Annotated in this window: 45 protein-coding genes, 1 pseudogene and 1 riboswitch; of the genes and pseudogenes, 5 read left to right on the top strand and 41 right to left on the bottom strand. The window is 42.8% G+C overall.

Annotated features, from left to right (window positions below):
• Positions 1-37 precede the first annotated feature (37 nt).
• The 8 genes from OCV43_RS12135 to OCV43_RS12100 form a co-directional block, all read right to left on the bottom strand.
• The gene (locus OCV43_RS12135; protein ID WP_227710897.1) at positions 38-925 is read right to left on the bottom strand and encodes an IS3 family transposase; all 888 of its coding nucleotides are present in this window, start codon (positions 923-925) and stop codon (positions 38-40) included.
• Positions 856-1419, bottom strand: a complete 564-nt coding sequence (locus tag OCV43_RS12130) for a transposase (protein WP_262624211.1) — start codon at positions 1417-1419, stop codon at positions 856-858. The genes OCV43_RS12135 and OCV43_RS12130 overlap by 70 nt, the downstream gene beginning before the upstream one ends.
• A gap of 80 nt (positions 1420-1499) precedes the next feature.
• Positions 1500-2564 (bottom strand): polysaccharide pyruvyl transferase family protein, encoded by a 1065-nt coding sequence (locus OCV43_RS12125; protein WP_262624210.1) that lies wholly within the window; start codon positions 2562-2564, stop codon positions 1500-1502.
• A gap of 36 nt (positions 2565-2600) precedes the next feature.
• Positions 2601-3320, bottom strand: a complete 720-nt coding sequence (locus tag OCV43_RS12120) for a DUF4190 domain-containing protein (protein ID WP_262624209.1) — start codon at positions 3318-3320, stop codon at positions 2601-2603.
• Between the two features lie 33 nt (positions 3321-3353).
• Entirely contained in the window at positions 3354-3584 is a 231-nt protein-coding gene (locus OCV43_RS12115; protein ID WP_022244117.1) for a hypothetical protein, read from the bottom strand.
• 24 nt (positions 3585-3608) lie between these two features.
• Positions 3609-5096, bottom strand: a complete 1488-nt coding sequence (locus OCV43_RS12110; protein WP_262624208.1) for an AAA family ATPase — start codon at positions 5094-5096, stop codon at positions 3609-3611.
• A gap of 203 nt (positions 5097-5299) precedes the next feature.
• On the bottom strand, positions 5300-6019 hold the full coding sequence (locus OCV43_RS12105; RefSeq protein ID WP_317246667.1) for a BUD32 family EKC/KEOPS complex subunit: 720 nt from the start codon (positions 6017-6019) through the stop codon (positions 5300-5302).
• A gap of 45 nt (positions 6020-6064) precedes the next feature.
• Positions 6065-6874: an MBL fold metallo-hydrolase gene (locus OCV43_RS12100; protein ID WP_022244123.1), complete on the bottom strand. Its 810-nt coding sequence runs from the start codon at positions 6872-6874 to the stop codon at positions 6065-6067.
• Between the two features lie 233 nt (positions 6875-7107).
• Between OCV43_RS12100 and bioB the strand changes: the two genes are divergently transcribed.
• Positions 7108-8091, top strand: coding sequence for a biotin synthase BioB (gene bioB, locus OCV43_RS12095; protein WP_262624207.1), 984 nt, complete (start codon positions 7108-7110; stop codon positions 8089-8091).
• Positions 8092-8200: 109 nt separating this feature from the next.
• On the opposite strand, the gene OCV43_RS12090 is transcribed toward bioB, so the two are convergent.
• The 8 genes from OCV43_RS12090 to OCV43_RS12055 all read right to left on the bottom strand — a co-directional run bounded on the left by OCV43_RS12090 (position 8201) and on the right by OCV43_RS12055 (position 16461).
• A complete protein-coding gene (locus OCV43_RS12090) occupies positions 8201-8413 on the bottom strand; it encodes a FeoA family protein (RefSeq protein WP_022244126.1) in 213 nt (70 codons plus the stop codon).
• 123 nt (positions 8414-8536) lie between these two features.
• On the bottom strand, positions 8537-10132 hold the full coding sequence (locus OCV43_RS12085; protein ID WP_262624206.1) for a MutS-related protein: 1596 nt from the start codon (positions 10130-10132) through the stop codon (positions 8537-8539).
• A gap of 38 nt (positions 10133-10170) precedes the next feature.
• Positions 10171-11667, bottom strand: a complete 1497-nt coding sequence (locus tag OCV43_RS12080; RefSeq protein ID WP_262624205.1) for a C69 family dipeptidase — start codon at positions 11665-11667, stop codon at positions 10171-10173.
• 40 nt (positions 11668-11707) lie between these two features.
• Positions 11708-12508 carry a YARHG domain-containing protein gene (locus OCV43_RS12075; RefSeq protein WP_262624204.1) on the bottom strand — a complete coding sequence of 267 codons (801 nt, stop codon included), beginning with the start codon at positions 12506-12508 and terminating at the stop codon, positions 11708-11710.
• A gap of 127 nt (positions 12509-12635) precedes the next feature.
• Positions 12636-14285, bottom strand: coding sequence for a Na+/H+ antiporter NhaC family protein (locus OCV43_RS12070; RefSeq protein ID WP_118173645.1), 1650 nt, complete (start codon positions 14283-14285; stop codon positions 12636-12638).
• 43 nt (positions 14286-14328) lie between these two features.
• On the bottom strand, positions 14329-15384 hold the full coding sequence (gene rsmH, locus OCV43_RS12065) for a 16S rRNA (cytosine(1402)-N(4))-methyltransferase RsmH (protein ID WP_117697361.1): 1056 nt from the start codon (positions 15382-15384) through the stop codon (positions 14329-14331).
• 2 nt (positions 15385-15386) lie between these two features.
• Positions 15387-15986 (bottom strand): bifunctional phosphoserine phosphatase/homoserine phosphotransferase ThrH, encoded by a 600-nt coding sequence (gene thrH / locus OCV43_RS12060; RefSeq protein ID WP_262624213.1) that lies wholly within the window; start codon positions 15984-15986, stop codon positions 15387-15389.
• 100 nt (positions 15987-16086) lie between these two features.
• Positions 16087-16461: an aminotransferase class I/II-fold pyridoxal phosphate-dependent enzyme gene (locus OCV43_RS12055; RefSeq protein WP_262624212.1), complete on the bottom strand. Its 375-nt coding sequence runs from the start codon at positions 16459-16461 to the stop codon at positions 16087-16089.
• Between OCV43_RS12055 and OCV43_RS14145 the strand changes: the two genes are divergently transcribed.
• On the top strand, positions 16460-16810 hold the full coding sequence (locus tag OCV43_RS14145; protein WP_416906630.1) for an AEC family transporter: 351 nt from the start codon (positions 16460-16462) through the stop codon (positions 16808-16810). The genes OCV43_RS12055 and OCV43_RS14145 overlap by 2 nt on opposite strands.
• Here the strand turns inward: OCV43_RS14145 and OCV43_RS12045 are convergent.
• Both OCV43_RS12045 and OCV43_RS12040 read right to left on the bottom strand, forming a co-directional pair.
• Entirely contained in the window at positions 16781-17068 is a 288-nt protein-coding gene (locus OCV43_RS12045; RefSeq protein WP_022244134.1) for a hypothetical protein, read from the bottom strand. The genes OCV43_RS14145 and OCV43_RS12045 overlap by 30 nt on opposite strands.
• Before the next feature lie 23 nt (positions 17069-17091).
• Entirely contained in the window at positions 17092-17625 is a 534-nt protein-coding gene (locus OCV43_RS12040; protein WP_262624203.1) for a histidine phosphatase family protein, read from the bottom strand.
• A gap of 256 nt (positions 17626-17881) precedes the next feature.
• Between OCV43_RS12040 and OCV43_RS12035 the strand changes: the two genes are divergently transcribed.
• On the top strand, positions 17882-19591 hold the full coding sequence (locus OCV43_RS12035; RefSeq protein WP_227700613.1) for a methyl-accepting chemotaxis protein: 1710 nt from the start codon (positions 17882-17884) through the stop codon (positions 19589-19591).
• 69 nt (positions 19592-19660) lie between these two features.
• Here OCV43_RS12035 and OCV43_RS12030 read toward each other — a convergent pair whose 3' ends face one another.
• The 22 genes and pseudogenes from OCV43_RS12030 to OCV43_RS11925 all read right to left on the bottom strand — a co-directional run bounded on the left by OCV43_RS12030 (position 19661) and on the right by OCV43_RS11925 (position 41816).
• The gene (locus OCV43_RS12030; RefSeq protein WP_227700688.1) at positions 19661-20767 is read right to left on the bottom strand and encodes an ABC transporter ATP-binding protein; all 1107 of its coding nucleotides are present in this window, start codon (positions 20765-20767) and stop codon (positions 19661-19663) included.
• 56 nt (positions 20768-20823) lie between these two features.
• Entirely contained in the window at positions 20824-21828 is a 1005-nt protein-coding gene (locus tag OCV43_RS12025) for a FecCD family ABC transporter permease (protein WP_022244138.1), read from the bottom strand.
• Between the two features lie 6 nt (positions 21829-21834).
• Complete coding sequence (locus tag OCV43_RS12020) at positions 21835-22980, bottom strand: ABC transporter substrate-binding protein (protein ID WP_262624202.1); 1146 nt, start codon at positions 22978-22980, stop codon at positions 21835-21837.
• A gap of 1 nt (position 22981) precedes the next feature.
• Positions 22982-23230: a hypothetical protein gene (locus OCV43_RS12015; protein WP_022244140.1), complete on the bottom strand. Its 249-nt coding sequence runs from the start codon at positions 23228-23230 to the stop codon at positions 22982-22984.
• A 464-nt stretch (positions 23231-23694) separates the two neighbouring features.
• Positions 23695-24897, bottom strand: a pseudogene (locus OCV43_RS12010) (sirohydrochlorin cobaltochelatase); the annotation flags it as partial.
• A gap of 163 nt (positions 24898-25060) precedes the next feature.
• Positions 25061-25271, bottom strand: a riboswitch (cobalamin riboswitch).
• 83 nt (positions 25272-25354) lie between these two features.
• Positions 25355-26323, bottom strand: coding sequence for a precorrin-2 C(20)-methyltransferase (gene cobI / locus OCV43_RS12005; RefSeq protein WP_262624201.1), 969 nt, complete (start codon positions 26321-26323; stop codon positions 25355-25357).
• A 45-nt stretch (positions 26324-26368) separates the two neighbouring features.
• Positions 26369-27805, bottom strand: coding sequence for a cobyrinate a,c-diamide synthase (locus tag OCV43_RS12000; protein ID WP_262624200.1), 1437 nt, complete (start codon positions 27803-27805; stop codon positions 26369-26371).
• A complete protein-coding gene (gene cobK / locus OCV43_RS11995; RefSeq protein WP_262624199.1) occupies positions 27792-29924 on the bottom strand; it encodes a precorrin-6A reductase in 2133 nt (710 codons plus the stop codon). Before cobK ends, OCV43_RS12000 begins: the two co-directional genes overlap by 14 nt.
• On the bottom strand, positions 29921-30658 hold the full coding sequence (cobJ, locus tag OCV43_RS11990; RefSeq protein ID WP_262624198.1) for a precorrin-3B C(17)-methyltransferase: 738 nt from the start codon (positions 30656-30658) through the stop codon (positions 29921-29923). Before cobJ ends, cobK begins: the two co-directional genes overlap by 4 nt.
• Positions 30648-31649 carry a cobalt-precorrin 5A hydrolase gene (locus OCV43_RS11985; protein ID WP_262624197.1) on the bottom strand — a complete coding sequence of 334 codons (1002 nt, stop codon included), beginning with the start codon at positions 31647-31649 and terminating at the stop codon, positions 30648-30650. The genes cobJ and OCV43_RS11985 overlap by 11 nt, the downstream gene beginning before the upstream one ends.
• A gap of 15 nt (positions 31650-31664) precedes the next feature.
• Positions 31665-32426, bottom strand: coding sequence for a precorrin-4 C(11)-methyltransferase (gene cobM / locus OCV43_RS11980; protein WP_262624196.1), 762 nt, complete (start codon positions 32424-32426; stop codon positions 31665-31667).
• Complete coding sequence (gene cbiD / locus OCV43_RS11975) at positions 32423-33532, bottom strand: cobalt-precorrin-5B (C(1))-methyltransferase CbiD (RefSeq protein WP_262624195.1); 1110 nt, start codon at positions 33530-33532, stop codon at positions 32423-32425. Before cbiD ends, cobM begins: the two co-directional genes overlap by 4 nt.
• Before the next feature lie 20 nt (positions 33533-33552).
• A complete protein-coding gene (locus OCV43_RS11970; protein WP_262624194.1) occupies positions 33553-34188 on the bottom strand; it encodes a precorrin-8X methylmutase in 636 nt (211 codons plus the stop codon).
• Complete coding sequence (locus OCV43_RS11965) at positions 34185-35219, bottom strand: pyridoxal phosphate-dependent aminotransferase (RefSeq protein WP_262624193.1); 1035 nt, start codon at positions 35217-35219, stop codon at positions 34185-34187. Before OCV43_RS11965 ends, OCV43_RS11970 begins: the two co-directional genes overlap by 4 nt.
• Before the next feature lie 35 nt (positions 35220-35254).
• Positions 35255-36223 carry an adenosylcobinamide-phosphate synthase CbiB gene (cbiB, locus tag OCV43_RS11960; RefSeq protein ID WP_262624192.1) on the bottom strand — a complete coding sequence of 323 codons (969 nt, stop codon included), beginning with the start codon at positions 36221-36223 and terminating at the stop codon, positions 35255-35257.
• On the bottom strand, positions 36220-36969 hold the full coding sequence (locus OCV43_RS11955; protein ID WP_262624191.1) for a histidine phosphatase family protein: 750 nt from the start codon (positions 36967-36969) through the stop codon (positions 36220-36222). Before OCV43_RS11955 ends, cbiB begins: the two co-directional genes overlap by 4 nt.
• Positions 36942-37346, bottom strand: coding sequence for a bifunctional adenosylcobinamide kinase/adenosylcobinamide-phosphate guanylyltransferase (locus OCV43_RS11950; RefSeq protein ID WP_022244153.1), 405 nt, complete (start codon positions 37344-37346; stop codon positions 36942-36944). The genes OCV43_RS11955 and OCV43_RS11950 overlap by 28 nt, the downstream gene beginning before the upstream one ends.
• Positions 37347-37467: 121 nt before the next feature.
• Positions 37468-38253: an adenosylcobinamide-GDP ribazoletransferase gene (locus tag OCV43_RS11945; protein ID WP_262624190.1), complete on the bottom strand. Its 786-nt coding sequence runs from the start codon at positions 38251-38253 to the stop codon at positions 37468-37470.
• Between the two features lie 16 nt (positions 38254-38269).
• Entirely contained in the window at positions 38270-38872 is a 603-nt protein-coding gene (locus OCV43_RS11940) for a bifunctional adenosylcobinamide kinase/adenosylcobinamide-phosphate guanylyltransferase (protein ID WP_262624189.1), read from the bottom strand.
• Entirely contained in the window at positions 38869-39933 is a 1065-nt protein-coding gene (gene cobT / locus OCV43_RS11935) for a nicotinate-nucleotide--dimethylbenzimidazole phosphoribosyltransferase (protein ID WP_262624188.1), read from the bottom strand. Before cobT ends, OCV43_RS11940 begins: the two co-directional genes overlap by 4 nt.
• Positions 39911-41398, bottom strand: a complete 1488-nt coding sequence (locus tag OCV43_RS11930) for a cobyric acid synthase (RefSeq protein WP_262624187.1) — start codon at positions 41396-41398, stop codon at positions 39911-39913. Before OCV43_RS11930 ends, cobT begins: the two co-directional genes overlap by 23 nt.
• Positions 41399-41432: 34 nt before the next feature.
• Positions 41433-41816: a hypothetical protein gene (locus OCV43_RS11925; protein WP_227700596.1), complete on the bottom strand. Its 384-nt coding sequence runs from the start codon at positions 41814-41816 to the stop codon at positions 41433-41435.
• A 276-nt stretch (positions 41817-42092) separates the two neighbouring features.
• On the opposite strand from OCV43_RS11925, the gene OCV43_RS11920 reads away from it, so the two are divergent.
• Together OCV43_RS11920 and OCV43_RS11915 are read left to right on the top strand one after the other, a co-directional pair.
• The gene (locus OCV43_RS11920; protein WP_262624186.1) at positions 42093-42356 is read left to right on the top strand and encodes a type II toxin-antitoxin system Phd/YefM family antitoxin; all 264 of its coding nucleotides are present in this window, start codon (positions 42093-42095) and stop codon (positions 42354-42356) included.
• Complete coding sequence (locus OCV43_RS11915; RefSeq protein WP_262624185.1) at positions 42353-42685, top strand: type II toxin-antitoxin system RelE/ParE family toxin; 333 nt, start codon at positions 42353-42355, stop codon at positions 42683-42685. Before OCV43_RS11920 ends, OCV43_RS11915 begins: the two co-directional genes overlap by 4 nt.
• Positions 42686-42769: 84 nt before the next feature.
• Here OCV43_RS11915 and OCV43_RS11910 read toward each other — a convergent pair whose 3' ends face one another.
• Entirely contained in the window at positions 42770-43078 is a 309-nt protein-coding gene (locus tag OCV43_RS11910) for a peptide deformylase (protein ID WP_262624184.1), read from the bottom strand.
• Between the last annotated feature and the right edge of the window lie 47 nt (positions 43079-43125).

Raw genomic sequence — 43125 nt, 5'->3', positions numbered from 1 at the left:
TGATATGTACCCAGAATCCTGGACACATATTTATGAACTAGGCTGAACACATGGATGCTATCCTGTATTGTACAGGCGGCATCCATTTTGTTTTTGCCTGAATTCTTTTGTTATTATAATAATCTATATATTCTTCAACCGCTTGTGAAAATTCTTCGAAAGAAGAATAGTTTTTTTCATAGCCATAATACATTTCATTTTTTAATCGTCCAAAGAATGTCTCCATAATACAATTATCATAACAATTACCTTTTCGTGACATGGATTGTATAATGCCATGTTCCTGTAAAGTATTTCTAAAATAAGCATGTTGATACTGCCAGCCTTGATCTGAATGAAATATCAATCCTTCAACTGAAGGAAATTTTTCAAATGCTTTATTCAGCATTCTTTTTATCTGTTCAAGATTAGGACTCATGGATAAATCATATGAGATGATTTCATTTGTATTCATATCTAGCACTGGAGAAATATAACACTTTCCCCATGAAAAATTGAACTGTGATACATCTGTGGTCCATTTTTGTAAAGGCAAAGTTGTACTGAAATCCCTGTCTATTATGTTGTCAGCAATCTTACCAACTTCACCCTTATAAGAATGATATTTCTCCTTTGGTCTTTTTCCGGCTAGACCTGCTTCATGCATAAGACGCTGAACTCTTTTATGGTTCACCTGATACCCGCGATTAATAAGTTCCTGGTGAACCCGTCTTACACCATACCTGCGCTTGTTCTCAACAAAAACACTTTTTATTTCTTCTAGTATTTCTTGATTGCGTTCGGCAATAACATCGTTTCTGCTAATCTCAAAATAGTAAGTAGATCTAGCCATGTGCATTGCTTTAAGGAGATATTTTAATTGGTATCCGTTTTCTCTGAGTTTTTTGATGATTGCTGCTTTTTCGCCTTGAGTTGTGCAGCCCATTTTTCTTGCCTCAAGGCGATCCGTTTTTTTATTACTTCATTCTCGGCTTTGATATATTCGTTTTCAGCTCTCAAGCGTATCAGTTCTTCTCGTTCTGATTCTGTTAAAGGTAATGGATTTGTTGACTTCTTCATTCTTGATTCCTTTGTTGGACGTCCTTTTTTACTTTCTACTAATCCATTATATCCTTGTGATTTATATTTGTATACCCATTGATAAAGCATTCCTGAGTTAATACCTGCTTCTGTGGCAACTTTCCTCTTTGGTATGCCTGCAATAACTTTTAAAACCAGTTCAAGTTTTTCTTCCGGTGTCCACACTTTATTGAACACCTTATGTTTTAAAACTTCTGGACCATGTAAATCAACCAATCCAGACCATTCTCGTATATGTCTTTTGAGAGTATCTGGATTCGCACCCTCTGGGATATCTGGATACGAACCTGAATGATACAATTCAACACACATCAGTTTAAACTCATAACTATAACGCATAAAAACACCCTCCTTACTGGTTGTCCAGTAAAGAGGGTACATATCATCTGACACCGGGGTTATTTCTTTTATTTTCATTCTTATATAATATCCTTAATGGATAAAATGTGACGTTTCATATTTTCAAAATACTGATTCATCATGCGATATGCATTTTCCATGCTGCAATAATGATTCTCTGCAAGATTAAGAAGTGCATCCTCCACTTGGTAAATTATCTTATCATTGATATGGTACTGTAATGCTCCTTTTTCTACCTGAAGATACTTTGTCTTAATCTCAGGCAGTCCCAATGTTTCATTGAGGCTGCTTCCTCTTGCATCTTCTTCCAGTAATATGGAGAGGTTTCTTCTGGAAAGGTTATAGATATGAGCATGTACCCGAAATCCGATATGCAAATCGCAGTCATCATATACTTTAAATCCTTCATCACTGCCTGATATATCCATAAAATGCACATTCAGTTCCTTCATAATTGGTTCTATTCCAAGCCTTGCATCCGGGAAGCCTCTATGGCAGACAAAGTATATTTCACAGTTTCCAAAGAATCTTCTTACAAACTGGGTCAATTCTACTGCCAGACCCCAATTCGCCATGTTTCCGCAATCCGAAATACAGATTTTTCTACAGGATGTCAGCCCTTTTCCGGTATATCTTGTAATTCCAATATGTTCCAAATCATACCATGCCGGACAACCTGTCATCGCTATATTATCGTAACCATTGTTGCGCAATACATTCACGGTTGCAATATCCCTGCATCCCATCTTCAGACCTTTTTCCGTTGCTTTCTGAAACAGTGCCCTCATAGGTTCTTCAAATTGATAACTATACTGGCTGACCACATCTGAATTGTGTTCCCACCATCCCATGCCAAGGAGCATAACTGGGATTTTAATTTTATTTAAATCATCTGTAACTGGTGCCATCCTTGGATAAAATCCATTACAATATCCAGGTCCACCGGCAAACACTAAAATATCGCAGGCATTTATTTCTGGAAGTTTTTCTTCCAGACTCTGATTTCGATAATATTCCACGATTTCACTGTCTGGATAAAAATATTTCAGTAATGAAATTGCCCGGCTCTTTATCAAAAAATCGCCGGCATTAATAATTGCTCCGTGTAATACAGCTATTTTCATCTCCGTCACCTCTCTTCTTTTATTTTACGTTTCCTTTTAATAGTATCTGTAACTTCTCACCGGATGGCTTGCGGTATACACGATTGACAGGATCAAAAGCAGTACACTGATTCCCGCCAGCACAATGGTTGCAATTGCAAGTCCTTTTTTCTTCGTCTGTAAGCCCTGGAATCCACACCAGAATTCCAGCACAATTATAATTGCTCCGTATGTAATACCAAAGAAGGATAACAGCAGTCCCACCAAGCTGATTACAAAACCTGCAATCGTCCAGTTCTCCCTTGTCTTTCTGGATTTCTCCACAAACTGATTGGCACTGTTCTGTGGCGGGATATACCCCTGCTGTGGTGGCATGCCCTGCTGCATCGGTGCTCCCTGCTGCATTGGCATTCCCTGCTGCATTGGCATTCCCTGCTGTGGTGCCAGACCCATCATATCAATGCGATGCAGTTCTACAAACAGCGGTTCTAAATCATCCCGGAAAGATTTCTTTGGAACGGCACCTACAAAACCTTCCAGCCCTCTTGGTTTCTCAAAAGTTCCCATATATGCCAGCACTATCACTTCTGTTCCATGAATGTAATATTCTATAGAACGTTTTCCCTTCATCCACGGGTCATTGAAGAAATAGTAATTAGCATTTGGCTTTGGTATCTGTACATACTGGTTGGCTGCCAGATAATTCTGAATCACCTGGTTAATCACTGCCGGTGCCGCATGCACGCTAAATCTGTATTCTGTTTTTTCTTTGCTCATTTTTCCTTCTCCTTTATATTATGTAAACCACTTTTATTCCATCGGGCATCCCCGGCGTTCCGGTCCTTCCATGCCGCTTACATACCGGGCATTGAATTCCATATTAATCTCCCGGAGTTCCTTCTCTCCATCAATGTACGCCTGATACATTTCCACGATTCCGGCACTGCATCCATCGCAGGTTGCAGAAATATTTCCCAAGGATTCTGCAACAATTGCCTCACGTTCTTCTTTTGTTGTATCTTTGATTAAATATCCGCTCATCCTTATTCTCCTTACCAATCACTTTTACGCAAACAGCTTCTTCACATTTTCAGCATCAAAGGTTACGGATGGCACATGGTCTACTTCGATCTGATAAAGGGCATTGGCTGCCAAATGTTCTGCTGCCTGCTCTAAATCACGGATACCGGAAGTATGCTTAAACTGCTCTACAATTGCATCCAGTCCATCCTCTGTTACAACACATTCACCCTGATGCAGGCCAATTCGTTTTAATACCTTCGGCAGTGCAAACCGGGAGAAGATAATCTTCTTTTCTTCTGATGTATAATCCGGGATATCAATTACTGCAAAACGGGATAAAATCGGTGCACTGATATCGGCTTTATTGTTAGCAGTAGCAATCGGATAAACTCCCACGGTCGGAACCATACATTCCATATAGTTGTCGGTAAATCCAAGGTTATCTAACAAGGTTAACAACACATCTGCCGGGTTTCCATTTCCCTTGCCGGATGCTGCTTTATCCAACTCATTGATAATAAATACCAGATTGGATTCTCCTGCCATAGAAAATGCTTCCATGATAATTCCAGGCTTTGCATTGGCATAGATACGGGAGCTTCCGGTCAGCTGCTCCGGGTCATTGATGGAACTCATATCCAGTGTTGTCCAAGGCAGCTTTAAGATTCTTGCTACCGCATAGGCTATCTGGGATTTTCCGGTTCCTGCCGGTCCCACCAGAAGCAGTCCATATGCCGGCAGGGTATGGGTTCTGTTAATCTGAATGATGGTTTCCATGATACGCTGTTTTACTTTCTCCATGCCATATAACTCTTCATCGAGAATCTTTCTTGCTTCTACCGGATCAATTGCCTCAAAATAATTGCTCTTCCACTGGATATTCATCATAATGGACAATGCTCTCTGGGCATGACGGCGTTCCTCCGGTGATACCTCATGGGAGCGTGCTACTGCAAGGTTTCTTCTCGCCCAGAGGCGGATATTATCCGGCATGGTTCTGCCGGCGCAGGTCATAAAATCGGAAATGCTCTGTAAGCTGGTCAGCTTCATATCATCTCCATTTTCATCCTCTTCTTCCTCGTCCATTTCCTCTGCCGGTGCACTGCTGGCAAGAAGTCTCTCTATCATAAACTGTAAAAATCCATCCTCTGCCGACAATTTGGTTCCTGCACCAAAGGTTGTCTCCCGAATCTTGTATACAGCATACCCTTCTTCCCGGTTTTCTCCGGAAAGGCGCACACTGATATGATTTTCTCCCAGCCATTTAATCAGGCTGACGAAACGTGCATCTACTTTTAAAATATCTGCGCTGTAAGTCTCGCTTTCTTCCTTAAATTCAAAAGCAGTCTGCTGGCTCTGGTTTGCAAACACACCACCGGAATGATGTTTCCACTGACGGCTCTGATTGTCAAGAACAAGTATCGGCTCATCCGCTGTCTTCTCTTTCTCATTGGACTGAAAAGTTGTATAAGTGCATACGGACTCTGTTTTCTTCCCGCCCGGTGCATTACTAAAGTCAAAAACTGGCATTTTTCTCTCTCCTGTATTTTTCATTTGTCCTCTTAAACTGATAAAAAGACCTTTTCTCTCAGAATACCACAAGGGTTCTGAAAAGAAAAGGTCTTGCTGTTTTGTTTTATTATCTGCTTTTCTTCTTCCACTTTATCATATTCGAAAATACTCATCGCAACTACCTTCGCACGATTCTTTTTCAGGAAATCTCTTAAGTCCTATTAATGGGTCCGTTCATATTCTAAGAATTCTTTTGTCTTAGACCAGTACTTGATTCCCCAGTTTTCAAAATTCCATTCTTCCATATAGGCATTGCACTCATAATCCACATAATAGAGGACATTTTGCCACAGGATAAAATTTGTAGGGAAATAATCAATATTTGTATGTGCAGCATATAACTTTGTGCACATTTCTTTTACCTGTTGCAGGCAGATTTCCGGCAGTGCGTCCTTTTCCACCTGCTGATAGACAGTGTCTCCCGGAATGTATTCCTTTAAAATGCGTTCCTGTGTTTCATCGATATCAAGCAGCTTTGGCATGGTAATTCCAATTTCCATAAGCCGTTTATAATCCCTTTTTTCAGCCTCTAACTTATTATCAAACTGATAATAACTGCATGGTTCATGGTGAATCTGTTTCAGGACATATTCCTTCTCCCCATCTGTCACAAGATAGGAATAGCCGCCTTTCCCCTTTCCAAGCAGTTTTTTCACTTTATATTCTTTTCCGTTTAATGTCATTATCTCTTCTTCCGGCAGCTCCATTTCCGCTCCGATATCCAGTTTCTTTTCATAAGCCAGCTTATCCGCCATGCGGATGCTGCGCTGTTTTCCGGTATCATCCACCAGAAGAATCGTAACCATCGGTTCTTCCCCTTCCGGCCGTCCTTCACAGCCGAATTCATCCTCAATAATATCTGTGATTTTGTATTTTTTCATCTGTTGATTCCTTTCCTGTTACTTCCTTTATTTCTTTTGAAATATCTATGCTTCTATTACGAGACCAACTTTTAACTGCTCCACCATATCGCCTAACTCCTGCTGTAGAATCCGAAAAGCTCTTCCTCCCGTACAGTGACCGGTATAAATCTTTTTTACACCGGTTGCCTTTATTTTTTCTGCCAACTGCCGAATTTCAGTTTCCCCCTTTTGAAAAATGTGGAAGCCACCAATCATCATTTTTGCCGGCTTTTCAAACAGTTTGCTGACCTCATTTATAATATTGTCTGCGCCACCATGCGAACAGCTGTTAAAAATAATAAGACCATCCTCTTCCTCTATTACAAGACTTTGTTCATGGGCGAAATCGTCCGGTCGCCAACGTCTGCCGTCTCTGATATACATTTTATTGGCGGCTCCGATTGTCTCAAGACCTTTTGTCGTATGGGGAATCAGATATACATTTTCATAAAGTTTGTACTTTCCGGTCACATATTCAATTCTATCCTTCTGTCTGGTTAAGATATGTTTTGGAATTCCAATATATTTATGAATAAACCACTTCTTAAAATAACAGTTTTCACCGGTTCCCTTTTGAAGATAAAATTTCGCATTCTCATTTTCTTCAAAAAATGCCTGCATCCCATTTGCATGGTCATAATGGGCATGGGACAATACCCCATAATCCACTGCCCCGATATCCTTTTCCAATGCTTTTGCATTTACCAGAAAACGGTTTGATGCACCCGTATCAAGCAGTATATTTTTTCCTGCCTGTTCGATATAAATGCTCAACCCCCATTCTCCAGTTGCAATTTCCGTTCCTATATTATCTACTAATACAGTTGCTTTCAAATTGAATCCCCCTTTTCTTATCTCATTACTTTTCATTATACCAATTTCCACTATTTCTACAATCATATCCTGGCAGCTTTCTTCCTGCAATTTTCTTCATGCATCTATCATCCATTGTAGTTTCTCCTGTTTCTCGTATTGTTAACTCATATCTTATTTCAGGTTGACATTCAGTTAATTTTTGTTTATCATAAAGAACTGTAAAATTCACACAGATACAAAGGAGACAAACCATGGATGCACTGACACTGGCACAGGAAATTATTGACGGACGACGCATTACGCGAGAGGATGATTTATCCTTTTTTCTTACCTGCAATTTAAAGGAATTATGCGAAGGAGCCGACAAAATCCGTGCTGCAAGAATTGGAGATAAAGTAGATTTATGTTCTATCATAAACGGACGAAGCGGACGCTGTCCGGAAGACTGTAAATATTGTGCCCAGTCTGCACATAACCATACCAACTGTGAAGTATATGACTTCCTGCCAGAAGAAGATATTATCAAAGCCTGCAAAATGAACGAAAGCGAAGGAGTTGACCGATTTTCTATCGTAACTGCGGGAAAAGCACTGACCGGTCCGGAGTTTGAAAAAGCCATTCACGCCTTTGAATCCATGCATCGGGAATGCAAAATCGATTTATGTGCTTCCATGGGATTTTTAGACGAAGAACAACTGCACCGCCTTCATGAGGCAGGCGTTACCAGCTATCATCATAATATAGAAACATCACGCCGGAATTTTCCAAATATCTGCACCACCCATACCTACGATATGAAAATTGAAACTTTAAAGAAAGTAAAAGCGGAAGGCATGTGCGCCTGCTCCGGTGGTATTATCGGAATGGGCGAAACCTGGGAAGACCGTCTGGATATGGCAGTAAGTTTAGCTGAACTGGGAATTGATTCTATTCCAATCAATGCTTTAATGCCAATCCCGGGAACTCCATTAGAAAATCTGCCGCAGTTAAGTGAAGATGATATTCTGCGTACCATCGCATTCTTCCGTTATATCAATCCGGATGCAAATATCCGTCTGGCTGCCGGCCGTGCACTGCTTACCAACGATGGTGAAACTGCTTTTCAGGCTGGTGCATCTGCAACCATTACCGGAAATATGCTGACTACCGTTGCCTGCGCTACCATAAGAAGTGACCGGAAATTGTTAGAAGATTTAGGCAGGGATGTAACTCCGGATTACTGGAAAGAAGCATAATAGATTCTTATGGACCTTTGATAGAAAAAAGGAAGCCGTTCCATCGGAACTGCTTCCCTTTTTTATGCGGATAACCCACAAAATATTTTCCCGCGTTTATACGATTTTCCTACACCTGTATTCGGTCTGCAATTTCATTTCCCATTGCAAATCTGCTGTCTTTTGCCCCAATAATTACACAGTCACGCATTTTCTGGATGAGCTGTATGCGTTCCCCCTCATCTACAGAGTGGCTATGCAAGAAATCAAGCACTTCCGGCTGACCAAACATCCACTGAATGGTATAGGTTTCACCTGGTGTTGCTTTTGACAATGCCTGCATAGAAATTCCTCCTTTTCTCCTATTGTAGTTTTCACCTGCCCTGTTAGTCAATTGCTATCTTAGTTGCAATCTTCCAACAAATAGTATACGTATATAACAGGAGTAAGATACGGATTTTCTCTTTTATCTTTTTAAAATATCTTCCAAATCCAGACCATAACGTTTGGCAATATCTCTTGCATAACTTAAGCCATCCGGTGTCGTCCGGATGACCCGGTAACTCCGGGTACCCTCTTCTTTACTTTCCATCATTGCCACCAGATTATCGATTTTGCCTTTATTCTCCGGATGCTCATTATAGGTATCCAGCTGTTGTGTCAAATCATGAATATGGGTCACATAAAGGCCACAGCAGCCGATAATTCCGATTCCGGTCAGCACCTCTGATGCTATGTAGCCTGCCTCAAGTCCACTGGTACTGGAAAAAGATTCATCCATCAACAGCATATCCGTATCTGACAGTTGTTTCATGATTTCACTCAGTCTTACACACTCACTTTCCAGTCTGCCCATTCCATAATTATTCTCATCAGAGGATGGAAAATGTGTAAATATTCCAGACACCGGACTCATTACCGCCTCTTCTGCCGGAACAAACAGCCCCAGTTGGAATAACGCCTGCGCCATTCCGATGGAATAGGCAAAAATAGATTTCCCTCCGTGATTTGGGCCGGTTATCAGATAGAATCTTCCTTTTTCATCCAGCTCAAAGGAATTAGACACAATTGTTTCCTCTACGGAATTCACTGCCAGCATGGGATTGTATACATGCTTTAACCCACAGCGTTTCTCCTGCATGGATGCAATCTTCGGTCTGCACATGGCAAATCCCTTTTCTTTCATGGAACGGATAAATTTTACTCCGGCAGTCAGAAAACGGATATCATCCAATAAAGCAATAAACATATTTGTATTAATGTGATAATAATTCTGCACCAGCGGTTCAAACTCCCTCAGCGGCTTTGCAAAAATAGTCTGCAAAGCTGCATTCATGGAATAGTCTATAGCATCCTGTTCATCATTGTGCAGCACCCGGCTCAGTGGATAGAGTGCCGACATCAGATGCCATTTATCTTTTTTCCCTTTTTTCAAAAGCCGGTCCATGATAGTTCCTGGATGGAACTGCTCCTCATTGACAGAAATCAGTCCGGCTTCTTTCGGTCTTAAATTGCCATCAAGATTAATACCTACGGTTACGCTTTTGATATGCCCGAAGTTCAGTTCCATTTTCGGAAGTTCCTCATTCAGGCTCTGGTACTCGCTGCTTGCTACGATTGAGTGAATTTCTTTTTTGAAATTCTGCATACCTTCCGAATGAATCTCTGCTTTTTCCAATGCATCCGCAAACAGATTTACAATTTCCTGATACATTTCAAGATATCGCACCGAACGCAGGGCTGAATCCGTCGTAAAATCACTGTTTAATACTCTTCGCATATCATTGATATTATAAATAATGGATACCGCCTTGCAAAATACCTCATAAAGTGATGGATTTTCCACCAGATCTTCTACTACGCCCAGACGATACTCTAATACTCGCTCATCTGTAGAGAAGAAATTTTCCAGTGAAAGGTCTGCCACTCCCCGGTAACTTTCCTTAATCAGTATTACCATAGCATCAATTTTTAATGCGTGGATAAATTTATAATCCTTCATGGGAACGGCTTTGTTCCGGTCATAATCCGGTGGATATAATAAATGAAAATCTGTCTGCATTCCACTTACGCTCCTTTTCTCTATTGTGCCCTTCTCTGTCATGCATCCGAACGTGAATATGCATTTTTCATCTGGCTGCTTAATTCAAACAGCACTTTATCCAAAGTATCCTGTGTCTCTTTCTTAAGCATTTCTGCTATCGCATTATTTGCCTGCTGCATCAGTTTCTGTCTGTTTGCTGCGTCCTTTTCTTCTGCCAGAAGTGCATCATAGGTATGCAGCAGTTCCCGCCCTTTTGCCATCACATGCATCTGGTAGCGTTCGATGTGAAAAAGGGATCTGTGATAAGAGGCATCTGCCATAGCTGCAATCATACGGCTTGCCCAGTAGAAATTATCTGTAGAAACTTCTCCGGTGGTATTGGATACATATTCCGGCGTTATCTCCACTTCACCGTAAAACGGAACCAGCACATTAAATACATTTGATGCAAATGCTACCCACTGTATGATGTTTCCTGTATTTTCGGTAATGTCCGCCTGCTCCGGCCGCATTTCAATCACAGAAAGAAAATCATTCCGGTTAACTCCAATGGAACGGAATGCGCCTTTCATGGATTTTTCCCCATAAGAACCATACGGGTCATACGGTGTTCCCTGAAAATGTGCGGATAATACATATTTTACATCTTCGATTGTTACCTTTTTCTCCGGTTTTAAGCACCATGGAATATCATCGGATGCCGGCGTATAATCAGCCTGCTCCCCATCCCATTTATAGGTATGTGGGTTGAGATAACGCTCCATAAACCAGGCTCTTGGTGTATTGTATACATGATCGGAATCATCATGGGAACCAAATGCATCTCTTGGATTTAAGCTGCCATCCAAAGAAAGATTCAGATGATTTTCTTCAATAAATTCCCGCAAATCCTTTGAGCACATATAGTCCTTCTGTGTAGTAAGGGCATCCTCTAAATCAAAGGTGTCAAGTCCCAGCTGGTTTGGCATTACCACATAGACATCATCCGGCACTCTTCCTGCCATCCAGTGATGTCCGCCAATGGTCTCAAGCCACCAGATTTCATCCTTATCCTGAAATGCAATTCCATTCATCTCATAGGTTCCATACTGCTCCAACAAACTGCCCAGGCGAATGACACCCTCTCTTGCACTGTGAATGTACGGAAGCACAATGTATACAATATCCTCTTCTCCAATGCCGCCGATAATCTCTTCCCTGCCATTTTCTGCCGGATGGTAGGTCACCAGAGGATCTGCTCCTAAGACGCGGGGATTGGAAGTTATGGTCTCTGTTGCAGTCATGGCAACCTTTGCCTCATTGACTCCACAGGCAGCCCAGATTCCCTCTCCATCTACTGCATTCGGCATTGCCGTGTAACGCATCGGATGCTCCGGCAATTCTATTTTCACATGAGATAATACCGACTGATAGATTGTCGGCTGTTCTTCCGGATGAATTACCACATATTTCTTAGGTGTAAAATGTCCGGCACCGGAATCATCATTTCGTGCAATTATGGTTGCTCCATTATAAGAAGCTTTTTTCCCTACTAAAATGGTTGTACATGGCATATCTGTTCTACCCCTTTTCCTGTTTCATTGAATGTTATTTCTAACGATAGCCCATCTTCGTCTCATAATTTACGATGGTATCCTCATTGGTTCTCTCTATTTCCGATAACATATCTTCTTTGAAATCGTCCGGTTCAATGGTTCCGTTGTACCAGGATTTTCCATTGAAATATTCCTGCAGTCCTTCATCTAAGAATTTTCTTCCATGTCTTGCATAGATTTCATTTCTGGCAATCCGAAGGTCCTCCTGGGTCAGATTCTCCAAATCAGCTTCCGTTAATAATCGGCTGGCACTCTCCGGAAGAATATATTCTGCTTCCTCTTCTCCAACTGCTCCGTCTGTTCCCATGTCCTCATTTCCGGTTGTATCTTCTTTATTTATTACTTCGGAAGTTTTCTCAGATGCTTCCTGCTGTCCGCTTACATCTTTCCTATCTGTCTGCTCTGTAGACATTTCCGTCTCTGTGGTCTGCTCCGTTGTAACCACCGGCTTATCGGTAATATCATCCTGCTTTGCCGGCTGATTGCCCTTGATAAATAACAATACAATAATTGCAATCAGAATAATAATAAGGACTGCTGCACCGATTAATAAATATACCATGGCACCGGAGCCGGATTTCTTCTCAGTTTCATTCTTATTTTTATTTGATATTTTTTCACTGTTCTTTGTTTTTGTTACTTTCTCATTCTTTTTTTGTTGTGGCTGTGGCACTGAAGCTTTCTGCGGTGCCGGATTTGGCTGGATTGCTCCCGGCTGAAAAGCTTCTACTTTCGTTCCGCATTTGGTACAGAATTTTGCATTTACCGGTAATGCATTTCCACATTTTGTACAAAACATTTTCTTTCCTCTTTTTTGTTATTTTATGTTTCTTTTGTTTCAAATTTTCAAATTATTTTTATTATTGATTCTATTGTACAAAAATGCGGGACACCAATTCCGTATCCCGCATTTTCTTTTTTATCTTTTAAATTTCTTCCCGTCCTGTTCTGGAACGAATTACGAATAATACGCCAATTAATACCACGATACAAACCGGAAGTGCCAGCCATGAAATTCCTGCCAGTCCTGCTGCCTGCAGGATACCAATCAGGAAATAGCCCAGTAAGCAGACTGCTGCAACTGTCAATGCATACGGAAGCTGGGTTGCTACATGGTTAACATGCTCACAGTGGCCACCGGCAGATGCCATAATTGTGGTATCTGAAATCGGTGAGCAATGGTCTCCACAAACTGCTCCTGCCAGACAGGACGCAATGGAGATTACCATCATCTGTCCGCTTGGGAATACACCAAGGACAATCGGAATCAGAATACTGAAGGTTCCCCAGGAGGTTCCGGTTGCAAATGCTAAGAACGCTGCTACCAGGAAGATAATCATTGGCAGGAAGCCCTGCATTGCATTTGCTGAATTTGCTACCAGATCAGCCACGAATACTTTTGCTCCTAAGAGATTGGTCATTCCGGATAAGGTCCATGCCATAGTCAGAATCAGAATCGGAGCAATCATCGCCTTAAATCCTTCCGGAATACATTCGGTAAATTCCTTAAAGGATAAAACATCACGCAACATGTAATAGATAAAAGTAAATACAAGTGTTACTGCGCCGCCAAGAACCAGTCCGACGGAAGCATCACAGCCAGAGAATGCCTCTACAAAGGAAGTTCCGCTGAAGAAGCCACCGGTATAAATCATGGCTACGATACAGCTTACAATCAACACAGCTACCGGAAGAATCAAATCCAGTACGTGAGAGTTTTCTTTTACAACTTCCTCTTCATTATCTTCATACGGTCTTCCCGGTGTGGTAAACAAATCACCTTTGATTGCATTCATTTCATGGGTTTTCATCGGTCCGAAATCCACGCGCAAAAGAGTAATTCCAATTAACATTACCAATGTCAGCAATGCATATAAGTTATATGGAATTGTCTGGATAAATACCGCAAATCCATTGATTCCGGAATCTGCCGGAACAGAAGAAGTAACTGCTGCTGCCCAGGAACTGATTGGTGCGATGATACATACCGGTGCTGCCGTTGCATCAATAATATAAGATAATTTTGCACGGGACACCTTGTGCCGGTCTGTAACCGGACGCATTACACTTCCTACGGTCAGACAGTTAAAATAATCATCCACGAAAATCAATACACCAAGAATCATAACGGAAATCTGCGCTCCGATTCTGGTTTTAATATGCCGGGATGCCCACTTTCCAAATGCGGCAGAACCACCTGCACGGTTAAGAAGGGATACCAAAATGCCAAGCATGACAAGGAATACTAAAATTCCCACATTTCCTGCATCTGACAGTTTGTATATCATACCACCTTCTTCCTGGAATAAAATGGTATTTAACATTAATTCAAGGTTAAAATTGGAATACAGTAAACCACCTACAATAATTCCTGCCAGAAGTGAGGTATAAACCTCTTTGGTAATCAATGCCAGTCCGATTGCAATAACCGGCGGAAGCAAAGATAAAATCGTTGCATAGACTTTACACTGATAGCTGTCAGCATCAGCAATTGTTCCTGGTGTCTGGCTTGTTACGACCATAAGTATCACAATAATCGCAATAAATACCAGCATACCAATCTGTTTTCTTTTCATTTTCACTGTTTTCGTCTCCATCTCATTGTATTTTCAAAATAACCTACTCTGCCTTAATTGCCCAGCGCATCTTAGTAGAACGTGCCCGTCCGTTCTGCGCACACTCCTGTGCAGATGGGCGGATTACATCTTTGGCATAATCGGCATAAATGCCTGCCCGATAGCCTTCTTTTAATGCTTTCTTTACTAACTTGTCTTCGCCGGAATGGAAAGTTAAAATTGCGGCTCTTCCGCCCGGTTTCAATGCATCCGGCAGTTTCTCCATGAATTCATACAGCACTTCAAATTCACGGTTCACATCAATACGAAGTGCCTGGAAGGTTCGTTGGCAGGTCTTTTTTATCGTATCCTTTTTCTCTTTTTCCGGTAGAAAATCAAGCGTCTTTTCAATGATATTCCTTAACTTTGTGGTGGTATCAATCCGGTTGCCTTTTCGAATCTCATCGGTAATCGCTTTTGCCAGTTCTTCACAGTATGGCTCATCCGAATTTTCATAAAGCATTCCCGCCAGTTCATCCTTTGTAATGGCAGCCAGGCGTTCTGCTGCACTGATTCCGGCTTCCTGGTTCAGCCGTAAATCCAGTGGGCCATCCACTTTAAAAGAAAATCCACGCTTCGGATTATCAATCTGCATGGAAGATACACCCAGGTCCGCAAGAATAAAATCAAATCCACCGGCTTCTTTTGCAATTTCATCTATCGTACAGAAATTCTGTAATCGTATTGTCAGAATATCTTCTCCAAAACCGGCCTCTTCTAACCGCTTTCTTGTCCTGGCTGATTCCTCCGGGTCTACATCCGTTGCATAGATGTGTCCCTGCCCGTTTAAGCACTGCAGCATGGCTTTCGTATGACCGCCATATCCCAAGGTCGCATCAAAGCCTGTTTCTCCCGGTTGGATTTTTAAGAAATCCAGAATTTCATTTACCATTATGGAAATATGCATTCCGGCAGGTGTGTTTCCTTTTTTTATTACATGCTCAATCGTATCTTTATATTTTTCCGGCTGAAGTTCTTTATATTTTTCTTCAAATTTCTTCGGATATTTTCCACTGTAACGCACCCTGCGTTTGTGGGTTGTCTGGTTTTCCTCTGCCATAATTAAAAAGCCTTCTTGATTGCTTCCATTAACTCATCATAAGTCTCAAATGCAGGCAGTTCCGGATGGTCTTTCTTAATCTGCTCGGTGCTGCGGAATAAGAATCCTGCTTTACTTGCCTCAATCATTCCAAGGTCATTGTGGCTGTCTCCGCTGGCAATCGTCTCATAACCAATGGACTGTAATGCTTTTACTGTAGTCAGCTTGGAATTTTCAATTCTCATCTTAAATCCGGTAATCTCACCGTCCTCTGCCACCTCCAGAGAATTACAGAAAATGGTAGGCCAGCCTAATTTCTTCATCAGAGGTCCTGCAAACTGGGTAAAGGTATCACTGATGATGATAACCTGTGTCATGGAACGAAGTTCATCTAAGAACTCTTTTGCTCCCGGCATCGGGTCAATTTTTGCGATGGTTTCCTGAATTTCTTTTAATCCAAGTCCATGTTCTTTTAAGATGCCAAGTCTCCATTTCATCAATTTATTGTAATCCGGTTCGTCTCTTGTAGTTCTCTTTAATTCAGGGATTCCGCTTGTTTCTGCAAATGCAATCCAGATCTCCGGTACCAATACTCCTTCCAGATCAAGGCATACAATGTTCATGTCCATAATTAATCCTCCATACAAACATATTTAATTCAACAAATTACTTCCCTAAAGTATACCTTATTATGAATAAAAGTACAAGAAAGAACCTCATTTTTCAGAAAGCCAAAGCTTTTCTCATAACCAATATGTGACAAGCTATGTTAATCTTACCAGAGGTATCGGTATACCATACAAACATTCCGCCATCCGGCTCAATACACTTTATCTCCTTTGGAAGCTTTTCCCTGATTAATTTGCACATATATTCGCTCTTTTTCGCATAGAAAGCGGATACCTCTGCAATATGTTTCTTAATATCATAATTCTTATAATACTCATAAACAATCATCTGTGCAAGAATATTTGTATGTACATCGGTAAACTGTTTTAACAGTGTTCCACGTTCTATAATCTTCTTGTTGGCAATCATAAATCCCACACGAAGCCCCGGTGCCACAACCTTGGAAAAGCTGCCGGAATAACATACAATTACCTCTGTTGGAAATGTAAGCTTCAGTCTTGCGCTGATTTTCCTGGGTGCAACTCTTTCTTATATTTCCTTAAAGAATCCCGACTTTATTTATGATTATTTCTTTCTGGTAATTGTCAAAATAATTCTGATTCCGGTTGGTATTGCAGCCGTGGTATCACATTTCCTTACTCCGACCGAAACAACCATTCTTACCCTGATGGCATGTATGCCAGCCATGTCCGCCATTCCGATGATGGCAGAAAACTACCATTCCGATGCGGAATTTGCTTCTAAGACCTGCTTTGTCATGACACTTTGCTCCGTCTTTACGATTCCGCTAGTCTTCTTCCTCAAAACCATGCTGTAGGAATTCATTCCATGCAGCATTGGTTTTTTCTAATTCTTTTTTCTGCATAATCGCATTCCGGTCACTTAAAATGGCAAGCATCTCATCTACGATTTCACCCTCCGGCAGATATTCATAGTGTGATAAATACCACAGCATCCTCTGTGCCGTAAAATCCGTATTCAGATTCCGGGTAATGACATCACAGAATTCTTCCGGATACCCCCGCTCTGTCATGATATGATAAAGCTCTATACTCTTTTCCGACTTCGGTTTCATTTTCCATTCCTGCCCTTCGTCTCTTAGAATTCATATTTTAATATGGCACAGTTCTTCACGCCAAATGCAGCATATTCTTCATTGGTCATTTCATAAAAATAGGACTGCACAACTCTTGATATGCCATTGTGTGCCACCAGAATATAAGTCTTATCGGAAGCAGTTACTTCATCCAGAAGATTGTAAATTCTCTGTGCCAGATGCAGCATAGATTCTCCGCCGTCATAGCGGGTGATAAACTGTCCCTTTGCAATCTTAAATTCTGCTCCATCCCGCGGTGTGGATTCAAATCTGCCAAAGTTCTGCTCCTTTAAACGAAGCTCTTCCCTTGCCGGAATTCCGGTAATTTCTGAAATATGCAATGCAGTATCTTTTGCCCGGATTAATGGGGAATATAATATTTCATCCGCCTTTATGCCTTCTTCTAATATTTTCTTTCCGGTCTCAATTGCCTGCTTATGTCCAAGCTCAGTCAGTGCAATATCTGTTGCACCACATATCCTATTTTCTACATTCCATATGGTCTGTCCGTGCCGGACAAAATATACGCATCCCATACTGTTTTCTCCCTTAATGCCTTATTTATATTCTTCGTCATTTTAGCGGTTCACCGGAAAAATGTCAATTTTCATATGTTTAAACAAATTTGAGGAATAATCAGTTTCCAAGTCACTTATTATCTGAATATTTTTTGACATATTTCCCATAAAGTAGTAAAATTATGATAAATATTTAGATTTTCGCTTTTACTTTTACTGTTGCATAACGCAATTGGTGCCATAGTGCCATTGTATATAACGAAGGAGGAACGTTATGTTTGAGAATCTTAAAATTAGAAACCGTCTGGGGAAGGCATTCCGTATTATCGTGACAACCTGCTCCATCGCAGCCGTCCTTGGTGTGGTTATGCTGATTGTAACCATGACTCTGTATAAGAATGCCCTGAACAATTATGGTTTTTCACAGGGTGACATCGGCAAAGCATTGGTTGCCTTTACCGATACCAGATCTGCCACCCGTGCTATTGTCGGATATGATGATGACAGTCTGATTAGTCAGATGTCCGATACCCATGACGAAAGAAAGGCCACTTTTGAACAGTATTGGGAAATTGTAGATGAAGTTACTACCACCAGCAAAGAGCAGGAAATCTATGATTCCATTGATGCCAAGCTGGAAGATTACTGGACTACTGAGCAGAAAGCAATTGATACCGGCAAAACAACCGACCCGGGTCAGAGTGCAAAAGCCCAGAATATAATGATTGATGAAGTAGCCCCATTATATGACGAAATCTATTCCGGAATGAGGGACTTGATGAATACCAAAGTAACAGAAGGAGATCATTTAGCAGATACACTTTCTGTTGTTACCCTTATTTTTATCATTATCATTGCTGTAATTATTATTGTATCCATCCTTGTTTCTTCCAAGATGGGAGTTTCCATTGCAAAGGGAATTTCAAAACCTTTAGTCGCACTGGAGAATCGTCTTAGCACTTTTGCACAGGGTAATTTACATGACCCTTTCCCGGAGGTGAAATCCAACGATGAAGTTGCAAGTATTGCAGCCACTTCTACTGAAATGGCTGAAACACTGAACGCAGTCATCACTGATGTAGGTGTTCTGATGGAGGGCATGGCAAATGGTGATTACACCATTCAGTCCGAGCATTCCGACAAATATGTCGGTGACTTCGAACAGTTACTGACCGCAATGCGTGGCATGCGTGATGCAATGGTACATACTATCCAGATGATTGGAGAAGCTTCTTCCCAGGTTTCTGCCGGTTCCATGAACCTTGCAGAATCTTCCCAGAGTATGGCAGAAGGTGCTACTGAGCAGGCCGGTGCCGTACAACAGCTTCAGGCAACAATCACTGATATTACAAGTAATATTGAACAGTCCGCTGATCAGGCTCAGATTGCTTATGATCAGGCAAAGCAGTATGCTGCTGAAGCAGAAGACAGCAGTGCTGAAATGAAAGCCATGGTTGATGCTATGGCACGTATTGATGAAACTTCTAAGAAGATTGGAAATATTATTTCTGAAATCGAAGATATTGCTTCCCAGACCAACTTACTTTCTCTGAATGCTTCTATCGAGGCTGCAAGAGCCGGCGAAGCAGGACGTGGATTCGCCGTTGTTGCTGACCAGATTCGTCAGCTTGCAGAGCAGACAACCAAATCTGCTGTAGATACCAGAGACTTAATCGAAGGTGCCCTTCAGGAGATTGCTGAAGGTAATGCTGCTGCAGACCATGCTGCTGAATCTATCGGAAACGTTGTAAATGGTATCCAGCAGATTGCAGAATCTTCCAAGCACATCAGTGATGTTGCTAAGACTCAGGCAAATGCCATGGATCAGGCAGAACAGGGTGTAAACCAGATTTCTGAGGTAGTTCAGTCCAACTCCGCATCCGCAGAAGAGACCTCTGCTACCAGCCAGGAGTTATCTGCACAGGCAACTTCCTTAGATGAACTTGTTGGAAAATTCATCTTACCAGAAGACACTGAACAGTAAAATATACCAAAGCCCGTGAAATCATAAAACAACTTTGATTCCACGGGCTTTTCTTTTATTCCAATTTCTTTATTTCAATTTTCCCTGTTCTTCTGCCAGGCTTCGCAGTTCTTTATTTAACATATTATAAGGTCCGAAATTCTCGCAGGTGCAAATACAGGTTTCACAGCCTGCAAGTATTTTCTTTGCTTCTTCCAGCTGTGCTTCTTCCATCGGATAAAATGCTTTTGCAGTAATGACTTTTGATGCCAGTGCCGTTGCAACAGGATATTCTACGTCATTTTCAAATAAGATTCCTGCTGCAAATGGAATATGTTCTCTCTGCAATCTGTAATAAGTTGGTATTGCAGCACCACCGCCTCCGATTACGAATACGTTCGGGGCAGCTTTATTTCCCGGCATCTGCATGATTCCAAGCATGGAATCAAAGTTCTTTTCCTCAATTCCATAAAGCTTCTGTACCAGCGAACCCTGAAAGATTTCCTCCGGTGGTCCAATATGGCTGACGGTGGTCCCATCTACACAGGCTACCGTATCCGATACTTTCTGTACCAGGTCAAGTTCATGCAGTGACATAATTACTGCTATATTCCGTTCCCTTGCCAGTTTCCGGATGCTGTTTAAAATATCAAGCTTATAGCGGATATCCAGATAAGAGGTAGGTTCATCTAATACCAGGATTGCTGTATCCTGACAGATGGCTCTCGCCAACATAACACGCTGTCTTTGTCCGTCACTGATTCTTGTAAATGACTGCTCTGCCACCTCCTCCGCATGAACCATGGTAATTGCCTCATCCACCAGTTTCCAGTCCTGCTTATCTAAAATTCCAAGTCTTCCGGTATAGGGATATCGTCCGGTTGCAACCACATCCCGGCAGGACATCAGTTCCGGATGAATATGCTCTGTCATTACCATGGAAAGGCTCTTTGCGATTTCTGCCTCTTTCATTTCCGAGGTTGCTTTCCCGTTCAGGTATACTACACCACCAAGGGATTTCAACTGCTTTACAATACTCTTTAGAATCGTAGATTTACCGGAACCATTTGGGCCAATCAACGTCAATACCCTTCCCGGTTCTGCCATCAGATTAACATTCGAAAGAATGACCTTTTTTCCATATCCAACTTTGAATTTGTCTGTTACAAGCCCCTGTTTTCTTTCAGAAAATTTCATTTTTCCTGCCATGCGTTCTTTCTCTGTGTACTCTGCTTTTCCTGCCATCTGTTTTGTCATCCCCGCTCCTCCTGTCTGCGCAGCATCATTACAATTACCACCGGAACTAAAAAGACCGCTGTAACGGTACTGATACTTACTTCTGTCGGTGCAAAGAGTGTTCTTGCGATTCCATCACAAAACAGTGTCACTACCGCTCCCCCCAGAAAGCAGCCCGGTATCAGCACCAGTGGTTTTGCTGTTCCTGTGGCAGATTTTATCAGATGTGGCACCGCAATTCCTACAAAGGAAATCGGTCCTGCAAAAGCTGTTACACAAGCCGACAATAAGCTGGATAACAGAATCAGGCTTACCCGGAGCACAGTTATATTAACACCCATATTTCTGGCATAAGTCTCTCCCATCTGATACGCACCAATCGGCTTTGCAAGAAACATTGCCGCAAGAAAGGACAGCAAGGTCAGGATAAATATCATCAGAATATTCGACCAGTTCATTCCGGAGAAGCTGCCCTGGGACCAGTTGTGCAAATTTACGATATTCGAATCATCTGCAAAAGTAACACAGATGTCTGTAATTGCCGAGCAGATATATCCGATTAGAATTCCGCATACAATCAGAAGAGACATTCTATGTACCTTCATGGAAATTAAAAGTACAAATCCCATTGCCAGAAGTGAGCCGGCAAAGGCTGCTGCTACCATTCCAAAAGAACTGATTGTAATTCCCCTTCCCAGAAGATAAATCATTGCCAGTGCTACCATAAGTTTGGCACCGGAAGAAATTCCCAGCACATACGGACCTGCAATTGGATTTCCAAAAAAGGTCTGCAGTAAAAATCCGGAAATGGACAATGCTCCCCCCAGCATGACAGCAGCCAGAATCCGTGGCAGTCTGATATCCCAGATAATATGATAAGCAGTACCTTCTTCTGTCTGTTTCAGTAAAATATTCCAAAGTTCATCCCAGGAAATCGAAATACTTCCAGAACCAATATTCCAGAAAATTAATCCCACCAGCAATATAATAATTGTTATAAAAGAGACTGCATACCGCTTCATTTTCTTTTACCTCAGCTTCTTTAAATATCCTGCTTCTTCTGTATCTGTATTCCGAATTATTTTATTCAGATCTTCCATAAAATCTCCGATTGCCGTGGATTTCTGGAAGAAATTATTTGTGGTACAATAGACATTTCCATCCTGTACTGCCTGAAAATCTGCAAACAGTGCATTCTTCTGCTTCAATTCCTCCAGCGTACTGATTTCGCCTTCAATTGTACTGTTATATATTAAGATATCGGCATTCTTTGCATCTGCATAGAAATCCTCCATCTGTATGTTCATTGTGGAAAGTGCATTTTCTTCTTCGCCCGCCAGTTGTTCCGGCACATAGGTTCCACCGGAAAGAGCAATCATCTGCGCTACATAATCATTTGATTTCCGCACACTGATTGTTCCGTTTGCTGTCACACTGAAAAATGCTACTGTTACATTGCAGCTTTCTTTCTTCATAATCGGCTCTAATTTTTCTAATTCTGCTTCATAGAAAGAATCTGCTTCTTCCTCTTTATCAAATAATACTCCATATAAACGGATCCATTCCAGTCTGCCCAATGGGTGTGATTCATAGCTGGAACGCTCCACAAGTACAGGGATTCCAAGTTCTTCCAACTTTTCTTTTACTTCCGGGTTATGATAAATCATTGTATTTTCAATTGCCAGATTACAGCCTTCATCCAGAATCAGTTCATAGTCCGGAGCACTGTATTTTCCTGCATATAAAATGTCTCCTTCCTCCATGGCTTCCCTGGCTTCTTCTACATACCAGCCATCTTCCTTCGTTCCGGAGAGCCGGATATCTGACATGGCATCAATCTGTCTTACCAAATCCATGACAGAAGTGGATACCAGATATGTTTTATCCAGCGGCTGCTGTAAAACCGTAACATCCTCCGGGATATTCTGCGGCACCACCATGCCCTCCGGAATAAGCAAAAAACGACCGTCATCCACGATCGTAATCATTTTGTACCCGCCATATTCATCGACACTATACTGTGTTGCATAATTTAATTCCATACTCCCAGTCTTGCTGAGAGAACTAAAATCTACGGTATCTGCTTTTTTCTCCTGCTTCTTTGTACCACAGGCACAAAGAGTCAGAAGAAGTATACAGATAACGCTCACTATCATAATTCGTTTTTTCTGCATTTTATTTTACCAGTTTAAAATTCAATGTATATTCAATTTCATGAGGTGTGCTCATTGCAACAGTATCACCCACTACTGCAATGTCACAGTCAAAGCCGGATACCGGAATCGTAAAGGTGGAATTTCCGCCCTTGTTCTCATTAAGATACTTCGTTCCATCTACTAACATGTAATCATAGTTTGGACTGCTCCACACAACGGTTGCAGTAATTTTTCCATCTTTTATCACAACCTTCGCCGGTGAATCCACCGTTGCTCTTCCGGTTCCGCCCCCTAAAGTTACTTCTGCCTCATAAGAGCCATCAGCTAATTTTTTTTTTCAGGATTAGAAACAGATACTTTGTGGTCGTACCATTTTCCCTTTGTTCCAATTAATGCAAGGTCAAAGTCTTCATCCACTGCAGGAACCGGAACATCAAAGCCGTATACTTCTTCGCTGGTTCCATCACTGTATTCTACCGTATCTGTAGTAGGATCAAGAAGCTTCGCACCATCTTTCTGTGCATCTGCTGCTGTTCCAACAAATAAATTTACAATGTTCTTAGATGGAAGTGTGATATGTGCTGTCATTTTTCCATCCTTTACCGTAAGTTCTGCCTTGCCTTCTTTTGCTTCATTTACGTGAAACATTGTGCTGTCTGTGTTGAAGTCTACGGTATAAGTTCCATCCTCTAAGGCTGCAGAGAAATTGGAACCACCTGCTGTTGCAAGTGGTTCTGCCTCTAAAGCAGCCTTTGTATGTGCTACATAAATATCCTGGACTGCTTTGATTCTTCCAAGACCTTCAATCTGTGTATCTACACTGTCAAATGCTTTGGATGCTTCAAACTGGCTCTTCCAGGAATCTTCATCATCTCCAGCCATATCGTTGTTTGCATGGTCTCCGGCAACAACCATTAACGGACGAAGAATTACTTTTTTGTATCCTGCTTCTTTTACCTTTTCAATAACAGCTTCACATGCGGTATCTTCCGGTTCACCTTCTACGGTTCCAACGAATGCATTCTTGTAATTCAGTTTTTCTAACTGGGTCTGCATCTGGTCATAAGTTACATTTGCTGTATGGGAAGTGCCATGTCCCATAAATACAAATGCTGTTCCGTCTTCTGCTGCAGCATCCATGCTGTCATATCCAGCAAGTTTAACTGCTTCTGCTGTAATTGCTTCTGCAACGGCAGCCTTGTCTTCGTTGATTACAGTTGCATCACTTCCAACTTCACCTAACAGAGGTTCTGCGATACGGACTGTTTCAAATTTATCCTGATACTTCTCAATTGCTTCTACCAGTTCATCATATTCTGCACCATGCATTAAGTGGGTCGGCTGTACCACAAGATTCTTAACGCCATTGTCTACCGCACGCTCTAATGCCTGATCCATGTTATCGATTTTTTCATCATCACGGGCCTGTATATGGTTAATAATAATCTGTGCTGTAAATGCTCTTCTTACAGACCAGTCAGGATTTGCTTCCTGTAATGCTTTTTCAATGCCGCCGATATCTGTTGCGCGGCTGTCATTAAAGGATGTACCAAAGCTTACTACCAAAAGCTCATTCTCTCCAATATCATCCTGATTTAAAGGATCATCCTTTGATGCATCTCCGGTATCTCTTCCAAAGTAATCCGGGTCTGCATTTTCTCCGGATACCAGTTCCTTCTGAGCATCTGTCAGTGCATCCCATGCTTCTTTTGCTGCCTTACACTGTGCATCTGTCTCATCAGTTCTTTCCTGCACATAAATTGCATCAATCAATGCTGCTACCTCATCTGCTTTTGCCTGATCATCCTTTTCATCTTCTGTCGAAACAGCTTCTGTTGTTTCAGTTGTCCCTGTTGTTTTCTTATCACCACATCCCGCAAACATGGTTGCTGCCATAGTAAGTGTAAGAACTACAGTCAATGCTTTCTTTTTCATTTTTTTCTCCTTTTCTCATGTTCTGGTTTCATTTACACATGAAAAAACTCCGTTCCATATTGCTATGAACGAAGTAAATGACATACTAACTACAGGAAATACGCTTTACGGATTTCCCTTGTTATCAAACAGTACAGCCAATTACTCGTGACCCGGAATCTCTTCCCGTACCAGATAAACGGCAGGTTTCCTGACTCAAAGATTAACGCTCCGTAATCACCTTCCCAATGTCTGTGCATCAGTGGCGCTTTTAAAAGCCTGACTACGTTACTCCCTTCTTACAGTGACGAGTTCGTACAGGATTTACACCTGTTTCCCTTTTACCCTGCATATGAATGAATTTCATTGCAGGCACCGATTATCTTTCTATGAAATCGCTACTATACTAACACACTTTTTATTTTTTCACAAGCCATAGTTCACCCTGCCTCAACAAACTTCACCCTTAAAAAGTTCTCTAGCCTTTCAGCCGGTGGGTCAGTACTTTCATAATGGCATCATAATGTTCTGCCTGATGGGGATACGTGCAGTTGGTACAAATCTTAAGTTTTCTGCCATTTGTCTCTTTGTACTCCGGTGTTCCCGGACAATGTTCCATTTCATACATCGGGCAGTAGCAGAACATACAGTTAATCTGCTCAATGTCCCTATGGCAGGGATAATAAGCGCATGCACGATTCTCAAAAAAGCGGCTGCTGTTATGCACCGGCTCATCCTTGGTCTTTACAATCACGATGGTAAAATATCCGCTGTTTTCCGGTATGTTATCCACACCGGAAAAGACTTTTTCTTCCTCTTTTCCACAATTGGAAACACTATACACTTCTAACGGACGGATAGTGCTTTCCTTTTGCAGCATTTCTTTTAACTGCTTCAGCTTCCTTCCGGACTTCATATAGATTCTGGTGCCGGAAAATTGTCTCGATTCTTCTATCTCATAGGAACCGGGAATAATATGAATCTGCTCTTCCTTTTCTCCCAGCGAAATGCCAAGCCTTGCTGCCACTGCACAAAAAGACGGTACCCCGCTGACCATTTCCGTATAGCCACCATGCTCTTCGATTTTCTGTGAAAGATAAGTATAGGTAGAATAAATTGCCGGATCCCCCAGCGTTAAAAAGGCAACCTTTTCTCCCTTTGCAAGATATGCTTCTATATTTTCGCATATCTTATCATGGGCTTCTTCTAACTTTTTCTCATCTCTGGTCATGGGAAAATTCCATGCCACAAGCTGATGCTTCCGTATGTCCGGCACCAGTTTTTCTACAATCTGAAAAGCATTACACTCTTCTATCGATTCGGACGGCACTACTATGGTATCGCAGCATTCTATCACCTGAACCGCTTTATGGGTCAAAAGCTCCGGCTCCCCTGGTCCTACTCCAATTCCATATAAAATTCCACTCTGTGCTTTTTCTTTCTGCATCTGTCTTCCTCTTATTTTAAATGATCTTTTACTTCTATTTATCATTTACTTCGTTTTATCTTTTTGCTTCAATTTCGATTGTTGATACAATCCTGCCTGCTGATAGAAATGCTCTACAAAAGAAGGGTTGGACGGATAATAAAGATGAGGAAATCCCCACCAGTGGTTTTCTCCTTCCCAGACACATTCCCACCTTCTGCTTCCGATCGGTTTTTTTGCCACGCAGTCCGTTCCATTTTCCGTACTGTCAAAATAATGGAATTCGTGTCCCCGGATTTCTTCTTTTTCCGGCAGGAAACATCTTTCTTTCTCGGTAAGCTCCACATAGCCAAAACGCACCAGCTTTCCCCGGTAATCTGCATCTGCATCAATTACGCCCGCCATGGAATATTGTCTGCCTTCCATATCCTTCAGTGATTTATGAAGATAAAGAAAGCCCCCACATTCTGCCAGTGACGGAAGTCCGCCCCGGATGGCTTCCCGGATGGCTGTCTTCATGCTGTCATTTTCGGATAATTCCTTTGCAAAAAGTTCCGGATATCCCCCGCCTAACAGTAATCCGCTGATATGCTCCGGTAATTTCTTATCATGCAGGGGAGAAAACGGCACCAGCTCAAAGCCCCTTTTTGAAAGCAGTTTCAGGTTCTCCTGATAATAAAAACAAAATGCCTCATCTCTTGCGATGGCAAGGCGAAGTTTACTTTCATGGGTATCATTTTCTTTGATATCTGCTCTCTGATATGTCACTTTGTTTTCGTGACTATCAACTTTTGGGGATGCCGCATCCTTTTCTCCGGCTCCCCCAATTGCTAAAATCCGCTCTATCGATACCGTTTCTTTTAAGCTGTCTGCCCCGCGGCATACCTGTTCTTTTAAATCACGCTTTTCTTCCGGAAGTTTTAAGCCTAAGTGGCGGCTCTCCAGATGAAGCTCCTTCTGTTCGGTAAAACAGCCCAGCACTTCTATGGATAATTCGGTTTCGATTAACTCTTTTAATGACGCATAGAACATTTTGCTGACCCGGTTTAGTATCACGCCCTTTATGATTCCGGCTTTGTCATAGGATAAAAGTCCCTGTATCAGCGGAAGTATCGTTCTTCCCATGCCATGTGCATCAATTACCAGAATCACCGGCAGAGAAATTGCTTTTGCCAGGTGATAGGTGGAACCTTCTTCTAAAATTCCGCCAAGTCCGTCATAAAGTCCCATGACACCCTCTACCACTGCAAATGCATCTTCCGGTGTCTCTTCCATAAATATCTCTTTTGTCTTTGCTTCGCCGGTAAAATATGTATCCAAATTCCCGCCCGGTACGCCTAAAATCGTACGGTGAAACATCGGGTCTATATAATCCGGTCCACACTTAAATGCACAGACATCGACTCCTGCTTCTTTCAAGGCTTCGATTAACGCACAGGCAATCAATGTCTTTCCACTGCCGCTTTTGGGTGCTGCAAGAACTACTCCTTTACGCTTCTGCATCCGCTTCTCCTCCCTGCAAATCAAAGGAACATATCATAACCGGATTTTCTGCCTTTGGCATATAATAAGAACCAAGCTCATGATAACGGCTGACCTGCATCTGAATCATTTCAAAATTGCATACCGAAAACCGTTCTTTTACCTGTTTGAATTCTGCCACCGTCTCAAGACTTATAGCATTCATTACAACTCTTATTCTTCTCTTTTTTGCTGCCAGTACTTCTAAAATTTCCATCAGATGTCCACCGCTTCCCCCGATGAAAACATGGGTTGGCTCCTCTAATCCATTGCATGCCTCCGGTGCCGTTCCCCGGATAATCTCCATATTTGCTACCTGAAACTTCTCTTTATTCTGTGCCAGAAGTGCTACCGCCTCTTCTTTCTTTTCAATGGCATAGACTTTGATTCCTTTGGATAAATGGGCTGCTTCCACAGCAATCGACCCCGTTCCGCTTCCAATATCATAAAGCACCGAATCTTTCTGAAGCCGCAGGCTGCAAAGGCTGACCTGACGCACTTCCCCTTTGGTCATTGGAACTTTTCCGCGAATAAAGGCTTCATCCGGGATTCCCGGTGACAAAGTTGCCGGCTCTTCCTGCGTTTCCTGTTCCCTGCGCTTTCCCTGCTCCGCACATTCTTCATTCGCTTTCTGTTCTTCCTTCTCTATCATGACAACATACAATCCTTCCTGTTCTGTCTCCCTGCACGCTTCCGGTGTAAGCACCATCAGCTTCTGCTGTGGATAAGATAACTGGTACCCCACTGTAATTCTGCAATTCTCTTTATCCGAAAAAAGTGCTCCTAATTTCCGGATATCTTCTGCTCCGGATACCAAAAGAAACAGCCGCCCATTTTCATGCAGCCTGTGCAGCACTTCTGCCTGCCAGCCACCCGTATCTGTTTTGCCATGTATACTGTAAATTCCGGCATTTTCCCAGCTTACGCCACAGGCTGCTGCCATCATCTGAATGGAAGAAATGCCCGGAATGCTTTGCAAGGTTCCATGAAGTATGCCCTTTTGCAGTGCTTCCTGCAGACAGATTCTTACCTTGCTCCAGCCACTATAAAAACCAATATCCCCGGAAAAAAGGATGACTACCTTCAGTTTTTCATGCACCGCATACTGTCTGCTCTTTTCCTTAAGCCATGTAAGGATTTTATCCGGCAGATAAAGTGCCTCTTTCTCAAGCTTCGGTGTCACTGCCTCTATCAGACGTTTCGCACCTAATACAAGGTCCGCTTCTGCCAATGCTTCCTTTAACCGGACGGTCATCATATCTGCATCCCCCGGTCCGATTCCTGCCAGCGTAATCATAAGCTCCGCCGGTCTTAAGGAAAGGTTTACTCCTGTTAATGTTTCGATTTTCTCACAGACTGCATCAAAGGAAAGTCCGTCTTCCTCTACTGCCTCCCGACGAATGATCAAAAGAGGGATACGATTTTTTAAAGCTGCTTCTTTTTTCTCTAAAAAGCCTCCGGTAATGCCGCCCTGCTTTGTTACCATACATTTTATCCCATACTGATGAATCAGTGCATCATTCAATTCTTCGGAAAAAGGTCCCTGCAGTGCCAGAATCTGTTGTGGCAGAATTCCTTCTCTCCGGCAGATTTCAAGACTTTCCATCCCCGGCAGTACCCGGACGTAAAGACGTTTTTTTACTTCTTCGGATGCGGTATATACGGAAAGTTCCTTGCTTCCTGTGGTAAGAAGGATGTTTCCCTTGATTTCCTTTAATGCTTCTGCGCAGGCTTCATTGCTGTCAAAGAAACGAAGTCCCGTTTCTTCTGACGCCTGGATGCTCCGTTTCAGCCGTAAGTAAGTGACCTCAAGTCCATCCGCTTTCATTCCGGCAACGCAGCTTTTTATGGTTCTGGTCACTTCCACCGCATAGGGATGAGTGGCATCGATTACAATGTCAAAGGATTCTTTCCTTAGAAATTCTGACATAGCTTCTTTGGAAAGGCGTCCTTCCTGAATCTTCACCTTCGGATGCGCCTTCATAACCAGCTTTCCATAATCGGTTGCCACCGATACGGTGTGGGCTATGCCTGCTGCCGCCATCAGCTCCGATAATTTTCTTCCTTCTGTTGTTCCTGAAAAAATGATGATCTTTTTCATTGCTCTATCTTATAGCCTCTTGGTGTGATTAATTTTCCATCCTGAATTCTGGTTCTGGAATTTCCGACAAAAACGGTAGTAAACATATTTACTGATTTACTCTGTAATTCTTCTAAAGTACAGGTAACTGTGCTTTCTCCGTCTCTTCCGATATTTTCCACATAACCGCATGCGCGCTCCGGTTCTATCTCCTGAAGCAGAATCTTACATGCTCTTTCCAAATAGTCTGCCCGCTTCCGGCTGGACGGATTATAAAGTGCAATAGCAAAATCTCCCCGTGCTGCCATAATCAGCCTCTTTTCAATTAACTCCCATGGTGTCATAAGGTCACTGAGACTGATAACACAGTAGTCATGATTTAATGGTGCTCCAAGAACCGCCGCACCGCTGTTGGCTGCGGTAATTCCCGGTATCACTTCCAGTGAAATCGCCGAATATTCTTTTCCAATCTCATACATCAGTGATGCCATTCCATAGACACCGGCATCGCCGCTGCATACCATTGCTACGCTTTTGCCTTTTTCTGCTTCCTCAAAACACATTCTGCAGCGTTTTTCTTCCTGCCGCATCGGCGTGGAAAGAAATTCCTTGTCTTGAAAACGTTCTCCTAACAAATCAAGGTATACGGTATATCCGATGATTACGTCCACCTGTTCTAATACTTCGATGGCTCTGCCTGTCATCATCTCTTCTTTTCCCGGTCCCATTCCAACAATCCATATTTTATTCTTCATATAAAGTCAGTCTCCAATCTTCTTTTGCTATTGCAAGTGTCATTCCGTTTTCCGCTCTTTTCTGAAGCACCAGCCTTCCATTATCCCGGCAGGCTGCCATGGCTGCCCGCTCGCAGACATTATCCACGCCCACCTGGCTTGCCACGAATGCCGATGTATCAAATGTCCCGGGCACCCGGCTTAAGGTCTCTGCGTCAAAGACAAGAAATGGAATGCCATGTTCTGCCGCAAGTTTTAGAATTGCCTTCTCATCCTTCTTTTTATCAATCGAAGCAATCGCCCGTATCTGTTTCCAGTCTACTCCGGCTTCCTTTAAACAGTTTTCTGCAAATGCCTTAAGTTCCTGTTCTTCTTTATTCCTTCTGCATCCGATTCCAAGAATATATTCTTTGGGGATTAAGGTCAATAATGGCTCCGGCTTCTGTCCATCCTCTGGTGTGCCGATTGCCACATCCACTTTTGCAGCATATTCCGGAGCAATTGTCATGGAAAGCTTCTTTTTTTCCAGCACCTTTGCAGAAACTTTCTTAATGCCTTCTTTTTTATCAATGGAAAGTTCATGCTTTTTTGCAAATACATCTATGGCAAAGGCATTATTAATGTCGGTCGCTGTGGTAATTACCGGAACTGCTCCTAATAACTCTGCCAGTAAAAGTGCTATCTCATTGGCGCCTCCTACATGCCCGGATAAAAGAGGAATGACATAATTGCCTGCCTCATCCAGTACCAGCACCGGACTGTCTGTCAGCTTGTCCTTAAGAAATGGGGCAATTGTCCGCACTGCAATTCCGCATGCTCCGATAAAAATGATTGCATTTCTTAGGGAAAACTGCTCCTTTGTCCACGCGTTCAGATTTTCCACCTGTTTTCTGCCATGATAAGTATGAATTTCACTGGGAAGCTGCTGCTCTTTGGAAAGTCTTTTTATCTTTTCGGCAAGCTCTGCTCCCTTTTCGGTAAAGCTGATGACACTCCATTTCAATGACTGCATTTTCTTTCCGCCTTCTTATGAATTTTTTGCTGCCCGGAATTCTGTGGAGAAATCTTCTGCATACAGTCTGGATTTGCTGTATCCGCTCTTGTTAATGACATCTCCAACGAGAACCAGTGCCGTTTTGGTAATTCCATGTTCTGCCGCTGTCTGTGCCAATGTTTCTACCGTGCAGATATATATTTCTTCCTCCGGCCAGCTTACCTTATAAGCCAGTGCCGCAGTGGTATCCTTTGAATAGCCACCCTTTATCAGTCGCTCAGATAACTTCTCCAACATTCCGGTACTTAAATAGATTGCCATGGAACACTGATGGGCAGCAAATGCCTCAATGCTTTCTTTCTCCGGAACCGCCGTCCGTCCCTCCATTCTGGTAATGATAAGGGACTGGGAAATATCCGGCAGGGTATACTCCAGATTCATGGCTGCCGCTGCTCCAAAGCAGGCACTTACTCCCGGCGTAGAATCATAGGCTAGCTTTCTTGCATCCAGCTCCTGCATCTGCTCCTGCACTGCTCCATATATGCTTGGTTCTCCGGTATGCAGCCGCACCACATCTTTTCCTTCCTGCTCTGCCTCCACCATAACTGCAAGGACTTCTTCCAAGGTCATCACTGCACTGTTATATACCTGACAGTCTGCTTTGGCATAGTCTAAAAGCTTGGGATTTACCAGTGAACCGGCATAGATAATCACATCCGCTTTCTCCAAAAGATGCATTCCTCTTACGGTAATCAAATCCGGTGCTCCGCACCCTGCTCCAACAAAATGAATCATTCCTTTTCCTCCAACAGTTCTTTTAATAATGCCTCTGCTCCCGGCGTTACACCTAAAAGTCCGATATCATTACTATAAACCATACATTCTATTTCCAGTCCACCCCCGGCACGATGCTTAAGATGGTCTTCCATTTTTTCCATGACATATTCCATGGCAGGTTCTAAAAATCCGGCTTTTTTAATCCGGTCTACCGCATCCTCTGTACCAATGCAGTCTAATATTTCCCGAAGCAGTGTCACTTCTGCACCTGCCCGGATTGCTGCCGCCGCCAGAAGCTCCATCCGGCAGTCTGCCTCTTTGGAATGGGTGTTCATAATGCCGCCGGATACTTTTATCAGCTTTCCGATATGACCGGTTAAGAGCATTTTGGAAAATCCAAGTTCTTTTACCATGTCAATGGTCTGTCCGATAAAGTTGCTGCATTTTACACTGCGCTCCAAATCATAACCATAGGTCCGTTTCATAAATTCCAACCCGTAGTTGCCCGGTGATATGGCAACAATAGAATGACCTTCTGCCCGCTTCTGTTTCAATTCCACTGCTATGGTATCCAGCAATGCCTTATCACTCATAGGCTCCACAATCCCGCTGGTTCCAAGTATCGAGATTCCGCCCTTTATTCCAAGTCTCGGATTAAAAGTCTGCGCCGCAAGATGTTCTCCTTCCGGCACTGAAATTACGACTTTGATTCCGCCCTGAAAATCAAACAGATGGCAGACCTCTGATACTTCTTTTGCAATCATCTGCCGTGGTACCGTATTAATTGCGGCATTTCCTACCGGCTGGTCTAATCCCGGCCGCGTAACCCTGCCAACACCGATGCCGCCATCTATTTCTATCTGATTGTTATTTTCTTCACAAATGCTCACCGTTGCATAAATCCATGCCCCTGTTGTCACATCCGGGTCATCCCCGCCGTCCTTTTGTACCGCGCAGGAAACTTCTGTTTCCTGAATTTTGATATGCTCCACCTTTGCATGGTAGGGAATTCCCTTTGGTGTCTCAATGGTAATCTCTGTTTTTCTTCTTCCACTCAGCAGCATATAGACTGCTGCCTTTGCTGCAGCTGCGGCACAGCTTCCGGAGGTAAACCCATATTGCATCTTTCTTCCCCCTGATTTTACTATCGTCTTAATTGATACAAAATTGCATTGCAGATAGCTGCGGCAACATTGCTCCCGCCCTTTCTGCCCCGGTTAATGATATAAGGTACTTCTGTTTCCATAATCAATTCTTTTGCCGGTACCACATTTACGAAGCCTACCGGAACTCCGATAATAAATGCCGGCTGATAGCGTCCCTCCGTTATCATTTTATGAAGCTCGATTAACGCCGTCGGTGCATTTCCCACTGCAAAGATAACCGGCTTTTCTATAGCTGCGGCTTTCTCCATGCTGATGGTGGCTCTTGTTACCTGCCGCTCTCTGGCAAGCTGTGCCACATCCAAATCCGCCATAAAGCAATGGGCTTCTCCGCCAAATGATGCCAGTATTTTCTTATTGATTCCGGCAAGTGCCATGTTGGTATCCGTTACAACATCGGCGCCCTTAAGAATCAGTTCCTTTGCAATTTCTACTGCATGGTCAGAATAACACATTGTCTCTGCATAATCAAAATCTGCGCTGGTATGTATCACACGCTTGGTAACAGGCTCCTGCTCCTTAGGCAATACAATCTGACGCTTTTCTAATTCCTCTGAAATAATCTCAAAGCTGCGTTTTTCAATCTCTCCCGGCAATACAAATTCGATTGGATTCATTTCTCTGTCACCTCTCTTAATGCGCTTATCAGCCGCTCATTCTCTGCCTGCCCTCTTACTGCAATCCGGTAATATCCTTTGGACAGACCTCTGTAATTTTCACAATTTCGAATCAAAATCTGTTTCTTTAAAAGTAACTCATATAATGGCAGCTCTGTGTAAAATAAAATATAATCTGCCCGGGAAGGATACACCCGGAAGCCTAAGGATATCAGCTCTTTTGTCAGAATACTCCGCTGCTCTTTAATGAGTTTTCTGCTTTCCCCGATAAATTCCGTTTCTTTTGCTGCAGCGCATCCTGCCATCTGAGCAAATACCGATAAGTTCCATTCCGGAAGCTGCCTTGCAATCTTCTGACAGACTTCCCTGTTCCGGCAGATAAGATAACCCAGCCGGACTCCCGGTATGGCAAAGGTCTTGGTAAATGCTCTCACCTGAATCAGATTCCCACATTTCATGCCTGCTTCCATTTCTTCATAAAACCCTGCTTCTTCACAAAACGGCAGAAAGCATTCATCTACCACCACTATTATATCAAGCTCCTGACACCGCTTTAAAATCCCTTTTAAAATCTCCGGTGGAATTAACTGTCCGGTGGGATTATTGGGACTGGCAAGGTATATAAGCTCCGTTTCTTTATCTAATGCCGCGATAAAGTCCTCTCCCAGCACAAAATTATCCTGCTCCCGCAATGGAAAATAACTTACTTCACACGCTTCCGTTCCGGCAGCCCACTCGTAACCATAAAAAGAAGGAACCGGAATCAGTATTTTCTTTGGTTTTAATGCATGAAGAATTGCAGGAAAAAGTTCAGAAGCTCCATTTCCGCACAATATCTCATCTGCCGATACCTTATCCATCTCAGCAATGGCTGCCTTCAGCTTCTCCTGCCTGATATCCGGATACCGGCTGCATAAAGACACCGCTTCCCTAAGGGCTGCCTCTACAGATGCCGGTATGCCCAGAGGATTGATATTTACAGAATAATCTAACGATATGCAATTACGGTAGATGTCTCCTCCATGTACCATATTCCTGTTCCTTTCCTGAATTTTCATCCTTTCAATCATATAAAGAATAACAATCCCATCACCAAAAGGCAAATGCCTTCACATAAAAATGCAGTCGCATACAAAAGCCGGTTTGCTCTTCTGATGTCCTCGTATTCCACCGGACGCAGTGCATCTCCGATAAACGGCTTTTTCACCAGTTTGCCAAAATACCAGGCATCTCCTGCAAGCTGTATGGACAATGCTCCTGCACAAACTGCCTCTGTCTGGGCAGAGTTCGGGCTGGCATGATGATACCGGTCCCTTTTATAAATGTAATATGCATGCTTCCCGTCATATTCCTTTCCAAGGAAATGCGTCCCTGCAATCATCAGGTATGCACTGATACGGGATGGGATATAATTGCAGATATCATCGAATTTTGCGGCAGCTCTGCCAAAATGAAGATAACGTTCATTCTTATATCCTACCATGGAATCCATTGTATTGACTGCCTTATAAAAAAAGCCCAGAACCGGTCCGCCAAGTGCGGTATATAGCATCGGTGCAATGACTCCATCCGAGGTATTTTCCGCCACCGTTTCAATGGCAGCCTTTGCCACTCCGGTTTCATCCAGCCGTCCGGTATCTCTGCCTACAATCATGGAAACGGCATGTCTTGCCGCTATAAGATCATTCTCCTTTAAACAATTATATACCTTCATGCTTTCTACTTTCAGGCATTTTGTAGCAAGAATCTGATAGGTCATAATCATTTCCAAGATAACACCTGCCACCGGATGAATCCGGTACGCAAGAATCAGAAGAAGTGCGGTCACCATAAGAACTGTCAGCAAAACAAGCGCAACCATTCCAATGCCTGCTCTTACAAGGTATTTCTCACTGCACTCCTTTTTATTCATTCTTTTTTCCAATATCCCTATAAAATTTCCAATCACCCGGATGGGATGTGGCAGCCAGTATGGATCTCCCAAAAGAAGGTCCAGGCAAAATCCCAGTCCGAACGCAATCATGTGATAAATCATATTGTAATCTCCTCAAGGGAATCTAATTTCCATTCTTCCCCGCAAAGTCTGAGCTTACAGCAGTAGCCGCCTCCATTTTTCACCTGATAATCAAAATAATTTCCGCCTGCAAGGATGTGAAGCAGTGCCATAATTGTGCCGCCGTGTACAACCGCAGTTATATTCCGGGGCTGACTTTCTGCTATTTGATTTTCTGCTATTTGATTTTCTGTCATTTGATTTTCTGCTATCAGTTTTTCAGGCTCCCGGAGTTCTGTTATTCGACTCTTTGATAACGGCATTGCAGCACCTGCGATTTCTCCGGTGATTTTTCCCTCTATGATTTTTGTTGCGGCATGAAGTCCCCTTTGGCAACGTTTTATATATTCCTGCTGGCTCTCGCCTTCCGGAAAAGGCAGTGTGCCATTGCTGTCAATCCATTTCTGATAATAGGAATCATTTTTCAAATCTTCGTAATTCTTTCCCTCATATGCACCAAAATTCATCTCCCGCCATTCTTCTATCGGATAAGCTTTCTTTCCCGGAAAAAGTATACCAGCACTCTCCTGACAGCGCAGCATCGGACTGATGAAAAGCAGCCATGGTTTTTTTAAAATGTCTTTTTCTGCAAGAATCTCCAACTGCTTTCTGCCTTCCCCGGATAAAGATTCTTCTGTTACACCCAAATACCGGTGTTCCCGATTTGACGGGGTCTTTCCATGACGGATAAGCAATAAATTTATTTTAATCTCTGGCTGATTCCACATACAATGCGTTCTACCCTTTCTGCCTTCTCGGCAATCCGTATCTGTAGTCTTCCGGTCCGCTCCCTGTAATCCCGTTCCAGAGCATCCATCGGTACAATTCCATTTCCAATCTCATCACAGATGAAAATAAGTCCCGGATATGTTTCCAGCAGTTTATCAGCTAACAGCTCCACATCTGTCTGCTGCTCAAGACATTTCCGAATCCACAGGTGTAAATGGTTGATGACCGGATTCTCAAATTCCTGCAGTTCTTTTATCATTCCATCCCAGTCTGCAGGAAGGTTTTCGCCCTCTATCACCTGACCTTTACATTCCGGGTGAAGCTTTAACACATATTCCTTTTTTCCCTGGTAACATCCGCCCAAAAATAATTCCATGATTTTTCCTTTCTAGCCTGCTATAAAACAAAGAATGTGCCTTGGCACATTCTCGCGCCTGCGGCGGTCGCTTGCGGCATCTACCTTATACGCCGCAGTGCGCATACTCGCGGAGCGTTTTTTACTTTACAGGAAAGCAATTTCCTGTAAAGTGAAAAACAACTGCCACTGCAACTGCCATGGCATTTTCGCATAATGACACAAAATATCCTGCGGTATCACCATTGATTCCGCCAAATTCCTTCCGGCTTTTCCAGCTATAATAACCATAACAGAGCAATGCCACAACTACTGCTGCAAGCCCTGCCCACAGGTTTACATAAATCATACATCCACTGTAGACAACTGCCTCTATGATGAGGACTGCCAGCACTCTTTTTTTCTGGGCGCTGTCTGCAAAATAAGCAAGCATACCGTCTTTTTTTGCCGCCTTCAGGCTTACCACACCAATTCCGCTTAAGCTTCGTGATAACGCAAAGCCAATTCCCACTACAAGAATTGCAGACAGTTCCATAAGCTCCGCATATGCTGCTCCATAAATAAGATAATATAAAACCAGCATCAATACGGAAAATGCTCCAATATGCGGGTCCTTTAAAATTGCCAGCTTCTTCTCCTTATCCTGATAGGAATGAAATGCATCCATGGTATCCATAAATCCATCCATATGAAAGCCACCGGTAACAAGCAGTGGAATTGCCACCGCTATCAGTGTTTTGCACAGATGGCTTATCTCGACTGCATTTCCCAAAAAGAACCAGCCGGCTTCCAATGCACCAATGATAAGACCAATCAATGGGAAGAAGCAGAGGTGATACTGCATATCTTCTTCCTTCCAGTCAAACTGTGGCACCGGTATTTTTGAATATATGGAAAATGCAATGACGAATCCTTTTATAATTTTCATGTATTCCTCTTCTTTCTTAAATTCCATCCTTTTTTATGAAAATCGGAATCCCTGCTACTACTTCAACGACCTGCTCTGCCCGCTCTGCAATCTGCCGGTTTATATCTCCTAACAACCGGATATAAGCCATTGTGGATGCGTCATAACGGATTCCGTCTTCAAATATCTGATTCGTGACAATAATCAGTATATCACAGGAATCCTGCAATGCTGTTACTCCACTTATAATTTCATGGGAAAGCTGCTTTATTTTCGCTTCATCCATCACAGCAGACAGATTTTCTTCTGAAAACATTTCGTTGGCAACGAGGTTCGACATACATTCCAGCAAAACTATTTTCCCGGCTGGCACTCTTTCTGCTGCAACTTTTCCTGCTGACACTTTTTCGGTTGCCACTTTCTTTGCTGCCTCTTTAAGTCTTCTCGGCTGCTCTATCGTAAGAAAGCCTTTTCCTGCCCGCATTTTCTGGTGACGCTCTACTTTTTTCTTTCCTTCTTCATCATACACCTGCATGGTGGCTACATAATAAAGGCTGCCGTTGCCTGCGGCTTTCACTGCCATTTGTTCTGCATATGCAGATTTTCCGCTGCCGCTTCCGCCGATTACCAATGTAATCATTCTTCATACCTCTTGTACTGTTCTATCTCAAAATTTGCAAAGGATGCTCCCTGCAAATACACGCCCAGTGCCACATCCAGCAGGGACATCATCATCACTGCACCGGTTCCCTCACCCAGTGCCATATCCGCATCCAGTACCGGATCTAAATGCAGCTTTTTCATAATCGCTGTCTCTGCCAGTTCCCGGCTCTTATGGGATGGTATCATATAATTTACGGCACCCTTGCAAAGAGTCTCTGCCAAAAGTGCCGCAACGGCACTGATGACGCCATCGATGACAACCGGTATCTGCTCGATTGCTGCTCCGATAAATACGCCTGTCAATCCGGCTATGTCCAGTCCACCTACAGTCTTTAATATGGTAAATGCATCCGCATCACGAAGGGAATATTTTTCTATTGCTTCTTCAATTACCCTGCATTTTCTTTTTAATGCTTCATCCGTTAATCCGGCGCCCTTGCCGGTCACCTGCTCTACCTCTAAGTCTAAAAGTGCTGCTGCAACAGCTGTACTTGTGGTTGTATTTCCGATTCCCATCTCTCCTGTGGCAAGTATCTCATACCCTTCTCTGTGGCATTGCTGCACCAGTTGTATTCCGGTTTCTATTGCCTTTAAGACCTCTTCTTCTGTCATTGCAGGTTCCTTGGCAAAGTTTTTCGTTCCCTTTGTAACTTTTCGGGGCAATACTCCGGGAATCAATTCGTCTGTATCAATTCCAATGTCCACCGGAATTACATCCACGCCTGCCACTGCTGCCATCTTTCCTACAGAAGAATTATTTACTCCCATGGCTTTTGCCACTGCAAGCGTTACTTCTTTTCCACTCTGGCTGACCTGCTCTTCCACCACGCCATTGTCTGCACACATAACAAGAACTGCTTTTTTCTGAATGGATATTTTGGTCGTCTTCTCTATGGCTCCAATCTGTGCAATCAGATATTCAAACTTTCCAAGCCCATCCAATGGTTTGGCGATTCCATCCAGCTTCTCTTTTACCCTGCGATACCAACTATCCTCCAAAGGCAAAATCTTTCTATTATCCAATTCTGCTTTTGTCATATTCTGCCTCCTGCAGCATTCCATAAACCGCTTCCATATCAAGATATTTCCGCAGTGTATCCGCCAGCAAATCGTACTGGCTCTCCTTATACTGCTGATAATTCATGCCCTGATTATCTTCATAATGCACTCCCTTTTTCTCCGCTAATGCCCGGATAAAAGTGGATGCGATATCTCCTTCATCAAAAATACCATGGACATACGTTCCGTAGACATTTTCCTTCTGCACAACGACTGCATCCTGTATACTGGATTTCTCCTGTGCAGTATGTCCCATATGAATCTCGTAGCCTTTGTATTCTTTGCCGGAAAGGGCGACTAACGTGCCGGTGAGAGAGTCTATGGTTCCCGTTACCTGACGGCGTACCTTTTCCCGGCTCATCACCGTCTTAAGCGGCAATAGTTCCATACCCCGTAAGCTGCCGCCTTCCTCTACCGAATAAGGGTCTTCAAGGCTTTCTCCTAACATCTGGTAACCGCCGCAGATTCCAATGACCGGAGTGTCTGCGGAGAGTTTCTTTATCATAGCTTCCATGCCATTTTCGCGCATCCATTTCAGGTCACCCATTGTATTCTTACTTCCCGGCAGAATAATGGCATCCGGATGATGGATTTCCTGCACCGAAGTCACATAGCGCACCGATACTCCCTCCATATGCTCGAAAACATCAAAATCCGTAAAATTAGATATTCTCGGATAACGGATAACTGCCAGGTCTATCAATGCCTCTTTCCGATGCTTGAATTTTCCGGTCAGGCTGTCTTCATCCTCAAGCTGTACCTTCATATAAGGCACCACTCCGCAGACCGGAATGCCGCCTTTTTCCTCTAGCATCTGAATGCCCGGTTCCAATATGGATACGTCTCCGCGGAATTTGTTGATGATTAAACCTTTTACACGGGATTTTTCCTGCTCTTCTAAAAGCATCAGTGTTCCTAAAAGCTGTGCAAACACACCGCCCCGGTCAATATCTCCTGCCAGAAGAACCGGTGCATTTACCATCTCCGCCATGCCCATATTTACAATGTCATTTTCCTTGAGATTAATTTCTGCCGGACTTCCGGCTCCTTCTATTACAATAATATCCGCCTGCTCTTCCAGTTTGTGAAATGCCTTTAATATATCCGGGACAAGCTTTTTCTTATAGTTAAAATATTCCCGCGCCGGCATATTGCCAATGACCGTACCGTTGACAATCACCTGGGAGCCAATGTCATTGGTTGGCTTTAAAAGAATCGGGTTCATGCAGACCTGCGGCTCGATTCTAGCTGCCTCTGCCTGCATAACCTGTGCCCGTCCCATTTCAAGCCCTTCTGTTGTAATATAGGAATTCAATGCCATATTCTGCGACTTAAAAGGTGCCACACGATATCCGTCCTGATGAAAAATACGGCATAAGCCGGCTGTAATCAGGCTTTTTCCGGCATTCGACATTGTTCCCTGTATCATAATCACTTTTGCCATGTGATAAGTTCCTCGATTTCTTTTGTTTTCTATACTATCTTGCTTCCAGTCCCTGAAGCAGTACCACATAACATGCGAAGTCTCCGATTCGTTTTCGCTCTTCCCCTAACCAATCATCCCAGTCATTGCCCAGCTTATGCTCATACATATAGACGGACAGTTTGTTTTTCGCACTGATCACAAGATTATGACAGCGGGTGCGCTCCGCATCTGCCTGTCCTTTCTCTGCCAGAGATTTCTGGTTCCAGCCGTTTCTGATTCGCACATAGTCTACTGCACATTTCAAAAAACGGTCTATGAGTTCCCTGCAGGCTGCATCCGCTTCCCCCCGCTCTGCAATCTGGTTCCAGATCTGCATGGCTTCTTCAAAGGGCAGTGACGTCTCCTGTTTTAAGTACTCTTTGTATGTTGTATACATTGGACATCCTCCGTATATTTTTATCTTAACAGATATATTGTATAACATTCCTTGTTTTTAGAAAAGATACTTTCCCTTTTGATTTATGATTCTGCTTTTCATATTCCGCTTCATCTATGCACGCTTACTCCAAAGGAATATATTAAGCATCTGTAACCTGCTACCGGCAGTTTTTATATTTATTTAGCTATTTATTTAGCTACTATTATGGAGATGTTCATTGACCATATAGCAAAATTTTTGTATAATTTTGTTATCAAGCAGGAAGGGGTTATTATGCCAACAATTAAATCAAGTGCTGATTTAAGGAATAATTACAATGAAATTTCTACATTTTGTCATAATTATCCTGAACCAGTTTTCATTACGAAGAATGGAAAAGGCGATCTTGCTGTTATGAGCATTGAAGCCTACGAAGAACTGACCAGCCGCTTTGAACTTTACAGTCAGATTAAGGAAGGAATGGACGATATTGCCACAGGCAATACCAGACTATTTTCCGAAGCTATGGCTGATATCAGGAGCCACCGCAGTCGATGAGCTATCAGGTTTATATCACTTCCACCGCAGAACACGATATTATGCGTGCTGCGGATTACATCGAATTTACCCTCAAAAATCCTGATGTTGCAGATAATCTGTTGGATGCTGCGACCGAGCGGATAGACTCATTAGCCGACCTGCCACAGAAGTTTCATCCGGCAGACGATCCAATACTGGCAAGCTGGGGCATTCGTTTTGTGAAAATTAATAATTACCTTGTCTTTTATACGATTGATGAAGAAAAACAGACTGTAATCATCGTCCGTTTTCTCTATCAGAAAAGTAACTGGACTTCCATTCTTCGACAGGGATTTCCCCTCGTTTAAGGAATCTGTTTTTATGCAGGTTCCTTTTATTTTTTCAATATATATCATGAGCAAAATTTACTCATAATTAACATTCTCTGCTCATTATATTACCACTCCATTGCAGTGGTCGATCTCATGCTGGATAACCTGCGCGGTAAAGCCGGAATATTTTCCATGTTGTGGTTTAAAATCACTATTCAGATAATCCACCTCTATCTCCTGGTATCTCTTGTGCAGGCTTTGGCTCCATCCAGCGAAAGACAGCTTTCCTCTGTACTGTAGCCGCCTGACTTCTTCGTAATCACCGGATTCACCATTGCAAATTGAAATGGGCCTGCTGCAAAGCCTCCTTTGGCATTGCCGTCTGCTCTTTGCGGTTCCAGTATTGCGCTGCCTGTTCAAATTCTTCATGTGTCATATAAAGTTCATCTCCTGATTCTGGCTTTATTTTTTTGCCT

The sequence above is a fragment of the Roseburia amylophila genome (assembly GCF_025567465.1).
GTDB lineage: Bacteria > Bacillota > Clostridia > Lachnospirales > Lachnospiraceae > Roseburia_C > Roseburia_C amylophila.
The sequence above is the reverse complement of the archived record's forward strand: the minus strand, read 5'-3'. Positions and strand labels throughout refer to the sequence as shown.

Bases quoted from the DNA above. Each gene is read 5' to 3' on its own strand.
- OCV43_RS11925 (WP_227700596.1), bottom strand. From the start codon at position 41,816: ATGTATACAACATACAAAGAGTACTTAAAACAGGAGACGTCACTGCCC.
- OCV43_RS12070 (WP_118173645.1), bottom strand. From the start codon at position 14,285: ATGAAAAGAAAACAGATTGGTATGCTGGTATTTATTGCGATTATTGTG.
- OCV43_RS11950 (WP_022244153.1), bottom strand. From the start codon at position 37,346: ATGGAATTATTTTTGGGCGGATGTTACCAGGGAAAAAAGGAATATGTG.
- OCV43_RS12135 (WP_227710897.1), bottom strand. From the start codon at position 925: ATGGGCTGCACAACTCAAGGCGAAAAAGCAGCAATCATCAAAAAACTC.
- OCV43_RS12115 (WP_022244117.1), bottom strand. From the start codon at position 3,584: ATGAGCGGATATTTAATCAAAGATACAACAAAAGAAGAACGTGAGGCA.
- OCV43_RS11945 (WP_262624190.1), bottom strand. From the start codon at position 38,253: ATGAAAATTATAAAAGGATTCGTCATTGCATTTTCCATATATTCAAAA.
- OCV43_RS11985 (WP_262624197.1), bottom strand. From the start codon at position 31,649: ATGCAGTCATTGAAATGGAGTGTCATCAGCTTTACCGAAAAGGGAGCA.
- rsmH (WP_117697361.1), bottom strand. From the start codon at position 15,384: ATGGCAGAGGAAAACCAGACAACCCACAAACGCAGGGTGCGTTACAGT.
- OCV43_RS11915 (WP_262624185.1), top strand. From the start codon at position 42,353: ATGAGCTATCAGGTTTATATCACTTCCACCGCAGAACACGATATTATG.
- OCV43_RS11920 (WP_262624186.1), top strand. From the start codon at position 42,093: ATGCCAACAATTAAATCAAGTGCTGATTTAAGGAATAATTACAATGAA.
- OCV43_RS12085 (WP_262624206.1), bottom strand. From the start codon at position 10,132: ATGCAGACAGATTTTCATTTATTATATCCACCGGATTATGACCGGAAC.
- OCV43_RS12090 (WP_022244126.1), bottom strand. From the start codon at position 8,413: ATGCAGGCATTGTCAAAAGCAACACCAGGTGAAACCTATACCATTCAG.
- OCV43_RS12035 (WP_227700613.1), top strand. From the start codon at position 17,882: ATGTTTGAGAATCTTAAAATTAGAAACCGTCTGGGGAAGGCATTCCGT.
- OCV43_RS12030 (WP_227700688.1), bottom strand. From the start codon at position 20,767: ATGAAATTTTCTGAAAGAAAACAGGGGCTTGTAACAGACAAATTCAAA.
- OCV43_RS12045 (WP_022244134.1), bottom strand. From the start codon at position 17,068: ATGAAACCGAAGTCGGAAAAGAGTATAGAGCTTTATCATATCATGACA.
- OCV43_RS12110 (WP_262624208.1), bottom strand. From the start codon at position 5,096: ATGCCAGTTTTTGACTTTAGTAATGCACCGGGCGGGAAGAAAACAGAG.
- OCV43_RS11965 (WP_262624193.1), bottom strand. From the start codon at position 35,219: ATGGTACATGGAGGAGACATCTACCGTAATTGCATATCGTTAGATTAT.
- OCV43_RS11930 (WP_262624187.1), bottom strand. From the start codon at position 41,398: ATGGCAAAAGTGATTATGATACAGGGAACAATGTCGAATGCCGGAAAA.
- OCV43_RS12075 (WP_262624204.1), bottom strand. From the start codon at position 12,508: ATGTTTTGTACAAAATGTGGAAATGCATTACCGGTAAATGCAAAATTC.
- OCV43_RS12040 (WP_262624203.1), bottom strand. From the start codon at position 17,625: ATGGGATGCGTATATTTTGTCCGGCACGGACAGACCATATGGAATGTA.
- cbiB (WP_262624192.1), bottom strand. From the start codon at position 36,223: ATGATTTATCACATGATTGCGTTCGGACTGGGATTTTGCCTGGACCTT.
- OCV43_RS12120 (WP_262624209.1), bottom strand. From the start codon at position 3,320: ATGAGCAAAGAAAAAACAGAATACAGATTTAGCGTGCATGCGGCACCG.
- OCV43_RS11955 (WP_262624191.1), bottom strand. From the start codon at position 36,969: ATGTGGAATCAGCCAGAGATTAAAATAAATTTATTGCTTATCCGTCAT.
- OCV43_RS11910 (WP_262624184.1), bottom strand. From the start codon at position 43,078: ATGAAGAATTTGAACAGGCAGCGCAATACTGGAACCGCAAAGAGCAGA.
- cobI (WP_262624201.1), bottom strand. From the start codon at position 26,323: ATGCAGAAAGAAAAAGCACAGAGTGGAATTTTATATGGAATTGGAGTA.
- cobT (WP_262624188.1), bottom strand. From the start codon at position 39,933: ATGACAAAAGCAGAATTGGATAATAGAAAGATTTTGCCTTTGGAGGAT.
- OCV43_RS11970 (WP_262624194.1), bottom strand. From the start codon at position 34,188: ATGAATCCAATCGAATTTGTATTGCCGGGAGAGATTGAAAAACGCAGC.
- bioB (WP_262624207.1), top strand. From the start codon at position 7,108: ATGGATGCACTGACACTGGCACAGGAAATTATTGACGGACGACGCATT.
- OCV43_RS11940 (WP_262624189.1), bottom strand. From the start codon at position 38,872: ATGATTACATTGGTAATCGGCGGAAGCGGCAGCGGAAAATCTGCATAT.
- OCV43_RS12000 (WP_262624200.1), bottom strand. From the start codon at position 27,805: ATGCAGAAGCGTAAAGGAGTAGTTCTTGCAGCACCCAAAAGCGGCAGT.
- OCV43_RS12025 (WP_022244138.1), bottom strand. From the start codon at position 21,828: ATGAAGCGGTATGCAGTCTCTTTTATAACAATTATTATATTGCTGGTG.
- OCV43_RS12080 (WP_262624205.1), bottom strand. From the start codon at position 11,667: ATGCCATGTACAACCATTTTAGTAGGGAAAAAAGCTTCTTATAATGGA.
- OCV43_RS12105 (WP_317246667.1), bottom strand. From the start codon at position 6,019: ATGAAAAAATACAAAATCACAGATATTATTGAGGATGAATTCGGCTGT.
- OCV43_RS12125 (WP_262624210.1), bottom strand. From the start codon at position 2,564: ATGAAAATAGCTGTATTACACGGAGCAATTATTAATGCCGGCGATTTT.
- cobM (WP_262624196.1), bottom strand. From the start codon at position 32,426: ATGATTCATTTTGTTGGAGCAGGGTGCGGAGCACCGGATTTGATTACC.
- cobJ (WP_262624198.1), bottom strand. From the start codon at position 30,658: ATGAAGAATAAAATATGGATTGTTGGAATGGGACCGGGAAAAGAAGAG.
- cobK (WP_262624199.1), bottom strand. From the start codon at position 29,924: ATGAAAAAGATCATCATTTTTTCAGGAACAACAGAAGGAAGAAAATTA.
- OCV43_RS12130 (WP_262624211.1), bottom strand. From the start codon at position 1,419: ATGCGTTATAGTTATGAGTTTAAACTGATGTGTGTTGAATTGTATCAT.
- thrH (WP_262624213.1), bottom strand. From the start codon at position 15,986: ATGAACATTGTATGCCTTGATCTGGAAGGAGTATTGGTACCGGAGATC.
- cbiD (WP_262624195.1), bottom strand. From the start codon at position 33,532: ATGCAATATGGGTTTACCTCCGGAAGCTGTGCCGCAGCTGCAGCAAAG.
- OCV43_RS12020 (WP_262624202.1), bottom strand. From the start codon at position 22,980: ATGCAGAAAAAACGAATTATGATAGTGAGCGTTATCTGTATACTTCTT.